The organism is Bacillus sp. 7884-1 (assembly GCF_002272245.1).
In the GTDB taxonomy this organism is placed as follows: domain Bacteria; phylum Bacillota; class Bacilli; order Bacillales; family Cytobacillaceae; genus Neobacillus.
In genome coordinates this window covers 1-45,960 of the sequence record NZ_NPDD01000212.1, presented here as the reverse complement: position 1 = coordinate 45,960, position 45,960 = coordinate 1, and the positions used below count along the sequence as shown (strand labels likewise).

At 38.4% G+C, this 45,960-nt stretch carries 34 protein-coding genes and 2 riboswitches; of the genes, 2 read left to right on the top strand and 32 right to left on the bottom strand.

Translation table 11 applies throughout. The features are described from left to right. Positions 1-137: 137 nt before the first annotated feature. The 11 genes from ptsG to CHI06_RS23245 form a co-directional block, all read right to left on the bottom strand. The gene (ptsG, locus tag CHI06_RS23290) at positions 138-2,207 is read right to left on the bottom strand and encodes a glucose-specific PTS transporter subunit IIBC (protein WP_095250951.1); all 2,070 of its coding nucleotides are present in this window, start codon (positions 2,205-2,207) and stop codon (positions 138-140) included. 184 nt (positions 2,208-2,391) lie between these two features. Next, entirely contained in the window at positions 2,392-3,234 is an 843-nt protein-coding gene (glcT, locus tag CHI06_RS23285; RefSeq protein ID WP_095250950.1) for a glucose PTS transporter transcription antiterminator GlcT, read from the bottom strand. 93 nt (positions 3,235-3,327) lie between these two features. Continuing rightward, positions 3,328-4,455, bottom strand: coding sequence for an ABC transporter permease (locus tag CHI06_RS23280; RefSeq protein ID WP_095250949.1), 1,128 nt, complete (start codon positions 4,453-4,455; stop codon positions 3,328-3,330). Continuing rightward, positions 4,448-4,747 carry an ABC transporter permease gene (locus CHI06_RS30765; protein WP_257009425.1) on the bottom strand — a complete coding sequence of 100 codons (300 nt, stop codon included), beginning with the start codon at positions 4,745-4,747 and terminating at the stop codon, positions 4,448-4,450. The genes CHI06_RS23280 and CHI06_RS30765 overlap by 8 nt, the downstream gene beginning before the upstream one ends. Beyond that, positions 4,710-5,615, bottom strand: coding sequence for an ABC transporter permease (locus tag CHI06_RS23275; RefSeq protein ID WP_257009424.1), 906 nt, complete (start codon positions 5,613-5,615; stop codon positions 4,710-4,712). The genes CHI06_RS30765 and CHI06_RS23275 overlap by 38 nt, the downstream gene beginning before the upstream one ends. Before the next feature lie 6 nt (positions 5,616-5,621). Then, entirely contained in the window at positions 5,622-6,560 is a 939-nt protein-coding gene (locus tag CHI06_RS23270) for an ABC transporter ATP-binding protein (protein ID WP_095250955.1), read from the bottom strand. A gap of 158 nt (positions 6,561-6,718) precedes the next feature. Then, the gene (locus tag CHI06_RS23265) at positions 6,719-8,047 is read right to left on the bottom strand and encodes an NCS2 family permease (RefSeq protein WP_095250948.1); all 1,329 of its coding nucleotides are present in this window, start codon (positions 8,045-8,047) and stop codon (positions 6,719-6,721) included. Between the two features lie 103 nt (positions 8,048-8,150). Then, positions 8,151-8,252: riboswitch (purine riboswitch) on the bottom strand. 106 nt (positions 8,253-8,358) lie between these two features. Continuing rightward, positions 8,359-9,897 carry a glutamine-hydrolyzing GMP synthase gene (gene guaA / locus CHI06_RS23260; RefSeq protein ID WP_179292747.1) on the bottom strand — a complete coding sequence of 513 codons (1,539 nt, stop codon included), beginning with the start codon at positions 9,895-9,897 and terminating at the stop codon, positions 8,359-8,361. 116 nt (positions 9,898-10,013) lie between these two features. Continuing rightward, positions 10,014-10,113: riboswitch (purine riboswitch) on the bottom strand. 32 nt (positions 10,114-10,145) lie between these two features. Then, positions 10,146-12,344: a transglutaminase TgpA family protein gene (locus tag CHI06_RS23255; protein ID WP_095250947.1), complete on the bottom strand. Its 2,199-nt coding sequence runs from the start codon at positions 12,342-12,344 to the stop codon at positions 10,146-10,148. After that, on the bottom strand, positions 12,341-13,558 hold the full coding sequence (locus tag CHI06_RS23250) for a DUF58 domain-containing protein (RefSeq protein ID WP_095250946.1): 1,218 nt from the start codon (positions 13,556-13,558) through the stop codon (positions 12,341-12,343). Before CHI06_RS23250 ends, CHI06_RS23255 begins: the two co-directional genes overlap by 4 nt. Before the next feature lie 2 nt (positions 13,559-13,560). Then, on the bottom strand, positions 13,561-14,502 hold the full coding sequence (locus CHI06_RS23245; RefSeq protein WP_206021834.1) for an AAA family ATPase: 942 nt from the start codon (positions 14,500-14,502) through the stop codon (positions 13,561-13,563). A 257-nt stretch (positions 14,503-14,759) separates the two neighbouring features. Between CHI06_RS23245 and CHI06_RS23240 the strand changes: the two genes are divergently transcribed. Beyond that, positions 14,760-15,857 (top strand): UDP-N-acetylmuramoyl-tripeptide--D-alanyl-D-alanine ligase, encoded by a 1,098-nt coding sequence (locus CHI06_RS23240; RefSeq protein ID WP_095250944.1) that lies wholly within the window; start codon positions 14,760-14,762, stop codon positions 15,855-15,857. Positions 15,858-15,924: 67 nt separating this feature from the next. On the opposite strand, the gene CHI06_RS23235 is transcribed toward CHI06_RS23240, so the two are convergent. The 7 genes from CHI06_RS23235 to CHI06_RS23205 all read right to left on the bottom strand — a co-directional run bounded on the left by CHI06_RS23235 (position 15,925) and on the right by CHI06_RS23205 (position 24,681). Continuing rightward, a complete protein-coding gene (locus tag CHI06_RS23235) occupies positions 15,925-16,260 on the bottom strand; it encodes a hypothetical protein (RefSeq protein WP_095250943.1) in 336 nt (111 codons plus the stop codon). 241 nt (positions 16,261-16,501) lie between these two features. Further along, positions 16,502-17,467 (bottom strand): bile acid:sodium symporter family protein, encoded by a 966-nt coding sequence (locus CHI06_RS23230; RefSeq protein ID WP_095250942.1) that lies wholly within the window; start codon positions 17,465-17,467, stop codon positions 16,502-16,504. 336 nt (positions 17,468-17,803) lie between these two features. Then, a complete protein-coding gene (locus tag CHI06_RS23225) occupies positions 17,804-18,772 on the bottom strand; it encodes a carbohydrate kinase family protein (protein WP_095250941.1) in 969 nt (322 codons plus the stop codon). A 27-nt stretch (positions 18,773-18,799) separates the two neighbouring features. Next, the gene (locus tag CHI06_RS23220; protein WP_095250940.1) at positions 18,800-20,275 is read right to left on the bottom strand and encodes a sucrose-6-phosphate hydrolase; all 1,476 of its coding nucleotides are present in this window, start codon (positions 20,273-20,275) and stop codon (positions 18,800-18,802) included. A 58-nt stretch (positions 20,276-20,333) separates the two neighbouring features. Next, entirely contained in the window at positions 20,334-21,785 is a 1,452-nt protein-coding gene (locus CHI06_RS23215) for a sucrose-specific PTS transporter subunit IIBC (protein ID WP_095250939.1), read from the bottom strand. Between the two features lie 185 nt (positions 21,786-21,970). Next, entirely contained in the window at positions 21,971-22,966 is a 996-nt protein-coding gene (locus CHI06_RS23210) for a LacI family DNA-binding transcriptional regulator (protein ID WP_095250938.1), read from the bottom strand. A gap of 284 nt (positions 22,967-23,250) precedes the next feature. After that, complete coding sequence (locus tag CHI06_RS23205; RefSeq protein WP_257009422.1) at positions 23,251-24,681, bottom strand: alkaline phosphatase PhoX; 1,431 nt, start codon at positions 24,679-24,681, stop codon at positions 23,251-23,253. Positions 24,682-24,934: 253 nt separating this feature from the next. Between CHI06_RS23205 and CHI06_RS23200 the strand changes: the two genes are divergently transcribed. Continuing rightward, positions 24,935-25,798, top strand: coding sequence for an endonuclease/exonuclease/phosphatase family protein (locus CHI06_RS23200; RefSeq protein ID WP_095250937.1), 864 nt, complete (start codon positions 24,935-24,937; stop codon positions 25,796-25,798). A 73-nt stretch (positions 25,799-25,871) separates the two neighbouring features. Here the strand turns inward: CHI06_RS23200 and CHI06_RS23195 are convergent, their stop codons facing one another. From CHI06_RS23195 to nikA, 14 genes are all read right to left on the bottom strand, one after another. Next, positions 25,872-26,807 carry a 3-hydroxyacyl-CoA dehydrogenase family protein gene (locus CHI06_RS23195; RefSeq protein WP_095250936.1) on the bottom strand — a complete coding sequence of 312 codons (936 nt, stop codon included), beginning with the start codon at positions 26,805-26,807 and terminating at the stop codon, positions 25,872-25,874. 2,042 nt (positions 26,808-28,849) lie between these two features. Continuing rightward, positions 28,850-33,013 (bottom strand): S8 family serine peptidase, encoded by a 4,164-nt coding sequence (locus tag CHI06_RS23190; protein ID WP_179292746.1) that lies wholly within the window; start codon positions 33,011-33,013, stop codon positions 28,850-28,852. 714 nt (positions 33,014-33,727) lie between these two features. Further along, positions 33,728-33,904 carry a hypothetical protein gene (locus CHI06_RS29995; RefSeq protein ID WP_179292745.1) on the bottom strand — a complete coding sequence of 59 codons (177 nt, stop codon included), beginning with the start codon at positions 33,902-33,904 and terminating at the stop codon, positions 33,728-33,730. A 474-nt stretch (positions 33,905-34,378) separates the two neighbouring features. Further along, positions 34,379-34,837 (bottom strand): OsmC family protein, encoded by a 459-nt coding sequence (locus tag CHI06_RS23185; protein ID WP_095250934.1) that lies wholly within the window; start codon positions 34,835-34,837, stop codon positions 34,379-34,381. Between the two features lie 14 nt (positions 34,838-34,851). Further along, positions 34,852-36,027, bottom strand: coding sequence for a cobalamin-independent methionine synthase II family protein (locus tag CHI06_RS23180; RefSeq protein ID WP_095250933.1), 1,176 nt, complete (start codon positions 36,025-36,027; stop codon positions 34,852-34,854). Positions 36,028-36,040: 13 nt separating this feature from the next. Further along, positions 36,041-36,754 carry a sulfurtransferase TusA family protein gene (locus CHI06_RS23175; RefSeq protein ID WP_095250932.1) on the bottom strand — a complete coding sequence of 238 codons (714 nt, stop codon included), beginning with the start codon at positions 36,752-36,754 and terminating at the stop codon, positions 36,041-36,043. Between the two features lie 40 nt (positions 36,755-36,794). Then, the gene (locus CHI06_RS23170) at positions 36,795-37,157 is read right to left on the bottom strand and encodes a DsrE family protein (protein WP_095250931.1); all 363 of its coding nucleotides are present in this window, start codon (positions 37,155-37,157) and stop codon (positions 36,795-36,797) included. 42 nt (positions 37,158-37,199) lie between these two features. Next, entirely contained in the window at positions 37,200-37,439 is a 240-nt protein-coding gene (locus CHI06_RS23165; RefSeq protein ID WP_095250930.1) for a sulfurtransferase TusA family protein, read from the bottom strand. Between the two features lie 636 nt (positions 37,440-38,075). Further along, on the bottom strand, positions 38,076-39,431 hold the full coding sequence (locus tag CHI06_RS23160) for an MATE family efflux transporter (protein WP_257009421.1): 1,356 nt from the start codon (positions 39,429-39,431) through the stop codon (positions 38,076-38,078). 370 nt (positions 39,432-39,801) lie between these two features. Further along, complete coding sequence (gene nikE, locus CHI06_RS23155; RefSeq protein WP_095250929.1) at positions 39,802-40,623, bottom strand: nickel import ATP-binding protein NikE; 822 nt, start codon at positions 40,621-40,623, stop codon at positions 39,802-39,804. A gap of 33 nt (positions 40,624-40,656) precedes the next feature. Beyond that, a complete protein-coding gene (gene nikD, locus CHI06_RS23150; protein ID WP_095250928.1) occupies positions 40,657-41,475 on the bottom strand; it encodes a nickel import ATP-binding protein NikD in 819 nt (272 codons plus the stop codon). A gap of 19 nt (positions 41,476-41,494) precedes the next feature. Next, positions 41,495-42,325, bottom strand: coding sequence for a nickel ABC transporter permease subunit NikC (gene nikC, locus CHI06_RS23145; protein ID WP_095250927.1), 831 nt, complete (start codon positions 42,323-42,325; stop codon positions 41,495-41,497). Beyond that, positions 42,322-43,266, bottom strand: a complete 945-nt coding sequence (nikB, locus tag CHI06_RS23140; RefSeq protein WP_095250926.1) for a nickel ABC transporter permease subunit NikB — start codon at positions 43,264-43,266, stop codon at positions 42,322-42,324. The genes nikC and nikB overlap by 4 nt, the downstream gene beginning before the upstream one ends. Positions 43,267-43,284: 18 nt before the next feature. After that, entirely contained in the window at positions 43,285-44,919 is a 1,635-nt protein-coding gene (gene nikA, locus CHI06_RS23135; protein WP_095250925.1) for a nickel ABC transporter substrate-binding protein, read from the bottom strand. Between the last annotated feature and the right edge of the window lie 1,041 nt (positions 44,920-45,960).

Here is a 45,960-nt window from a genome sequence, read left to right as displayed (position 1 = left end):
AGGCATCAGACAACTGCTCTAGTTTCCGCTCTTTCTCTTTTTAAAATGTTACGGGTTCTCATCACTCATCGCTCAATGGCAAAAGACACTTTCAACAATAAGAAGCCGGCTCTAAATGAGTGAGCCGGCTTCTTTGTTTATTTCGTAATTTTTATAATTCCTGTTTGTTTCAGATCAACTTGACCTGGCTTTTCAATCACTACCTTTTCACCTTCTGCTAAGTTCGTGAAGACAATCGGTGTAATGGTTGATGTAGCATGTTCTTTAATATAATCTAGATCAACTTTTAGTAATGGCTGACCTTGTTCTACAATGTCATTCTCCGCTACTAAGGTTTCAAAACCTTGACCTTTTAGGTTTACGGTATCAATTCCAACATGGATTAGAATTTCGCGTCCTGTATCAGAGAGAATTCCAATTGCGTGCTTAGTTGGGAACAGGTTAACGATTTTCCCATTTACAGGCGATACAATTGTACCCTCTACTGGGATAATCGCAAAACCATCACCCATCATTTTTCCAGCAAACACTTGGTCTGGAACTTCTGAGATTGATTTTAATTCACCTTTCAGCGGTGACATAAATCCTTCATCTTCTGTACTGCGTGCATTTTGAAGAGCTTCTGGATTAATTTCCTCGATTTGCTGTTCCACGCCTTTTTCTGGCGCTTTCACTGTTGTACGAGGTTTTTTACCATCCATAATGTCTTTCATTTGTCCTTTAATGGTTTCTGAACGCGGTCCAAAGATTGCTTGGATGTTGTTTCCTACTTCAAGCACACCCGCTGCGCCTAGCTTTTTTAGTTGGGCTTTATCAACATCTTTAATATCATTAACAGAAACACGAAGGCGGGTAATACATGCATCTAAATGAGCAATATTTCCTTTGCCGCCCATCGCATCCAAAATATTTGAAGCCAAATCACCTGATCCTGCTTTACCAGTTGGAGCTTGATTTTCTTCTTCCTCTAGTTCACGACCTGGAGTTTTTAAATTAAAGGTACGAATCGCAAAACGGAAACCAAAGTAATATACAACCGCAAATACCAGACCTACAGGAATAACAATCCAAGCATTCGTTTGTGGGTTAATTAGCCCGAATAGGATATAGTCAATTAATCCACCAGAGAAAGTCATCCCGATTTTCACGTCTAACATGTGCATAATCATAAACGAGAATCCAGCAAATATTGCATGGATACCAAATAATATTGGTGCAACGAATAAGAATGAGAATTCAATTGGTTCCGTAATACCTGTTAAGAACGACGTTAGAGCAGCTGATGCCATTAATCCTCCGACGAAAACTTTCTTTTCAGGCTTAGCTTCGTGATAAATCGCTAAAGCTGCTGCTGGAAGTCCAAACATCATGAATGGGAATTTACCTGTCATAAATGTTCCAGCTGTTAAATTTTGAACATTATCATTAATCTGAGCCATGAAAATCCGCTGGTCTCCACGAACCACTTCTCCTGCTTTGGTTGCATATTCACCAAACTCAAACCAGAAAGGAGAGTAGAAAATATGATGTAGACCAAATGGAATTAATGATCGTTCAATTACTCCGAAAATAAAAGCAGATATTGTTAAATTTGCATGTACCATGTTTTGCGAGAAAGCATTTAGACCGTTTTGGATTGGCGGCCAAATAAAAATCATCAATAACCCTAAAACGAGAGCAGACGCTGCCGTAATAATTGGCACAAAACGTTTACCTGCAAAGAATCCTAAATACGATGGTAATTCAATTTCATAAAACTTATTGTACATTGCCGCAGCTAATATTCCGACGATGATCCCACCAAATACTCCTGTTTGCAGTGTTGGAATTCCTAAAACATTTGCATAACTTAGACCATTAACATCTTCTGGTGTAATCCCAAGTACGGTTCCCATCGTTGCATTCATGATTAGGTAACCAATAATTGCTGCAAGACCAGCTGTACCTTCTCCTCCAGCTAAACCAACTGCAACCCCAACCGCAAACAAGAGCGGAAGGTTTCCAAAGATGACATCTCCTGCTTTTTGCATAACAGCAGCAATCATATCAACCGTGCTGTTATCTAGGAACGGAGCTAATTCTAATAGTGCTGGGTTTCTAAGCGCTGCTCCAATAGCAAGCAAGATACCTGCAGCAGGCAAAAGAGCGACCGGTAGCATTAACGCTTTACCGACTTTTTGCAAGACGCCGAAAGCTTTTTTAAACATAATATATACCTCCAATTTATTTATGGCTCATTAAGCGTTTTCATTTACTTCATAAAAACAAAAAAAGGCATGAGTAAAAGTTCAATTGAATAAGGCTACGGGTATAGATTACCCAAAAACCTTTGTTTCAATTAATACTTTTCACTCATGCCTGATCGAATCAGTAACACGTAAAAAATAATAACTATTTAAATTTTTTCTGTATTCTTTGCAAATGCATGGTTAAATACACCGCTTCTGCATCAAATACTTTCAATTTCAATGTTTGTTGCATCACTTTAATGAGCTTCCATGAGAGATTATAGCATACAGGATATTCTTGTTTCAATAGGGAATTTATTTTTTCTGGTTCCTCTACTTTTTCTCCTTTAATGACTCTCTCAATGGTGAATCGAAGGTGACGCACAAGCCTCATATAATCAATGCTTTCTTTATCGATATCAATTTCAAACTGCTCTTCTACCATCTTGACCAGCCTGCTGACTAACTGAGAATGTTGATTGACCTCAGAAAGGTTCTTTTTGGTCATCGCACTATGAATATGGAGGGCAATAAATCCAATTTCACCAATAGGCAGGTTAGTTCCTGTCTTTTCATTAATTAGCTGGACAACCTCTGTGGCGATTTCATATTCATGCCGATAAAGTGTTTTTGTTTCGACCAAGAATGGATTACTTATTTCCATTCCTTTTCTTGCACGAGTAATCGCGAACATTAAATGGTCTGTTAACGCTACATGAATATGCTCATCTAGAAGCGTATTGGTTCTATGTTTGATCAGACCAATAGCAGATATAATTACTTCTAGCAATTCATTCTCAATAAAAGGAAGCAATTTAATATAATTTTGCTGTTCCTTTTCATTTTTTAGCACAAATAGTTTTTCAACTGAATCCGTTTCAATAAAATCTCCATGTTTCCGATTGAAACCAATTCCTTTTCCAATTAAAACAACTTCTTGGTAGGAAGGGTGTTCAGCTATTAAAACATTGTTATTTAACACCTTATCAATCAACAGCTTTACCATAACCCTTCCCCCCCATTTCGTCACAATTATCGCTCTCTAATTCCCATGTTATAAGAGACAATTCAAGAAGTCAACGACAATATTCGACAACTATTATTTATAAGTAATACCTCTTATCGCTAATAAAAAGAAACCCGCCGTAAATGCAAGCAATGCTAGTGTATCCTTTATGAGCGTAATGGGATGAAGGCTGCCACTTATGATTTCTTTAAAACCTGACATCGCCCAGCTTTGGGGTACAGCTAAAGAAATCTTTTGCATGTATTCTGGAACAAGGTCAATAGACCAATACACACCGCCGAGCATACACGTACTCACGATTAACACTGCCCCTATTGCACCAGCTTGCTGTTTCGTTTTTACTATCCCAGCAATCATAAGACCAAAACCAACCACACATAATATGACTAAAGAAGCAAAAGGGATCATATAGGTTAAGTTCCCCCAGGTGGTGTCAAACAAAAGGTTCATGGCAACCATTAATACTGCGAACTGAATCCAGCCCATCAGAAAATATGCAATTAAATATCCTAAACTAATCTGCAGCTTACTAGCTGGGGTAACCATCAGACGGCCCCATGTACCACCTATTCTTTCATCTAGAATAGTAGATGCAGCGCCCGAAAGACCAAACATCATAAACATGATAGCAAAACCAACAAACATTAAATTTATTTCCACTGAGATGTTATCATCCCTTTGAATCGTTTGTTTTTCGATGGCAACTCCTTTACTTGTTGCGACTGCTTCCAGTAAATCCGGCAGAGCGGCAGAAACGCTTTCCTCCTCAATCTGAAGGACGCGAATAATTAAGTTTGCTGTTCCTTGCAAATGCGGCTCTAAAACAAGGTAATTTTCTGTTTTATTGCGAAGAATCACATCAAACAATGGTTGTTTTCCCATGACTTTTTGTTGGATGTTAGTTGGAATGACTATGGCAGCTACTGTATCCTGCCCTTCCACATGTTCCTTTGCTTCCTGCAATGTTGCTTTATTCCACTGGTAGTGTTCATTTTTCTTCAAAAGATTGAAGATTTCAGCGCTATGTTCTTCTTCATTCATTACAACATCTATTACTGGTTTTGTTTGTCCTGACTCTATAGCAATTCCACCAAAAATCCAGCCAAATAAGCCCGGCAAAAGAAACATCATAACCAAAGCTCCCGGTGATTTAAAAAGTTCCTTTAAATGAAGCCATGCTATTGCCCCAATCCTACGCATACTTCCCTCTCCTTTCGATTGAAAGGCGAAATAAGCCAATCGCAAAGAATAATACCCCTAAGCCAATTGCGCTCAGTACTGCAGGGATAATTTCAAAAAACGATGCCCCTGACATTAAATCTAAATAAGTTTGGAGTGCGAGACCATTCGGCAATAATTTAGAAACAGAAACAAACCAATCTGGGAATATATATAACGGCACCATACTCCCGCCTAAGGCAGCGAAAATTTGCGTTCCTAACATTCCAGCAGCATTAAAGCCTTTCTCTGTTTTGATAAAAGAGCCTGCCAATACACCCAAACCACAAGCACTTATGACAAAAGATTACAACACCGGAGATTGAGTTTCCCCAGTCAACTCCAAATATAAGCTTTGTGCCAATGATAATCACAAAAGCCTGCAATAAAGATATAGCAATTAAACCAATCATTTTTCCAGTTAAGTAGTTTATGTAGGTTAGATTTGATATCAGCAATCGTTTAAAGACCTCTTGCTCTTTTTCAAGAATCATTGCCGAAACACCTTGAACGACGGTCATTAGCAGGAACATGACACCCATGGCAGCAGCATAATACTGAAAAGAACTAACTGGATTCGTGTCTGCATCAATAGATGTTTCATTAAGGAGGTTTTGACTGGGTTCTTCTGCGGAGGTATTACCTTGAACAGGTAGTGCCATATTTGCTGACATTGCTTCGATTGGTACGGATTGACCGAATTGTTCTATTACACTTGAAACGATGGTTGCTTTAATACCAGGGTCAGGAACTGAGATTAGTTTTGCACGCGCTTGTTCTCCCGTTATCAAGGAAGCTGTAAAATCCTCATCAATAACAATTCCTACATCAAGTTTATGGTCCTTAATTTTTTTAACCATCTCTTCTTCTTGAAAATATTTAACCTTAATTTGATCAGATAGTTCCTTTTCAAAAACCTCTTCTGATAATACTCCGCCTAACTGTCCCTGATCTAAATTAACAATTCCCAATGTGAACTTTTTAATCGTAACATCTTCATCACCATCCATCATATCGCCAAATGCTGATCCTAAAATAGCAATTAACAAAAGAGGCATCGCGATTAACGTTAATAAAGCCTTCTTATCACGAATAATAATCAGTAAATCTTTCCACGCCAGCCACCAGGAAGTCATCATCATCGCACCCTAATCTCTTAAGCTTCTACCAGTTAAATGCAAAAAGACACTTTCTAGGTTGGGTTCAACAATTTCTACAGATGTAATCTTCGTCCCGTCTTTTGTCACCAGCTGGATTAATTCACTTAGAATTGCTTGCGGTTCTTTATGAAAAACGGTAAGCAAATTGTCTTTTATCAGGATATCTTTTTCCACTGCCAAACCCTCTAGTAAACCTATAATCTCTAAATGATTCGACCTTTCTTTATCCAAAGAGATGATAATTCTTGACCGTTCACCGATGGTTTCCCTCAGCTCACGAAGGGTCCCACAAGCAATTAACTCCCCGTGGTCAATAATCCCAATCCGTTCACAAAGGAATTCCACTTCTTCCATATAATGACTAGTATAGATTATAGTCATTCCATTTTGATTTAAGGATTTTGCGGTGTTGAGAATATGATTTCTTGACTGTGGATCGATTCCAACTGTGGGTTCATCCATGATTAATACGTCTGGTTTATGTAAAATGGCAGCACCTATATTTACCCGCCGCTTCATTCCGCCCGAAAAGGTATTGATTTTGTCCTTTGCTCGGTCTGTCAGCCCAATGATTTCAAGGACTTCATCAACCGATTTTTCAAGAGCATTTCCAGATAAATCATACATCCTCCCCCAAAATTTTAGATTCTCTCTTGCTGATAATGTCCCATAGAGTGCAATTTCCTGAGGTACAACCCCTATCGACTTTTGGGCTTGTTTTGGATTTTTGATAACATCAACACCCGTTATTTGAATACTTCCTGAGGTCGGAGGGTATAAACCGGTTATCATGTTGATTGTAGTGGATTTGCCCGCACCATTCGGTCCAAGTAGACTGAAGGACTCGCCTTTCTCCACCGAAAAGGACACACCTTTCACTGCTTCTAACTTCCCAAAGCTTTTTCCAAGCTCCCGAACGTTTAGTATGTTCACTTTCAAAACTCCCTTTCCATTCTCCTTCTTATACCCCTATCATAAAGCAGAAAATTGGAAAAATTTATCTATTTTTATGAAAAATAAAAATATTTTGTGAAATAGTTCACAGCACAAAAAAGAGCCTGTGATGATCACAGACTCTTTCGACACTATTGTAAGAAAATGAAGTATAGAATGAAAATGACAAAGAAGAAATACATAATCGGATGAACATCTTTCATTTTACCTTTAACAATCATCGTAATTGGGTAAAAGATAAATCCTACAGCAATACCTGTTGCAATGCTATATGTCAAAGGCATAGCAATCATAGTAAGGAAGGCTGGTACAGCAACTTCAAATTTCGTCCATTCAATTTTCCCTAACGAACCTACCATCAACGCTCCAACAATGATTAAGGCTGGTGCTGTAACTGAAGCTGTTACTACTGATAATAACGGGAAGAAGAACAGTGATAGAATAAACAATGCTGCGGTAACAAGTGAAGCAAAACCTGTTCTTGCACCAGCTGCTACACCGGCAGATGATTCAATATAAGACGTTGTTGTTGAAGTACCAAGGACTGCACCAACAGTTGTTGCTACTGAGTCAGCAATTAAAGCTCTGCCTGCACGTGGTAATTTATTGTCTTTGATCATTCCTGCTTGATTCGCCACTGCTACAAGTGTCCCTGCATTATCAAAGAAATCAACAAACAATAGCGTCAATATAATTCCAAGCATGGCCATTGAGTAAAACGAACTATCGGTAAAAGAAGAAAACGCGGCTCCAAATGTAGGTGCTATACTTGGAACGGTATCGACAATTTTATCTGGTGTGTCAATTAAGTTAAAGATCATTCCTACGATAACAGTAATAATCATTCCGAGAAATACTGCTCCATTAAACCCTCTAGTCATCAGTATAACCGTCACAATGATTCCGAAAATTGCTAGTAAAGTTGGTCCAGCTGTCAAATCACCTAATCCTACAAGGGTCGCATCATTGTTTACTACAATACCAGCACTTTGCAATCCAATAAAGGTAATATATAAACCAATTCCGGCCCCGACCGCATGCTTTAACTCAATCGGAATCGCATTAATTAATTTCTCACGTAATCCTGTAAGTGTTAATAAGAAGAAAAATACTCCGGAAATGAATACTGCACCTAGAGCGTGCTGCCATGGAATACCGCTGCCTAACACAACTGTATAAGCAAAGAAGGCATTTAGTCCCATACCTGGCGCTAAAGCAAGTGGGTACTTTCCGAGTAATCCCATAACAATGGATCCAATTGCAGCAGCCAAGGCTGTTGCTACAAATACTGCTCCATAATCCATTCGAAGTGCGTCAGGAAAATCCTTTACACTAGAAAGGGTCAACGTAAGCGGGTTAACGACTAATATATAGGCCATCGCCAAGAAGGTAGTCATGCCGCCAATAATTTCACGACGATAATTCGTCCCTAATTCTTTAAACATAAAATACTTTTGCATTCTTCTTCCCCCTAGGAATCTTTCTTTTATAAAAACAAAAAACGCTCCGATATCTACCGGAACGCTTGACTTGGGGCAAGTGTAAATAATAGAGGAATAACCTCTGTTTTTAACACTGCCTCGTAGTCAAGCCATTTACGGTGGCTCGGTAGAAACTTTTGGGCCATATTCCCAAGATTATACGAGTTAAATCGACAAATTATTTACTTCTCCTTTATCTTATCAGGGATTTCCCAACTTGTAAACACAAAAAGCGAACGTTTTTAAAATTATATTTAAAAACGTTCGCTTTTAGAACTATTCTATAAAATTTATTCCCATTCAATGGTTGCTGGTGGCTTACTCGTAATGTCATAGACCACTCGGTTAACATGCGAAACTTCATTTACAATTCGAGTTGATATAACTTCGAGCACATCCCATGGGATCCGAGCCCAATCAGAAGTCATTCCATCTATAGAAGTAACGGCACGGATACCGATTGTATAATCGTATGTTCTGGCATCGCCCATTACACCAACACTGCGAATGTCTGGCAGTACCGTAAAGTATTGCCATATTTCACGATCAAGTCCAGCCTTCTTTATTTCTTCACGTAAAATCCAGTCGGATTCACGAACAATTTCAAGTTTTTCATCAGAAATCGCTCCTAAGACACGAATTCCAAGACCTGGTCCAGGGAATGGCTGTCTCCAAACAATATCATCTGGAATTCCAAGCTCCGTACCAACGGCGCGGACCTCATCTTTAAAAAGGGTATTCAATGGTTCGATTAATTTAAATTGCATATCCTCAGGTAATCCGCCAACATTATGATGAGATTTAATCGTTTGTGCAGTTGCGGTTCCGCTTTCGATGATATCGGTATACAGCGTTCCTTGTGCTAAAAAGTCAATCCCTTTAAGCTTTGTTGCTTCGTCATCGAATACATAAATGAATTCATTGCCAATAATTTTTCGCTTTTTCTCTGGATCTGAGACCCCTTCTAGCTTAGATAAGAAACGTTCCTTTGCATCCACTTTAATGACATTCATATGGAAGCCTTCTGCAAAGGTCTTCATGACACTTTCCGCTTCATTTTTACGAAGAAGCCCATGGTCAACAAAAATACAGGTTAGTTGATCTCCGATTGCTTTATGAATGAGTACAGCAACAACAGAAGAGTCTACTCCACCGCTAAGGGCACAAAGTACTTTCTTATCTCCAACCTGCTCACGAATCTTTGCCATTTCGACTTCAATGAAGTTCCCCATAGACCAATCGCCTTTACACTCACATACATTAAAGACAAAATTCTTAAGCAGCTCATTTCCATATACGGAGTGTCGAACTTCTGGGTGGAATTGAACAGCGTATAATTTTCGGTCCTCATTACTCATCGCCGAAATCGGGCAGGACGGGTTTGTTCCGTCAACTGTAAAGCCAGCTGGTGCTTCGACAACCAAATCTCCATGACTCATCCAAACCACTTGCTCCTCAGGCATATCATGGAAAAGCTTCGTCTGATTTTGGAGATTCATGACCGCTTTCCCATACTCACGGTTCTTTGCTTTTTCAACCTTCCCATCAAAGTGAACAGTCATTAGCTGCATACCATAGCAAATTCCTAAGATAGGCAGACCCATTTCAAAAATTTCTTCATCGCAGCGGAATGAGTTTTCATCATATACACTATTCGGTCCGCCTGAAAAAATGATTCCCTTTGGATTCATTTTTCTAATTTCCTCAGCGGTAATCGTATGTGGATGAAGTTCACTATAGACACCAAACTCACGAATCCTGCGTGTGATCAACTGGTTATACTGGCTTCCAAAGTCTAAAACAACAATCAAATCTGTATTTGTCAACACGGCCACCTCTTCCAAAATTATAAGGTTAGTATTTACTTTTATCACAAAAAAAAAACTAGAATTCCCCCTCCATATAAACCAGGAAGGCAGAATTCTAGCTTTCTCACAATTGCTATGACAGAAATTTCTGCCTTCATAGTCAGGTCATTACGGTGACCCGGTAGAGACTCTCGAACCTATTTTCGAGGATATATGAAGAAAAACCGTATAAATTTACGCCTTATTGTAACAATAGGTTGTTTTATCGGTCAAGCAATTGTCTTTTTAATTAAATTTTCCCACAATTCACGTGAATCCTTCCAGCTTCCCTCAGGAAGTTTCTGGTGGTATAGATATTGCTCATATCTGTCGGTTAGCTTTGACATCTCCCTAGATGCAAAGAAGGTATCAATGTATCGTGCATAATTTCTAAGCGTTTGGCCATCATTACGTTTTAGGCCATAACGCTCCAGTTGCTCTAGAAGAATGAGGTAAGCCTTACCAATGTTTTCATCCTTTTTTCTTAATCGGAACTGAAGTAAATATAAATGCGGTATCCACTTTCCTCGGGATCGATACAGAAGGCCCGCTGCCCCAACAACTATTGCAGATACTAATAAAATCAATTTCCAGTTATTATTAAAAAATATTTTTATACTCAACCAGAAACCACTAAATGAAAAAGAATTATCCTTATCCGTCGAACTGCTGCTATCCTCCTCCGGGTTCTGCTGTGGTTTTGGTGCTGGCTGAGCAGTTGTTTCCGTAGCAGCAGGTGTTCCATCTGGATTTGTAAAACTAATCGAAACGTCATTTGTAAAACCCTTAGTTGGTTCAAAGGGTACCCAGCCTTGGTTAGGGAAATAAACTTCTACCCATGAATGTGCATTATTATTGGTAATTTCATAGATTGATTTCGAAGTATCCCCTTCACTATATTCCAGAAAATCCCCACCGGTATACCCTTTTACCCAACGAGTAGGTATTCCTAATGTTCGAAGCAGAACCGCCATCGAGGTGGAAAAATTATCACAATACCCTACTTTTGTATCAAATAAGAATTGATCGACATAATCATCATCTTCTTCAGGAACTGCCACATTTTTTTGATCATAACGGAACTCAGAGCCACTAAAATGTCGCTCGATTGCTTTTGCTTTATCAAACCAGTTTGTTTCGCCTTCGGTAATACTTTGTGCTAATTCCTTAATTCTTTCAGGAAGATTCTCCGGCAGCTGTGTATATTGGGCAAGGAATTCTGTACTTATCTGTCCTGGGTCGACAACACTAGTCTCCCTTAAATTACTTGCTTCATATTGTGGAATTTTATACTCAACTGTATAGGCATCGGGAGCAATAGGCTTAGAATCAAAACCGAAGATTGAAATCTTTTCCTTCGTTGAATCTATCTCCAAGGTATAGCTGCGTTCAAATTGCGCCCTTTGAATACCTGCAGGATAAATAAGGTGCTCATAATCCATAAATAAGAATAATCTTGCAGATGTATCCCTGGTTTCTACCGATGAAGGTATAGAGCTAATAGGTATTAACTCATCTCCTCCTATTTGAATAGAAGTTGAACTAGAAGGAATCCAGCCTTTTCCCGTATAATGATCCTTTGTTTCTACCTTCCAATAATTCTTTTGCCCTGCTTCTACCTTAAATACGGTACTGTCATCCCCTATAAAAGGACCGCCTAATTGAGTATCGTCGGTACCATAACCAACTTTAGAAACACCCTTTCCATTTGTATCTTCTCCGCCTTTATTGCCAGCAGCCTGAAGATATGGAACAGGATCTGGCCATATTGGTTCGAACTTAGGTGCAATAATCCCAACAATAACACTAAAAGCTATCATTATCACTAAAGGTCTCATCCATTTTCGAGTAATAATAGAATCTGTGCTTACCTCTTCCTTAGCCAAAATTCTGTAATAGGTTAACATCCCCATGACAGCAAATCCTACAACAACCGTTCGAACAATCGCTGTTTTCGCACTATAAAGCGTAAAAGTATCCAAAACCGTTATATAAATAAGTGTCATAAAGAAGAAAATAAAAATCCTTTGCCGATTCAAGAGCCAATAATTCACTAAGTAAACCATTAACCAAAGCAAAATAAAAAACAAAAGTGTTCGAAGTTCATTTGTTATCCCTACCCAATTAAGAGCTATGATCGTACTAAAATTAGTAGTCAAATTCCTTAAAAAGGAAAACAGCCAGCCTAATTGAAAGAATCCTGTATCATAATGAAACATATGAACAGAAAAGAGGATAAACCATATCTTTAAAATCATTTGCCAAATCCACTTTAGTCTTAAAAAGGAAACTGCAAAAGAAAGGAGAATAAAAATAACAAACATTTCAATATGGTCCGTTTGAGTTAATTGCTCCACCGGACGCAACCATTCCCATAAAAGCAAAAATCCCAATAAATATACAAGAAAAGCTTGAAAATTTCTTTTCATCGCAAATTCACCTCCGAGAAGGCTGAAGCAAATTCCCCTTCATGAACCATTAGAACCCGTACATTTCGTGCATTTGCAAGAGCGATAAGGGACCTTTCACTTTGAGTAGGAGCTTCTTTTTCTCCTTTTATCAGAAAAAGAGTAATCTTTCCTTTTCTTTGTCCCAGAAAGCCTGCCTTTTCTATTAAAGACTTTGTTAATTGGGCGGTTACTAGTAAGAAGGATACCGTTTGCTGGACAAACATTCCCTCAGTCTCTAACACCTTCTCAAACGAGGAAGAACTTTTTGCTTCTATCCTGGCAAGATGATAAAAGAGCTGATGCAGTTGATCTTCTCCTCCCCTAATGGGAAAGGATGCCCTCTCTCTGCTAATCGTTAAGAGACCCGTTTGTGCTCCCTTTTTTAGAACGGCTCGTAATAAAGAGGCGGTAAAGGAAACAACCCCCTCAAAATGCATATCAGGAGAACAGTCCATTACAACAAACACATCATGCGATTGGCGTTGTTCAAATTCCTTTGTCATGATTTCGTTCCGTTTTGCAGAGGCTTTCCAGTTAATCCATGAGAAGCGGTCCCCAGGCTGGTAATCCCTTACACCTATCGCTAGTGTGGTATCACGCTGGACCCGTTCTCTTGATGCGGTCATCCCTTGATCGAAATGTGTCTCAAATGGGCGGTAAACCAACTCCGTATAGGCTGGATAGGCGATGACTTTACTTTCTGCATAATGAGCTTTTTCTTTTTCAACTAATCCAAGAAGGTCACTTGTTCGAACGATAAAGCTGTCGAATATATGCTCCCCTCTCGGCAAATTATCAATAATATATTCATAGGTAAATTCCTTCTTAAAACCAGGTAATACTAGTGCCTTGGCTTTCTTTTTATGATGAGAATGAGTAAGTGTATCTGATAATTTATCTTCAATAAGCAAATAGAAGATAGGGAAGATAGAGTTTCTCTTCACATTTACAGTAACCTTTAAAGACTCACCCGCATTAAAGTCTGTTTTTGGTATTTCACGCGTAATTTCCAGCTCATCCAGAGAATAAAATGATAGGCCCACACAATAGAGCGCAAAAGGTAAGAAACTATAAAATAAAAACCAGCTTACAAATCCCCCCTGAAACATCGCATATGAAAAAGTAAGCACTATCAAAAATAGTAAGACCACAAACTTCCATACTTTTTTAAATGGAATCCACAATTTCTTCATGGTTACTTCACAAGCCTTTGTACAGGAACAGGTATTCTCATAATCACTCGGTTTACAATTTCTTCTGCTGTAATTCCTTCAAACTTTGCTTCTGATTTCAAAATAATTCGATGTGATAGTACAAATGGTGCTAAATACTGGATATCATCTGGAAGACAAAAGTCACGGCCATACATGAAGGCATAGGCTTGTGCCGCTTTCATCAAAGCGATTGACCCCCTTGGACTGGCACCAAGGTAGACCCCAGGAAAGCGTCTCGTCTGATTAACGATATCCACGATATAGCGCTTTATCGTTTCATCCACGTAAACCTCTTTAATTTCTTTTTGCAGTGCTATTAAACCTTCAAGGTCAATGACTGAATAAAGGTCTTCAATTGGCGGAACCTTTTGTGCCCTATTTAGAACTTCTATCTCTTCATCTACTTCAGGGTAGCCCATTTTCATCTTCAACAAAAAGCGATCGAGCTGTGCTTCTGGCAGTGGATACGTTCCTTCGTACTCTATTGGATTTTGGGTGGCCATAACAAAGAATGGTTTTTGCAGTCGATGGGTTACGCCATCAATCGTTACACTCGCCTCCTCCATCCCTTCAAGTAAAGCAGACTGGGTTTTGGGTGAGGTTCGGTTAATTTCATCTGCGAGGATAATATTCCCCATCAACGGTCCTGGTCGAAATTCGAATTCCATTTCCTTTGGATTATAAATCGAAATTCCGGTCACATCTGAGGGTAATAGGTCAGGAGTAAATTGGATCCTCCGGAAGTTAGCATTAACAGACTTCGCAAGTGCACGGACCATCATCGTCTTCCCCACACCTGGTACATCTTCTAGCAGCACATGGCCTCCTGCTAATAAGGCAATAAGGCTAAGCTCGGCTACATTTCTTTTTCCAATCATAACCTTTTCAATGTTTATAAGAATTTTCTCTATCGTTGGGTTCATTTGTTCTCGAGTCACGTAACATCCTCCTCTAGCGTCTTCTTTAAGACATTATATCTATATATTCTATTTTTTTCTGTTAAATTCCTGTAAAAAGTCACGCAATACAAAAAATTCCAATAAATAGTAGACGGTTGAGTACCGGAAATGTTTCAAAAAATGAATACTCTGCCTAGAACTTATACCCACACTGGATTATCTTACTGTGAATAAGCTATTATCGCAGACTACTAATATCAATATAGTTAGGGGTAATCGATATGTCCCTTAATAATCAGCGACCAACGATTGCGGTTACGGGCAGTGCTGGAAAAACAACAACCAAATCAATGATAGCTTCGATTTTACGACAAAGATGGATAATCTACGAATCAAGACATAGGAAAAATTCATTTAACAGTACGGAAAAGAGCGCTAAGAGGCTTAAAAATATTCATCAAGCAGTTGTGGTGGAATTTGGAATTCTTTATTCTGGAAACATTATCAAACATTGCCGCTTTATTAAACCTAATATTGGTGTGATTACAAATATCGGAACTGCTCATCTAGGAAACTTTGGCGGTGACGTTACAAAGTTAGCAGCAGCCAAATCGGAACTTATTCAACATATGGACCAATCTGGTATTTTCTTGTTTAATACAGATGATGAAAATTCTAAGCATTTGCTAATCCATTCCTTCCCAGGAACTGTAATAAAGGTTGGAATTAACAAGCAAGCAAATTATCGAGCAGTGAAAGTGGAATATACCGATGAAGGCATGAGTTTCACGGTTAGACTTAAGGGCAGGTACGTTCCCTTTTTTATTCCGATTTTTGGTGTGCACAATATCTATAACGCACTTTTTGCAATTGCCATTGGTGATCTTCTTGGCTTTTCACCAAGAGAAATTTCAAGAGGCTTGCGCCAATATAACAAACCCGTAATGCGGCTGGTTACTACTACATTAAAAAACAATATCACCCTAATAGATGATACCTTCAGTGCTAATGTAAACGCGATGAAGGCGGCAGTTGACGTCCTGACGAACGTAGGAAAAGAAGGATCAAAAATCGCTGTTCTCGGAAACATGTTAGGATTAGGAGTCATCTCTAAGGATGCACATATGGAAATAGGGAAGTATGCGGCAATGAAAGAAGTAGATGTACTTTATACCATTGGTGATGATGCCAGGATGATTTCGCAAGCAGCACTGGAACATGGGATGCCACCAGAAAATGTCATTCATTTTGAACATAAAATATACTTATCTCAGGCTCTTGAAGCTCTATCCCCAGGAACTACTATTTTGGTGAAAGGGTCCCGCAAAGCCAGGATGGAAGATGTGGTGAATTATTTAATCGCCAAATACCGAGAATAGATTGATGGAAATATTTATTATAAAACTGGCCTCCCAACAGATAAACTGATGGAAGGCCATCTTTAATTTATAACAAAATCAACCGGAGCAGATTTTTAATCACATAATAAACAATAACAGAGGCAAAGAATTGGACAACAATAGCAATCAACATAAAGAACTTTCTTTTTAAGAAAGAGTACTTTAAAAATTTCTTGTTCAGATACGGTCCTACACCAAGAAAAGTATTGGTCACAAACGTAAGCGTCCGTTGGAATACGGTTTTGGGATTTTCATAAACACCTGTTTCGAAAACATCAAGCACGATCCTGCCAAGTAAAAATACTAAGATACTGAACATTACTTGAACACTCAGATAATAGGATAAAAAGAATTCGATAAGTTCCATTGTTTCTAAAGTCATGTTTCATTCCTTATATTTCCTAAATTTTCCTATTTATTATAAAAGCTATTTTCTTATTATTCTATAAAAAAGATGAAATTGGTTATTTTGTACCGGTCATTCACCAGAATTTATTAAAAGTAACGCCTGAAAAACAAAAATCGGAAAACCTCTTATTATTAACCTTATTTCCTATAGACATGCCCCCTAAAACGGGGCTATATTACATCTTCATACCTGTTCTTTTGAGTCAACCTAACATTTAGGATACTTTTTTAGCCTGTTTCATTTCCAGTTCTTGTTTTGCTGCCCTTTTTGCCCAGTAGGTGGCAACCAATGGTCCAGAAATATTATGCCACACTGAGAAAATCGCACTCGGAACAGCTGTAAGTGGAGAGAAATGGGCAGTTGCTAGCGCTGCGGCAAGTCCTGAGTTCTGCATTCCGACCTCGATTGAGATTGCTTTTTGATCGGCATACGGGAATTTGAACCATTTTGAAATAAAGAAACCTAATACCAATCCAACAAAATTATGGAGAATAACCATACCAAGAATTGCCAATCCAGATTCCAGGATATTTGCTTTATTCGCTGCTACTACTGCTGCGATAACACCGACGATTCCAATTACAGAAACAAGTGGCAGGATTTTCGCCCCTTCTTCTGCTTTGTCCTTCAAAATCCATTTGAAGACGATACCAAGAATAATAGGAAGAAGAACGATTTGAACTGTAGAGAGAAGCATGTCCTTTCCAGATACAGGAAGCCACTGGCTCGCTAATAGGTAAATAAGCGCCGGGGTTAGGATCGGTGATACCAAAGTCGCTACCGATGAAACCGCAACTGACAAAGCGACATTTGCTCTTGCTAGGTACGACATTACATTGGATGCAGTTCCACCTGGACAGCAACCGACCAATATTACACCAACTGCCACTTCAGGAGGGAGATTCAACCCTACTGCCAGAAGATAAGCTACACCTGGCATTATGATGTATTGAGCTGCAACCCCTACGAACACGGCAAGAGGCTGTTTAAATACGGACTTGAAATCTTCTACAGATAATGTTAATCCCATCCCAAACATGATTATTCCAAGAAGGATCGAGATATAAGGGGCAATCCAGGTAAAACCGCCTGGAAACACCATGGCTAAAGCCGTGAATAGTAAAACCCAGTAGATAAAAGTGTTACCTGCTACTGTACTAATTCTTGCTAGCATATTCATTTGTTGTTCACACCTTTTTTAGAATTTTTTAATTATTTTATTATACATTATATTCAGACAATATCAATGACACTTTTCGTTATAAAATAACAAAAAACCTCATGATCCTTAAAGGTATGAGGAAATATACACAAAATTAAGAGAAGGTCATTTATCAGTTCAGTGAATGGATAAATGACCTTCTCTTTTCAAATTTTGCTAGGAATGATACCGACTAGCAAAAATCACTATTACATCAAGCCGCATTTATGAGCCTTTCCTAAACAACCGTAAGTTCCTTTGCAACAGCACGGTATGTGATTTCACCCTTCAATATGTTTAATCCAAGTATAAGTATTATGACCCTATAAGCTCATCAATTTCCCTCTTAGTCGGTAGAGCAGAGATTGCTCCTTTTCCTGTTGTAGTGAGAGCACCGCTAGCATTGGCAAAATGGAGGATAGAGGCTTGGTGGTCTCGCAGCACTTCCTCAATGTTTTCAGGATTTGCATGCAATTCTAGTAATTGATATAAAAATCCGCCAATGAACGCATCACCAGCTCCAGTTGTGTCCACCGCTTCAACAGAATATCCGCTCGATTCAAACTTTTGATCTTTTAAAATTAAATCCGCTCCGGCAGCTCCCTTTGTGTAGACAACTGCCTTCACGTTTCCAACGAATAACGATTGTATAGCCTCCGACTCATCTTGTATTCCCGTAATAAAATTAAGCTCTTCATCGGAAACCTTTACGATATCTGCAGTCGGTAAAAATTCGAGAATTGCCTTACGACAGTCCTCTGGTTCTTCCCAAAGCGGAAGCCGCACATTCGGGTCAAAGCTGACCAAGCCATCCGCAGCTGAAACAGCGGCAATCGCTTTTTTATGAGCATGTTTCATTGGGCTTTCCACCAGATCAACCGAGCAAAAATGGAGTATATCCCCCGCCTGGAACCATGTTGGCTCGATTTCCGCCTCGCATAACAACAAATCAGCAGAAGGATTACGATAAAACGAAAAATCACGTTCCCCGTTTTCTTTTAACGAGACAAAAGCTAAGGCCGTATTCGCATCACCAGTCCTGTATACTTTATCTGTCTCAACACCTGCCTCAACAAGCTTTTCGACTAAAAAATCGCCAAATGCATCGTTCCCTAATTTAGAAATCATCGCTGCATCCTGCCCATATTTGGCAACAGCCGCAGCCACATTTGCCGGTGCTCCCCCTGGAGCTCTCTCAAATGCGACAACATCCTTTAAGGCAACCCCTTTTTGAAGAGGAATAAAATCAATTAACACTTCACCAATCGAAAATAGCTTTCCCATTTTGTCACCTCTAGTACGACTAAAAAATTATTTGATATCCCATTTAACTGCCTTTACATTCGTATGCCCACCACGAGCAAACACACGTATTCCACTACTAGCTTTACCAGGAAAAATCCTTCCAGTAAATACTTCCTCTCCATCATTTACAAACACTTCAACAGAGGAAACATCAACAAAGATTTGAATTGAAATCTTTTCAGCGTCCAACGTACATTTCCGAACCGTACCAAACTCCTCAGCGAAAGATTCGCCCGACCTAGTCCGATCAAACACAACCTTTTTCGCAACACCATCATATTTAATCACGGTTTTCTCCATTTCTCCAACCCGAAGTTCCAAACCAAACTCCTCAGCCGTACTATCAGAGAATTCCGCAAGAAGCTCATACACGTCTCCCTCAAAGTTACCGAGACGAACATTCTCATTCTCAACACTTTGGCTGGTTTCCACCTTTTCTCCGCGAAGCAATTTCAGCTCAGAAACCGGCTGTTGAATCAGTTTTCCGTCTTTAATCGTTAACTCACGAGGAAGTGTTAAACAGTGTGCCCAGCCATTTTTATCAGTAGGATAGTCAATTTCCGGTAATCCCATCCACCCAACTAAAATCCGCCTCCCCCGGTGATCAACCGTTGTTTGCGGCGCGTAAAAGTCAAAACCGCGATCCAGCTCATGAAATGAACCATGCTTTAATTCGATATTTTCTAAATCTATTGGACTTCCAACTACATACCCTGATTGATAAATATTAAGATAGCTGTCACCATCTACTTTTAACCCTTGTGGGGAAAAGAGGAATACGCCTTGCCCATCCAACTCAAAGTAATCCGGACATTCCCACATATAACCGAACTCTTCACCTAACCCTGTCTTCACTTCGCCTGCTAACTGCCAATCTTTTAAATTCTTAGACTGGTATAAAACTACACTTCCAGTCTCATTTTCCCTTTGAGCACCAATCACTGCATAAAAGTGTTCCCCATTTTTCCAGACCTTTGGATCGCGAAAATGATCGGTATAACCGCGCGGAACTTCTGCAATCACCGGTGCATCCATTTTGGCAATACTACCATCCGGACGCATCACAGCCAAACATTGATAGGGTTGTCGATTCCAATTTTCATCGCGCGTATTGCCAGTGTACATGAAATATAATTTCCCATCATGCTCAATCCCGCTTCCGGAATACGCCCCATGACGATCAAACTCATTCGACGGCCCGATGCCCATTCCAACATTTTCCCAATGAACCAGGTCTTTAGACTTCGTATGATACCAATGTTTCAACCCGTGAACCGGCCCAAGCGGGAACCATTGATAGAATAAATGATATTCCCCATGAAAATAACTAAATCCATTCGGGTCGTTTAACAATCCTGTCACTGGCTGAATATGAAAAGACTGGCGCCATGGGCATTGATTCACTAGTTTTGCTAACCCTTGAATTTCCTCTTCGGACACGTCGTCCATGGTTCTGTATCGTTGCTCTTTTGTCCACTCCATGCTGATTCACTCCTAATACACTAAAGGAGAATCACGGGATTCTCCTTTTCGTTTTTTATTACGCTGCTGCTTGATCAGATGTTTGTTTAACTGCTTTTTTCTCGTCTCTTTTCGCTAAAACAATGGTAACGATAAATGCTACGGCAAATGCAATTGCCATACCGATAATATAAGAAATAATGGTATCTGGGCGAATCGAGATGATTCCTGGTATACCGGCTGCCCCTAGTGCAGTCGCTTTAACCTTGAACAACGTAACAAAGCCAGATCCAACGGCAGAGCCAATAATGGCACCGATAAATGGATAGCGTAATTTCAAATTAACCCCAAACATCGCTGGTTCAGTAATCCCTAGTAAGGCAGATATCCCAGCCGCTGAAGCAGTTCCTTTGATTTTGGCATTCTTCGTTGTTTTTAGCACAGCTAGAGTTGCTCCTCCTTGGGCAATGTTTGACATCGCAGCAATGACGAAGATAAACGATCCGCCGGTTTTCACGACATCAGCAAGCAATTGTGTTTCTACCGCAATAAAACTATGGTGCATACCTGTAATAACAATTGGTGCATACAGTAAACCGAAAATGATCCCGCCAATAACACCTGTTGTGTCATATAAAAATACAATTCCATCTGTTAATAGATTACCAGCAGAGCGAGTCAGCGGTCCTACCAAAGTAAACGTTAAAACCCCGGTAATAAAGATAGATAATAACGGTGTTAATAGATTGTCTAAAGCAGATGGAATAACCTTACGTAAGGATGTTTCGATTTTGGCTAGAATAAAAGACGCGGCAAGAACAGGTAATACCGTTCCCTGATAACCTACCTTTTCTATTTCTAGGCCAAAAAGATTCCAAACTGGGACTTCATTATTCAATAACGCCGCACCATAACCGTATCCATTTAATAGGTCTGGATGAACCATAAGCATTCCAAGAGTTGCGCCTAGGAAAGGATTCCCCCCAAATCGCTTCGTTGCTGAAAAACCAATTAAAATAGGTAAAAAGACAAAGGCCGCATTTGCAAATGTATTAATAAGTGCCGCCAAATCTGCCATTTCTGGATTGGCATCCACCAGGGATTTTCCTTCAATAAATAAATCTGGGGCTGTTAAGATATTGTTTATCCCCATTAATAAACCACCAGCCACAATCGCTGGAATAATCGGAACGAAAATGTCTGACAGCATTTTGACAAATTGCTGAATCGGATTCAGTTTCTTCGTCGCCGCATCTTTCACATCACTCGTTGACATTTCCGTTTGACCAGACAACTTCGCCAAGTGCTTATAGACCTCGTTCACTGTTCCAGATCCTAGGATAATTTGAAACTGACCTCCTGTTGAAAAGGTCCCTTTCACGACATCCATGTTGTCCAATGCTGCTTGATCTACGACCGATTCATCCTGTAAAACAAGACGTAAGCGTGTGGCGCAATGCGCTGCAGCTGATACGTTTTCCTGACCACCAATGGCATCCAAAACTTCCCGTGCAATTTTTTTATGATCCATTTTAATCCCTCTCTTTTCATTTGTTTTAGGAACCGGTTCCATTTAAGAACAAAAAAATAAGTTCTTTTCACTAGTGGAACCGGTTCCGAATTTAATTAAAAAAATAAAAGTTAAAAAGAGAAACCATATTCAATTGTTACCAAGTGAACAGGTCCTCTTAATTGGAACCGGTTTCGTTGTCTCTATTATAGGGGACATTCCAAGAGATTGTCAACGCTTTCCCGCTCAATAATTTCAAATTTAGAAAGTGTTACTTTTTCTACAGGACGTTCATTGACTAACTCTACAATATGTCTTGCAGCTTTTTCCCCCGCTTCTTTGTAAAAAAACTTCGCCGTCGTTATGCCCGGATGAATGATTCCTGTCACATCATAGCCTCCAAAACCTGTAACTGCTAAGTCCTGAGGGACCGTAATCCTCTCTGAATACGATGCCTTCAAAACCCCAAGAGCGATATTATCGGTTGCACATACAAAGATCGCAGGCTGAAATTCATGGATGATCTCCTTTGCACTCGCTTGTGCAGCTGGAATATTGAATAATGTCTCATAAAAGCGAACATCACAATCGTCGACTTCTTGTATCGCTTTTTTAAAACCCTGCTTTCGTTTCACACCTACTGAAATATCCCGTTCCGTTACGCCTAGATATGCAATTTTCCGATATCCCTTTTCAAGGACATACCGCCCCATCGCATAACCAGCATTAAAATCATCATGAATCAGACTATGAAAGTTTTCATGCTCTTGTCCAATTAACAGTACAGGAACCTTAACACTTTCAAATGCCTCGATATGCTGATCTGTGATTTCGGTAGCAAGCAAAATAATCCCCGCCATCTTTTGATTGGCGAAGCTATAGATGCTTTCAATCTCTCGGTCCAGATTTTGACTTGTATTGGAAATAAGCATCTGATAATTCATTTTCTTTAATTGTTCATCGATGCCAATTAATGTTTGTGAAGAAGCATAGGAATCAAGCCGCGGGACAATCGTGCCAATAATATTCGTTTTCTTCGCTTTTAAACTCTGCGCAAATGGATTCGGAGAATACCCGGTTTCCTTGATTGCCTGTTCAATTTTCTTCTTCGTCGCTTCCCCAACCGAGCCGCCATTTAAATACCGAGAAACCGTACTTTTCGCCACACCCGCAAGCTTAGCAATATCTAAAATTGTACTCATTGTCCACAACCTCATAACATTTCAAATTCATATATCCTTATAGTATCATAAATAACTTCATCCACAATGGAGCAATTATGCCTAGCTAACAGATATGACAAAGATCAACTGCTAACTCAAAAAACTAAGGAATTGGGTCGGTCCCCCGTTGTGATAAAGCAGTTATTCACTGAGGGACTGACCCCATTATTCATAAATGGGCAAGAACTATAAAAATCAAAAAAACAGAGACCAGGAATACTTGATCTCTGTTTTTTAGTATTTTTAAGATGTTTATTACTAAATTATGACATTAAGCCATGACGTTCAAATGCTGCTGCTTCTAGAACGGACATACCTTGCGCCTCGGCAGCCTTAGCCACTTTTTCCGAAACTTTCGGTGCAAGATTGGCAGGAGCAGCGTAGGACATTTCTCTTGCGCGCGCAGAATTTCTGCGTTGGAACGGCCCCCAAATAGCAAAGGTTTGGCCCGGGCTTTGAATATTAACAAAAAGCGTGTTTCCATCAGGCGAGAACGTTGGTCCTGCCAATTCAGACCCACTTTGACGGTTGTGGGCAAATGGATAGATTTTGCCTTCTGGGGTAATTCCCATAAGTCTATCATCACCTGAACCATCTTCTGCGTACCAAAGGTCGCCCCATGGAGTCATACAGATATTATCTGGATATTCCATTTCTCGTGCATTATTACCCTCATAGAAAAGCTCCAATGTATTAGTGTGGGGAATATAACGGTAAACGCGGCCGAGTTTTTTGTCGCCGGCAGAGGTATCATCAAACCAGAAAACACCCTCTTGGAAGAACGCCCCCTCAAGTCTTGAGAATTTAATGCAGTTTTGTGCAGCTGCTTCCTCACGGCACATATGAGAATCTACTTTCTTCCAAACAATTTTAAATGTTTGGCCTGTTTTGAAAGTGCTTGCTGCTGGATCCGTTACCGCTTCAATCGCAGCTGCATACAGCGTACCGCCTTCTTGTAACGCGCCAGGCTTTTGGCTCGTGTTATTTGGGATAAAACGGTAAAGGTAGCTTGGGCTCGCATCTTCAGTTAAGTATACATATCCTGTAGATGGGTCAATTGCACAGGCTTCGTGTGCAAAACGGCCCATGTCCTTGATTGGGGTTTTGGACATTTCGTTTTCCGGCTGCTGTGGATCTACTTCGAATACATATCCATGTGTTGCAGAACGTGTTTCTTCACAAGTTAGCCATGTACCCCACGGTGTCGCTCCACCAGCACAATTTCGAATTGTACCTGAAGAGGTTACATATTCTTTGATAACTTCTCGATTAGCTCCTACTATTAGAGCCGTTGTACCACCCTGAGCAGCTACATCAAAAGGATTGCTTCCAAATGCTGCGCCTGTCCCCAATTCATGGTTACGAACTAGAACGGTAGTATTGTTAGGTCCTTCGAAAGCTGCCATCCCATCAAAGGCGCCCGGGATTTTTGCCCCATTTGACATTAGACCGCCTTCTTTAGAGATAATTTTGTAATGAAAACCTTTTGGAAGATCGAGAATTCCATTCGGATCTGGCACCAAAGGACCGTAACCGCCAAAACCGCTGGTTGGATTGTTCGTCGAATCCGCAAATGCTTTTGAACCAAGTGCTAATACCCCTGTTGACCCAAGTGTGAGGGCAAGTGTACCCATTCCTCCCGCTTTTAAAAAGTCTCTTCTGTTCAAGCCATTTTTAGAAGTATCATTATTCACAGACTATCTCTCCTCAAATATTATTATGAATCTAGTAATAGATTAAATTGAAAGTTTTAAGGGAAAATATGATTTTTGTAAAAATTCAGTGAATTAGTGATAAGGAATTGTAAATAGGTCTTAGCTTTACGACATTAACTGAATACTTAACCTATTCTTAACACTTCTTAATATGGTGTTTACACTCAAGTAATTATTTCTTCAAATTTCTTCTGTAATATTTAATAGAATCTACTAGAGGAGGAAATGAGTAATGAAAATCACGAAACTGGTAATGAGCCTGATGATTATTGCATTTTTTATGGGTTCTCTAATGGGGACACAGTCAAAAGCAACAGCAAATGGAACGGATTTTGAACGAGGTGTATCGGTAAATGTAAAGATGATGTCATATAACATTCATCACGCTGAAGGTGTTGATCGAGTATTAGATTTGGAACGAATTGCTAAGATTATTGAGGATGAAGGGGCAGAGATTATTGGGCTGCAGGAAGTGGACAACCACTGGTCAGAACGAAGTGCTTTTGAAAACCAGGCAAAATGGCTGGCTGAGCGGCTTGGAATGTTTTATGTCTATGCTGCCAACTTGGACAGAGATCCATTAAATGAAGGGGAGCCGCGCCGTCAGTATGGAACAGCGATTTTGAGTAAGTATCCGATTTTGAACTCTGAAAACCACTCTCTTACTAGAATCGGATATACGGAACAGCGAGGTCTCCTTGAAGCTACAATTAATGTAAAAGGAAATCACCTGCATTTTTATAATACGCACTTGGCTTTAACAACGGCCGAGCGTGAAATACAAATGAAAGAAATCATTGCGATAGTAGGAGAATCCAAAGGACCAAAAGTAATTATGGGAGATTTAAACGCAGTCCCAGAAAGCATTGAAATGAAACCGATGTATGCACATTATCTTGACGTGTTTGCGGATCAGCCTGAAGCTTATACCTATTCGGCTACGAATCCTACTAAACGTATTGATTACATTTTTACCTCATCCGATATTAAAACGGTAGAAACAGATGTAATAAATACATTAGCTTCCGATCACCTCCCAATTACAGCTGAAATTGTATTGGAAAGACTGGAACCTTTTTATAATGGCGGAAAGTAAAGACCAGGACAAATACCCATTAAGCTGTAATGGCTTGATGGGTATTTTTTTGATTAAGTCACCAACGGTCTTTTTAAGTGTTCTTTATTTTAGCTAATCTAACAAAGTTTTCATCTCTTTGTTTAATTTTCTGTTGAACTTCTTCATCGTCTGCATATGTAAATAATCCACTACCTGTTTTGGTTCCTAGATTTCCACTTTGAACTTTTTCCTCAACAAATGCTGGAATCTTTACCTCTTTGGATAATTCCGGGGCAAGATTCTCCACTACACTCTTCCAAATGTCAAGTCCTCCAAAATCAGCGGTTTCTAATGGACCAATAAATGCCCATCTGAATCCGGGACCATTTGTAATGGCTAAATCAATATCTTCTGGGGAAGCAATCCCTTCATCTAGTAAGTGAAAAGCTTCACGGACTAGTGCTGCTTGCAAGCGATTGGCAATGAAACCAGGGATATCTTTTTTCAGAACTACTGGTTTTTTTCCTATACTTTTCAGTACTTCTACGGTTCTGTCAATAATTTCTTGTGCAGTATCCGGTCCCTTCACCACTTCCACTAACGGAACAATCTGTGCTGGATTAAAGAAGTGGGTGATAATTAACCGGTCTTTCTTCTGAATACCTTCCGATAATTGTCTTAGTGAAAACGTCGAAGTATTGGAAGCAATAATGGTATCGTCCTCGATCAATTCTTCCAATTGTTTGAACAAGCTAAATTTAATATCTAAATTCTCTGAAGCGGCTTCGGTAACAAAGGATGTATCCCTAACAGCCTCTTCTAAATTAGTCGTTGTAAAAATATGAGACAGTGCGCTTTCTTTATCCTTTTCACCAATAACTCCCTCATGAATTAACATATTTAAATTCGTTGAAATTCTAGTAACCGCATTGGATAAAAATTCAGCTTTAATATCATATAAAAAAACATCATATCCTGCCTGTGCATAAAGTTGAGCAATTCCATGCCCCATTGTACCTGCACCTAATACCGTAACTTTTTCACTCATCTGTACCCCACCTTTGTCAATATTTTACTAATCTATTTTTTATATTACTATGATTCTATTAATACGAGAAGCATTTGTAGTCGTAACCGTTCCATCCTTTTGGAAGGTTGGATGATACGTTTGCCAAAATACTGATTAATTTGTATTTAGTGGGGCAGGTAAATTTATTTTTTTTACTTAATATTCCGGAATTAGAACGGGCCTTAGTTAATTGCTTGAGCAACCAGTAAGTATATGACAGCCATTACTTGGAAAATAACTGCCAAAGGACCATAATATCGATTCTCTTTTCGACCATATTCTTCCTACAAAAATGAAAGAAACGCAGGTTTGACAGCATTTAAAGCATTTCTAATTAATCGTTTAGTTAAAGCCGATTCAACTAATCAAACGTTTAATTAAATAACGCCTGATCCCTTTAACAAACGAATTTTTAGCTATTTTCAAGTGAATTAATTGTCGTATAAAAATTGAAAGTATAAGGAATTATCTTCAAAACTAACAATAGAAACTTGCAAAATGCATATTCTGACAAATACAAACATCTTGTTTACTAACTAATCGTTTGATTGAAAGTACAGGAAACCCTTTAAAATAGCCTTTCCCCCGTTTTTTAGATAAATTTTTTGTCTAGGAAAACACTAGTATATCTACTAACAAAACCAAGACTACCTCCTGGTTTATAGAAAGTAGTCTTTACTTTGATTATTCTTGCTAGTAGCAAAAAGGATGCGACGCTGACCAAGGAGGTAACTTATCCAGAGGCTGGTGTAGCTCTCAAACAAATTATGGACAGACTCGGCCATTCAGATGATTAGATACCAAAAATGTCTTTCTCTACGGTACACAAAAAATAAAAAAAGAGGATTCTCAAAAGTTGGTCAACTAATGAGAAAGCCTCTTTTAATTTACATTATGTTAGCATTTTGTGAGCAATTCGCTCAAAAACCCTTATATATCAAGGGCTGGAGGACATGATTACATTATACCGCCCATTCCTGACTTATGTATAATACAATGAAATCAAAATATAAAAACTGCTTCTTATAAAGGTTTAATTAACCCATGCTAAAATAATGTCGAATGAAATAACAATTTATTGCGGACAAACATGCGGACAAACTAGATATATTCGGTGGTAGCCAACAATCTGCCACCCTACAGCAAGTTGAGTACTACTCTCATTATTTGCTTATTAAATAGCAATCATAAAAACCCTAGAAACTGCGTTATATCAACGCTTCTAGGATTTTTTGTTTTTTTCCTTGCTTTGTAGAATTTTATATTCTCACCCAAAGAAATGGAGGGGCTTTTGGGGGAAGTTTTAACAAAATTATTCAAGTGGACAACCGTATACTGCTTTGTAAAAATCCTAACTAACAATAGTCACCGCAGGAGTTTTTAGCAACGAAATGAAAAAAGAAAACGACCTGGTAATATATAGGCCTTAATATCGATGTTCAGTGAAGGGATCGAATTTTGTGACCTCAACCTTGTCAAGGTTGTATAGTGAATCAGGTTATGACAGAAATTGTTTAAAAACACCGATAAAAAAGGATTCTATTTTTCCTTTGTATGATTTATTCAAATGTAATTGGTGGCAAAATGTCTGGTTTAGCCACCATTCTGCCACCAATTCCTCAACGTTTCACCACTCATTTTCTTTCGTCGTTCGTTCTATCTACACTATTAAACCCACCAACACTCATACAACCCTAAAAAGGTTATTTTGCTGTGGCTTAAGTTTGGTTTAAAGAATTCTACTGATGTAAATAAATTAAAGTGAATTTTTAACTTTCATTATTGATAGTGACAAGGACAGGATTGGCATACAACTGCGTAACTATAAATTATTTGGCTTGGTAGTATGTAAAAATGTTTAAGAGGTGACATATTTGTACTCAAGGATCGTTCATGTGTTTTCATTAGGGGGATAATTGTAGCACCTTACCTTTTTTATGGATATAATTTATAAAAATTTCTATAAACCATAAAAAACCACCAGCAAAGCTGGTGGCCAATGATACTCTATCAAATTTTGCTTAACCTAATGGTTTAATGTAATCTTCCAATACCTTCCCTTTATATCTTGTTACCGGTTGTTTATTGACACTAGCATCAGGGTTTACCATCAGATAGTTTTTCTTTACATACTGAAGATCTTTCGTATCTACGATACCATCAAAATTGATATCTGCAGCTCGATCGTTTGTATTAAGCTTTTCAGTAATATAAACTGCATCAAGGATATCGATGACATTATCATTGTTAACGTCTCCGGCTCTCATTGTTGCGTAGTAGAAATACTTAAGTTTACCAGCGTCCATTCCATCGTATGCATCTACCATTTCATCTACCTTTACATGTCTCTCAAAGTGTCCAGGTATTTTAATAACGATTTCATAGGACTGATCTAGTAATGGAAGATTCGGTACTGAGAATCTTGCAGCACTGTTGATGGTTGCATCATAACGTTTACCATCAGTACCGCCAATGATATACACCTCTGCTCCTACCTTTGAAAAGTCCATCTTAGGGTCTAGCCAGATTGAATAACTAGGGATAAAGCCATCTGGCAGGAATCCACCTTCAAGAATGGAGTAGGTTGGAATGATATTGATTCCTTGACCAAATTTGTTGTTAATCGTCATTTGTGGTTGACCTAAAATATTTGCTTTGGCAGTTTGGATACCAAATTGTTGAATCCATTTTGTGTAAAGAGCTGGTTTATCCTTCACTTTGAAAGTGAGGGTAGCAACAGGTATATTGGCATTGATTCCAGTTGTAGGTGTAGCACCATCTAAACTTGTAGTTAGTTTAAGCCAATTGTTCGATGTATCGGTTGGTTGATCTTGCGCTGTAAGGTTAGCCGTTAGTCCCAATGACTTTGCTGCATTTACATATTCACTGTTTAATTCCACGCCTTGATATTCAAATACTTGATTAGGGTAAGTGATGGTAAATTCTCCACCTATAAGATTTTTAATATTGTGCTCACTTAAAGTCACTTTAACTGTATCACCGTATTTAGCATTATTCTTATCAGTAGTTAACTTTAAGTAAGGAAGGCCCTTTTTAACCAATGTATAAGTAAAATCAGGGTGACTTTGCATGCCGTTCGTTGCAATATCTTGGGTTTGAAGGGTCATTGTTGAAAAATTCTTCTCAGCTTGAATGGTTCTTGTGTATTCAAAATTCCCTTTACTGTCAACGACCAATGGAACGTTACCGATTGGGTTTGAAGCACCGGTAACTTTCACTTTATTGGTAGATTGGTCAACATTATCACCGTTTTTATTCAATAGATCAACGGTAGCATCATAAATATTTCCACTGATTTTTAGACCAGTATCATCCACTTCATAGACTCCACCAGGTGTATTCATTTTTAAAGTTGGAAGTGTGTTATCAATAACGATTTGTTGAGACTTTTTAAACACATTTCCCTCTTCGTTTGTTCCCACTACTTCAATCTCGTATCTTCCAGGTGACGCAAGTGATTTTGTAATATGAACTGGCTGGTCTTCATTTCCTGTAAATGGGAAGTAAAGTCCATTAAAGCCAGCTTCCAACCCAAAAGTCAAACCTTCATTAAAACCACCTGTTGAAGAGGCAATTAATCCTAATGCTTCTCCAGTATCTGCATTTTTTAAGACAATATCAAGAGTCTCCATACGACTACTTAAAGAGAATGCAATTTGAGTAGATCCGATAATTGGAAAAGGTAAATCTCTTCTTGTATTAAAGGCCTTAGTCGTTAGGATTACATCCTTTATTCCTTCTTTCATTTTATTTAATCCAAAAGGAATTTGATAAACTTCATTTCTATCTTCCTTATTCGTAAAGTAGATGTATCCTTCATATAAGCCTAACTCAGCAGTTGCTGGAACGATAAGCTTTGGCTTAATTTTAGAAGAAGAATTTGAGTTAACAGTCATTTCAGACGGCATATCCAAGGAAACACCATTCTTTTCTGCATCATTGGAATACGTTGCTATCTGATTGAATTGAACCTTAACATCAAATACTTTATCTTTATTTGAATGGTTATCAATCTCAATCGTCTTTTTATCTTGATAATTTTTATCTGTTGATATGATAGGACCAAAGCTCATATCCCCACTTTTTTCCGGAATAAAGGCCTTTTCACCATTTTCGTCTAATGTTGGTGCTTCATCCTTAACACCAATTTCGATTGAAGAATAGATAGCTTCATCCGCATCAATTCTTCCTGCTCCTTTTTCAAATACACTATAGGAACCGTCTAAGTCATCTGCTGTATTCATAAGAGCTAACTTAACTTGCTCTGGTGTATAATCAGGATGGGCTTGTAAAATCAAGGCAGCAGATCCTGCAACATGAGGTGCAGCCATTGAAGTACCATCAAATCTAGCATACGCATGTTCATAATCATCTTTATGCGCTACTCCGTTATAATACGCTGGGATTGAAGAGAATACTGCAACACCTGGCGCTGTGACTTCAGGCTTAATGTCATAATATCTTCTTGCTGGCCCTCTTGAACTAAAGTCCGCTAATTTATCCCCTGGCATCGTATAAGTGCCAAACTCATTAATCGTGAGGTTAACAGCACCGTTCTTCAACATATTGACCAGTTGAGTACCCTGCTCATTTAGAAGATTAAAGGTTGGGATGAAGTCAAAGTTGTTTCCAAAATAGTAAGGAATATATGTCTCACCTGGAATATTATTGAACATCATAACAGCCTTGGCACCATTTGCCTTTGCGTTTTTAATTTTTACATTTAAAGTTAAATCCCCACGTTCTATTAGGACAATTCTGTCCTTCACATTTTTACCAGAATAACTTGCAGGGTCTCCCTTTCCAACAAAAACGATAGGAAGATTAGATCCTTTTAGTGTATTTAAATCTGAATAATCTGTAGCCAAAATTCTCATTTCATTTAAATTAATGCTTTCATTTGCGGAATTGGCAACGCCGTTACCTGTTTCAATTGTTGTAGGAGAACTGCTTGCACCAACTGTTATGCCAAGTGCTGATGAAGCTGGGCTACCAATCGTATAGTGAGTGGATCCAGCATTACCTGCAGCTAGAATACAAACTGTTCCTGCTAAAGTTGCATTATTAACAGCAACCGACAATGGGTCAAGTGGGTTGGCGACAGGTGCTCCTAATGATAAGTTAATAACATCCATCTTATCTTCTACAGCTTTATCAATCCCTGCAAGAATGGCATTCGTTGATCCTGAACCATATGGTCCAAGAACCTTATAACCATAAAGCTCCACTTCTGGAGCAACACCCGTTATGGCGAAATTAGATTGATTTTTACCAGTACCAGCGATAATACCTGATACGTGTGTTCCATGGGCAGTGTACCATGCTGATTGCGTTGTAACATTAAATTCAGGTTGTCCAGATTTTTTCCAATCATCATATGTTGATTCCATAGGATCTGAATCGTTGTTAACTAAATCATAGCCACCTTTAAAAACATCCTTTAGGTCTGGATGAGTATAATCGATACCTGTATCAATGACACCAACCTTAATACCCTTTCCAGTGATGCCTTCTTGGCGCAATTTTTCAGCACCAATTTGTTCTATATTATTTAATTTTATGGATGAGTTGTTTGTAGGTTCACCTTCTTGTTCAACGATCGGTTCGACTGTAACTTCCTTATCTTCATAAACAGCTTTTACTGTATCTAAGGTTAAAAGTTCCTTTACCTGATTGGCTGATAGAGTCATAGCAACTCCATTAAAAGCATGTTTGTATTCTCTATTGATTGCTGCTGATGTATTTAATTTTGAATGTCCATTTACCTGTTCCTTAAATTTCTTATGAGATTCATCCACAATTTTAAGAGACTCATCGCGAGAAGCCTTAGCTCCATTCGCTTGCTTTATCTTAAAATCTATTTCAGATGGTTCTTGTTTAAACTGCACGATAATATTGATCGGATTATCTTCGTTCAAGTTAACTTCAGGTGAGATCTTAAGCCCTTCGAAGTTAGACTCTTGGATACTGTTAATTCTTTCTCTGTCCGCGTTGGAGATGTTTTTTATGTAACTGTCTATATCCTTAATGCTAGCATTCGATTCTGTAGAATTTGTCTCTGCGTAAGATTTTTGCCCTGGGATTAAACTAGTTGTAAATAGACTTGTGGTTAACACCCCTGCGGCCATTACATTCATCATTTTTTTGTTTCTACTTTTCCTCATCATACTTCTCCTTAACAAACTTAATTTAGTAGTTTTATATGTTTGCAAAAATGTTACTTTGAAGTACTGGATTACTAACCTTCACATTTAAAACCAATTAACCTTATTATTGATGGAATTTTCAGACAAAACTACTTAATCTACATTATAGTTATGTTATAAGTTGAAGTCTATTGGGGGAATAGGAAATGAAGTTTACTTGCATTTTTTTACATATACTGACAAAATTAAAAATTTTAATGTTATATTTTGTAACATTAATTAGAAAGAAAGAATAATATCAATATATTTAGTGTGTTAAAGGGAAATTTTCATCATCTAATTCGGGGGAATATTACAATTTCACTTGAAAATAGCATTTTAATTTATACCTAACTTCATTTTTTACACTTCTCTTTATCCTGAGCACACAAAAAAAGGCGAGTTTCCTCCCCTTACAAATATTTATTGGATTTAATTTACTTCAAACAGAACTAAACATACAAAAAATCCTAACACCATTTAGATATTAGGATTTTTGATTATGTTCTGAGAGGGATTCGAACCCCCGACCCCATCCCTGTCAATGGAAGTAAAGTGAATCTGATTATAACAGTTTTGTTATGGAATGCCTGATTTAATAAGTTACAGTTTCCATATAGTTTGGTTAAAGCTGATTAAATTGGTGGCAGGATGTTGGATTTTGCCACCAACGTGCCACCCGTTCACCGCAATTTAAAAGGTATTGCCGAACGTGGCTATACGTAATATCTTCAACGTTACCACTTCGTTCTCAATGCAATAATTAATAAACTTACCTAAAAGCATTTCATAATTTTTGATATTCGTTTTAGTCGTGTTCTTGAAACGTCTGTCATCCAAAAAGTCTTGATAAGCAAATTTTAACAACAAAAAAACCACTCCCTAATTATTATAGGAAGTGGTTATTGCTATCGATTGTTTACATGACTACTTCTCAAAATGGGTGAAAAATAGCCTTAACTATTTCTCATATTGAGTGCATGCAATAGGCTTAAAACCTACATCATGCCGCCAATATGGTGAGAGTGTGTAATATCTTTAACGGTGTATGCAAAAAGTGCGGTATATTAAGGTTTTGCTGAATCTGAGGTGTAACATCTTTAACAGGAATTTACCGTTTTTCACTGGAATGCGTTTGCAAAATGTTAGCAATTATTAGTTGAAATTTATTAAATCCCTTTTTATTAAATCATTTTTTATATTGATAAAATAGACTATAAGAGATTCTTATCCACTTGTACCCATTTTAATAAAATGTTTTGACACTTGCCGAAAATAACTTCCAAAAAGGGATCAGTCCCCCGTTGAATTAAAGCATAACTCACTGGGGGACTGACCCTATAATTAAATTTGAGCTGTAACTGGTGCTTTTACCCATTGGTTTTCAATTGGGATTCCTGCGTCTTTTATTGTTCTAAAGACCGGGCAACGTAAATCGACAGCTACTTGCATTTCATTGATTCTTTCTTGTGATTCCGATGTTTCAACAACCGCTTTTACAACTACCTTCTCAAAATATGGTTTTACTTCTAAATTACCCATTAAACCGCTAATATCAAGTTCACCTTCTACGTCAAATGAGATTCCTTGAAAGTCAAAGTCCATTTCCTTCGCAATGATTTGTGCCATTACGTTTTCACAACCGATAAGTGATGCTAAAAATGCTGAAAGTGGGTCAATGGCAGAATCCTTCCCGCCCATTGCAACCGGTTCATCAATGGCAATTTTATGCTTACCTGCCACTGAATCTGTTCTCATTTCACTTCCGATTCCTTCCACCCTCACCTTAATTTGTTGTCCCATACTTCTCATTCCTCCTAGGATTTAACGGTCACCATTTCTCTTAATTTTTTTGCAGCTTCAACCATAGCTTTTAATTTCTCAAAGGCAATTTCATCACTATTCATTGGACGCTGGGCAAAGGTTCCAAAACCACAATCTGGATTTAAAAAGATTTTATCATCAGGTACTATCGGTCTTATCTCTTCTACTCGTGCGACAATATCCTCAACAGATTCAATATCAACGGTTCTAGGATTAATGACGCCAAACCCTATGGTTTTTCCCTCAATACTGCGAATAGCATCAATTTCTCCCGCTCTAGGTGTCGCGTATTCAAGTGCTAATTGATCAACATTTACTTTTTCAAGATAAGGAATTAATGGAAAATAAGGGCCCTGCAGCAGGATTTCATCCTGTGTGCTCCAGTTCCCACGGCAAATATGAACGCCAATGCTTGTTCCTCTTCCAAGCATTCCATCTGTAACTTGATTGATTAAATCTAAGGCAAACACTAACTCCTCTTCAGCATCAGCTTTTGCTGTAAGTGCTCCGCACATGAATGTCCGATTAGCATTCTTTTTCGTAAACACAACTTCTGTTAGAACAGGCTCATCAAATTGAACAAATTCAACTCCAGCTGCAATCAGGTCCTCTAATTCTTCACGCAGTATACGAACAATATCTATCGACAAATCCTCTTTTGTTGGATAAGCATCGCTTGATAGACCTTCCACCCACATCGATCTTGTTAGCAAATAAGGTCCGGGTAAGGTCACTTTAACCGCTTTGTCTGTATGTTGTTTTAAAAAGAGAAAGTCATTTAATGCCAGTGGTTTTTTACGGCTGATCTTGCCGGTTGCAGCAGGATTAGACATTGAAAAAGCAGGAACATCTAATGTTCCCAGAATCTCCTCAAAACTTGATTTATCCTCTACATAATCTAGTAATTCGGAAACACTAAGCATGCGAACATTATTCAAATGTTCAGCGACAAAAGAAATATAATTATCCCGGCGCTGTTCACCATCGGAAACAATATCGATGCCTGCTTCCTCCTGCCATTTTAGGCATTGTAAAACCGCCTGATTTGCAACAACCTGGAATTCTTCCTCACTTATTCGCCCCGCCCGTTTATCACGCAAAGCTCTCTGTACTTCTTTCGAGCGCGGCCAACTACCGATGACAGTAGTTGGAAATTTCGATAATACCATGTAAACGACCTCCTCAATATACAATCATAAATTGTATATTGATATTGATTGATTGTTTAAGAGTTTGATAGATTGGAGAACGTTCAAGCGTTTTGTTCCAAAGCTTTTCTAAATCTTCATCTGATTGAGGGGACGAGACATAAAAAGTCCCTGTAACTTCCTTAACTTTTGGGCTGCCCACATCCTCCATTTCCAGATGAAATAAAACATTATCCAATCCAGCCTTTAAGGAAACTTCTAATTGGTCGATTTCTAGATTTCTTCTTGATGCAAGTGCCTTGAAACCTACCGTTAGATCTGAAGCAAGTGCCCCAAGTAAGTAATCTATTGCGCTAGGGGCAGCAACTTTAGAACTAAAATCAGCAGGTTTTCCGACAACAAAAGTATGGTTTCTGGAATGAACTTTTGCAGATAAAGTACTTTCACCTTGTACACGAACATTCCATTTATATCCTTTCGCAGCTTCTAAGTCTGCCCCTAATTCTTCTTGTCGGGCACCTTTTCTGATAAAGTATCTTGTCGTATGATCCCCGGGTTCTGAACCTAGAAACTCATGATTAACCATCCTGCACCAAGCTGGCAAATCATCAGCAACCGTCCGCTCACGACTGCGAACCTCTAGTACTTCCCCATCTAATAGGGGATCCATTGCCTTTTTTATGATTAACAATAGACCTGAACCACAATCTAAGTCTCCACCATCACAAACTGCCTTTGGACTCTCCATAAAGTCACCTTTTCCTCAGCAAATATGGTTGCTGTAATGATTAATAGGTTATAGAAGCAGCGCCTAGAGTTAAGAATTCAACCACTTTCGCGCCACCAACAATCGTAGCTCCTTCAATTAAGTCTTCTTCATTAAAATGACGTTTTTTGAAACATGGGCTGCATACCCAAACACTTCCACCGGCTTCAATAAATTGGTCCATAAGTTGTTTTAAGGGAGCAAATCCTTCTTCATGAATATCTTCAGCATAGCCTTTCGACCCAAGGTAAGCGCCTTCAACGTTTAAAAAGACAACCGTTTCTTGACCTGATGCAACAGCAGCATTTGCAACAACAAAACCTACGGTCGCTTTATCTGGATCATTTTTTGCATTTGTTAAACTAACTAAGAATTTTCCTGACATTATATTTCCTCCTAATAATTCATTGATATTTAAAAGACTAAATCAGCCTTTTTTAATAAAGTAATGACTAATTTTCCCATTATCGTCCCGCTGCAATAGATGATGTTTTTGCAATCGACACCATGCAGGTATATCTTCTCGTGCACCAAGGTCATATGAGATAACCTCAATAATTTCTCCACTATTCATCTTTTTCATTGTTAGAAACAAATTCATAATTAACTCCCCACAGCCTGTTGGACCCGCATCATATGTCAATATTGGTATATATTGCTGTCCCATCTTTTTCGTTCCCTTCCAATATAGTAATCCTATAAACTATTTGTTTTTTTAACCTTCTCAATTATTATAGGTTAGTTATTTTTTCAAAATAAACGTTTATTATCGATAAACCGAATAATATTCAATCTATTATATAGATACAAATGTTGCAAAGGCTGATACAACAGCACACAATGGACCGCTCCCTAAACATAGGGTGCAGTCCTTAATTGTGAACATTTTTTTACAATTACTGGTTCTCAAAATGATTGAACTATTTCTCGTGCATTAGGCTTCGTATTATAACCACTTTCTCTAAATCAAATGCTTATTTATATGTCACAAAAAAATGAAAAAAGAGGCTTCCCAAAAAGTTCAAAGAACTCATGGAAAACCTCTAATTCAGAGTATAAAATGGGCTAAAACCCTATTCAATATAGGGATTCAAGCGGGCAGATTACATCATGCCGCCCCTAAGGTGAGAGTGTGTAATATCTTTTACGGTGTGTGCAGAAAGTGCGGTTTATCAGGGTTTTGCCAAATTTTATCTGTAACATCTTTCACCTGATATTACCGTTTTTCACTGGATTGCGTTAGCAAAATGTTAGCATTTTATATAAGTCTTATTAATTTACTAAGGTAATTGAATTCCAGGTTTTAGTTTTTGTTAGTAAACTTTTCACGAGTTAATTTGGGAACAAATAACGATAAAAAGAAGGAACGGGATAAACTAAATAAGACAAACGCTATCCATAATCCATGATTTTGATATTGAGGTACAAACAACCAAAGCGCAATTAAAAAGACCATCAATGCTAAAGCAATGGAATCCCTGATAGATTTTGCCTCAGTAGCACCAGAAAAAATTCCTTCTAGCTGTAAACCCCAGAATCCAAAGATTGGAAACACAAGCATCCACACTAGGTAATCCTTTGACATAGCTTTTACGTCTGTAATTGTCGTGAATAAGGAGACGATATTTTCACCAAAAGTAAATATACTTAAACTCAAAAGAATTGCCGAGGCTAATCCCCACTGAGCTGAAAGAGTAAACGCACGCTTATAAAGGAACTGATTTGCTCCACCTATAGCTCTGCCAACTATGATACTAGAAGCATTCGCAAAACCACCAAATAAATAAGCGATTATATAGTGAATTTGTAGTAGGATGGCATTGGCCGCTAACGTCACTTCACCCATACTTGCACCTTTAGAAGTAAAAATCACGGTCATCGTAAGCAAACAGACAGTCCTCAGGAATAAATCCCGGTTCATTTTCATCATCTTTTTAATGGGTTTTGTTTCTATCAACATCGATAACTTTATACCGACTAGTCTCTCTTTATTCGTCAAATATAGAAGCCATGCCCCTAATACAACAGCACTAACCTCAGCTATAAGAGTAGCGTAAGCAACACCCTTAACTCCCATTCCTAATCCTAAAACAAAAACAAGGTCTAATATAATGTTTAAGACATTCATCCATATTTGAGTAGTCAAAGCTAAGCGAACCTTTCCCATCCCAATAAGCCAACCAATCATGACATAGCTTAGTAGAATAAACGGTGCTCCCCAAATTCGAATAGAAAAATAAGTGGAAGCAACGGATAATACAGCTTCACTTCCTCCAATGAATGTTAAGGCAATTGCTAGAATGGGATCTTGCAAAAGGATAAAAATTAATCCAAACAATATAGCTAATATCATTGGCCTAAGAAAATATAGTATTATTTCACTTTGATTATTTGCTCCTTGCGCCTGAGAAGTAAATCCACTTGTACTCACTCGAAGAAATCCTAGTAGCCAGTACATCGTATTAAAAATAACGGCACCAACAGCTACTCCACCAATTGAAGCCGGATTAGGAATTCTCCCAACGACTGCTGTATCAACAGCCCCTAAAATTGGTGTTGAAATGCCTGATACAATGAGTGGAATGGCCAACACTAAATACTCTCTATGGCTATAAAATGTAGTGTTATTTGAGACCATTGAATCTGTTGCCAATTTCATAAATTCCTCCTACTTTATGTGTAACTTAATCGATTGAAGCTATTTGAATTAGGGCATTCACATTGATACTACAACCTGAGCAAATTTTAATCATTTGAAACCTTAACCAAATAAGTAGTAAGAGGTTAATAACCTATTAAAGTATAATTTCTTTCATAATGTAGAAAAAGACAGGTTCCCCTGTCCTTGCGTATACATCATCCTATATTCTTACATTTTAAAAGGTCTTGGTCGCACGTATTACACCTGCTTTTTGCCCCAGGAATATAGTAACGGAATTTTTCCTTTTGAATGTTTTTGGAGCCGTCTTTAGCAACATATTTTATGTTTATTTTATCTGACTTTACGATTATTTAAATGTCCACTTTTGCTAACCCAGTTTCACCTTCGTTGCAAGTGTACGAAAACGTGGGTGTTCAGCAAGGATGGAGTCTCTTAATCGTTTAACTATAGGGTGTTTGGAGGAAAAAAATTGGTCTTTTGAATCGTAAAGCTCTATCAATTCTCCTTTTTCAAGGACACCAATTTGATCAGATATCGAAAAAGCTGCTTTAATATCATGTGTGATAAAAAGATAGGATAAACCGAAATCATCCTTTAATTCACTTAATAATTTTAAGATTAAGCTTTGTGTAACCATATCTAAACTACTTACTGATTCGTCAAGGACGATTAACTTCGGTTTAAGAGCAATTGCTCTAGCAATATTTATCCTTTGCAATTGTCCACCACTAAATTGATGAGGGTATTTTTTTAAATCCCTTTCACTTAAGCCTACTCTTTCTAATAGCTCTATAACCCTTCTTCTTTTTTCTCCTACAGATAGCCTTTCAAAGTTCTCTAATGGCTCGCTAATAATTCGTTCGGCTGTCATTCGGGGATTAACAGCGGAATATGAGTCCTGAAATACAACTTGGAGATCACGGCGTATTTTTTGTTGGGTAGCTTTATTTAAATTGTAAATGTCATGTCCTTGAAACAAAACCTGACCTTGCTGTGGGCGTTGAATCCCGAGAATTACTTTTCCTAAGGTACTTTTACCAGCTCCGCTGGTACCAATTAACCCCAAACATGTCCCTTCTTCAATAGCAAAGGAAATCTCATTAAGAATATTAGTTGTTTGATCATTCCCTTTAAAAAGCCTTTTAGAATTATAGCTAAAGTTTACTTGTTTTACCTGTAATAAGCTCAATGGCTTCACCCCTTGGGAATTTCGTTTTGCCCGTTACAACATATAGCTATAGGGTTGTTTTTGAGAATATAAGGTCGGTCTTGTCCTTAACAGCTTCTTCGTGTACTCATGTTGTGGATTATCAAATAATTCTAAAACGTTTGCTGTTTCTACTATTCTCCCATGTCGCATTACGATTACATCATCAGCCAATTCAGAAATAACCCCAAGGTCATGAGAAATGAGTAGAATAGATGTTCCATACTCAGAACGAATCTTATCTAATAGACGCAGTACTAATGATTGACTATGAAGATCAAGGGCTGTAGTGGGCTCATCTGCAATAATAACAGCTGGCTGCAGGCAGGCAGCTATGGCAATCATCACCCGTTGCAGCATACCACCACTTAATTGGAAAGGATAGTTTTTCAGCAATTTAGCCGGATCCGGCAGGTTAACACTTTCCATCACACCAATCGCAAGCTCCTTTGCTTGCTTTTTGTTTAGTCCTGTATGAGATTGAATGGTTTCAATAAATTGATGACCAATCGTAAACACGGGAGTAAAAGCATTCATCGGATTCTGCATGATAAAAGCAATATCCTTACCGCGAATTTTCCGCATTTCTTTATTTGATAGACCATTCAATTCCCTGCCTTGCAGTGTAATACTTCCTCTAATATCCACATTTTTCTTATCATGGAGCTGGAGGATCGACATACTTGTAACCGTTTTTCCACAGCCGCTTTCCCCGACAAGACCTAAGATCTTGCCCTTTTTTATTTCAAATGAAATAGCCTGAACGAGTGTGGCAGAGCCGTCATTGGTTCTAACTTGCACATGTAAATCTTTTACCTTTAAAATGTCTTCCATTTTCAACAGTCCTTTTTCATTAGCGGCGTTTAACCCCAAAACGTTCTGATAGTGATTCACCTAATAAATTAAAGGTAACAACAACTAGCATAATCATGAAACCCGGATAGATCATTAAGGCTGGATGTGTTCGGATATAGGACTTTCCCTCATGAATCATCGCCCCCCACTCTGGTGTAGGAGGCTGCACACCCAAGCCTAAAAAGGACATGGAGGATAAGTTCATAATCGCCCAACCCATTTCTAATGTTCCCATTACAGCGAGTGATGGAAGAACGTTAGGAATAATATGTTTTTTCATGATGGTCCATGTAGACGAACCACTGATTTTAGCAGCCGTAATATAGTTCTGTTCTTTCAAGCTTAGAACCATCCCTCGAATGACCCTGGCGTAATAAACCCATTGTACGAGAATTAATCCTAAAATCACCTGCTTCAGACCGGCTCCCCAAATGCCCACAAAACCAAGAACAAACAAAAGGCTTGGGATTGCCATTAGTCCATCACCCAGTCTCATTAACAATTGATCAACCCAGCCGCCCTTATACCCAGCAACGATCCCGATAATCAAACCAATACTTAGTGCCGAAACAAAGATGAGCATAGCAAACCCTAGCGAAATTCGTGCCCCATAAAGGATACGCGAAAACGTACAGCGACCTAGATGATCTGTTCCTAACGGATAGTCCCATGAAGGCTGCTGTAGCTTATGCGCTAAATTGACAGCAATCGGATCATTCGGTGCAATCCACGGGGCAAAAAGGGTAATTAAGAATAAAACCCCCAATATGCTTGAACAAATGACAATCACTTTTTGACTTTTTAATCGATCACGAAGCTTTGCTTTCATCGGTATTGCCTTCCTCTTCTAGAAATACGTGGGTCAATATACATTTGGATCAGGTCGACTAGTAAGTTGCTAATAAGGAATATTCCTGCTGCCAATAGCACGTAGCCTTGAATAACAGGAACATCACGGTTAAAAACAGCCTCAATAAAAAAACGCCCAAACCCTGGCCATGAAAAGACTGCCTCTACAATGATCGCTCCTGTCATTAAGTTCCCAAGATTCATTCCAAGCCCGGTAATCATCGGGGAAATGGCAATTCTTAATACATGCTTCCCCATGATGATTTTTTCATGAACCCCTCTCGTCCGCGCAAAAAGTACATAAGACTCTTGTAAATTCTCAAGAACACTTGCCCGTAATAGTCGGGTATAGAGTGCGATTAACGGGAAAGCCAGTGTAACGGAAGGTAAAACCAAATGCTTCCACGTTCCAATCCCTTCTACTGGGAGAAGGTCTAGTTTTACAGAAAAGAAAAATATCAATAAGTACCCAAGCCAAAAGGATGGGATGGATGCCCCTATAAAAGAGAGGAATCGACTTAAATGGTCCATTCCACTGTTCTTCTTTATACCTGCTAAAAAACCAATCGGAACACTTACTAGGATAGCAATCAAGAGACTGCCGATCGTCAACTGAATAGTAGCTGGTAAACGAGCGGAAATCTCCTGCCATACGGGTTTATTGGTAACATATGATATGCCAAAATCAAATTGCCCTACTTTTATTAGGGAATTTACATATTGAATAAAGAGAGGCTGATCTAAGCCAAACTCATGTCTTTTTTGTTCCAACATTTCATCTGTCGCTTGGATATGTGCAGCAGCAAAATATGCCTCAGCTGGGTCCACTGGCGATAGGTTGATCATGCCAAATGTTAGTAAAGTGGCCAAAAGAAAGATTGGAACAATGGTGATGATTCGTTTCAAGACATAAGTACCCATGTAAAACTCCCCTGTCGCTTACTTCTTCTTACTTATTCCTGTAAATGGATGTTCATCCCGGTTAGCAGGGAATGTAAAATTAGAAACATCCTTTTGATAGATAGCTATTTTCTTAATATACGAAATTGGTACAATTGCACCTTGTTCTTGTAGTGAACCTAAAATCTCCGTGTAAAGTTGTTGACGCTCGTTTTCATCCGTTGTTTTTTGAACCTCAGCTATTTGGTTCAGTACCTCTTCTTTGTTAGGATAAGATGAAATTGCTTCTCTAAATCCAAATCCTTCTGTGACCATCATGTTTACGAAAGTATGCGGATCATACGGAGCACCAAAGTTACTATAGAAATTCATATCGAACTCATTTGCTTTGAATCTTTCGACTTGAGTGGTAAGCTCAACTCCGGCAATATTTAATTTTACACCTAAGCCCGCCCATTCAGACTGTAATGTTTCAGCCATTGTTTTTTGGATTACTTCAGCAGAGTTATACATTAACTCAATTTCTAGTGGTTTTCCATCTTTTTCACGAATATCTTTCCCTTTTGGCAGCTTCCAGCCAGCTTCGTCCAATAATTGTTTCGCTTTTTCAACATTATACTCGATTGTATCTGCTTTCACATTAGAAGTATAAGGGAAGTTGGTTGGTAAGATATAGTCAGCCTTCTCCTCTAAACCAGATGTCACACCCTCAACCATCGCTGATTTATTAAAGCCGTAATGTAGGGCTTGACGAACACGTACATCTGAAAGCTGTTCTTTGTTCGTATTCATTACCAGTTGTCTAGTAGCGACTGGTTCAGAAATGCTAGTTCCATATGAACTTGTTGATTCTAGTTGTTTAAAAGAATCGATACTAATTACACCCTCACCATAAATAAGGTCTAATTCCCCCTTTTCGAAAGCAAGGATGCGAGTTTCAGCATCAGGAATGATTTTCACTTTAATTTTCTTTATATTTGGGACTTCTCCCCAATAATGATCGTTTCTTTTAAAAACCGCATATTCATCTACTTTATATTCATCTAATACCCATGGACCTGTCCCAACTGGCTTTACTACACCTTTCGAGGTGTCACCATCTTCAGGGAAACCTGCCTCCCCAAGGAATCGGACTGGACGTACGACCGCTAATTCCTGAATAGTAGGGTAATAAGGTTCTTTTAAGGTTAATTTAAAGGTATACTCATCGACAGCCTCAGTTTGGTCGATCTTCGAAATAAATCCTAACCAACTGTGTGTTGCTGCATTTTTTAAAATCGCATCAAAGTTCTTTTTCACAATCTCTGCATTAAAAACTGTACCATCTGTAAATTTCACACCTTGACGTATGTTGAACAAATATTCCTTCCCATCTTCGGAAATCTTCCATGACTCTGCCAAATGTGGTTTTAACTCTCCACCCTCTTGGTAGCTGACTAAAGGTTCATACACCATAGATTGGGCAAATAATTGAGACGGGTTATAGATATGAGGATTCATTTCACCTATATCTCTTGGCCAAGCAAAGGTAACCATACTTTCCGTTTCTTTATTGCTAGATTTAGAGTTTTCTCTTTCTACTGAACCGCCTGAACAGCCAAGTAAAGCCATCGATACTATCAGAACCCATACAGCCATAAGCAAAAGTCGTTTCTTGTTTTTAGGGTTAAACATCGTAAGTTGATCCTCCTAAGTGATAATGATAACTATTATCAATAGTAGAATCCCAAACGCTAATTGTCAATAAAGATTCAGATATTTCACAAAGTATTCAAGTTATTAATGGTATTATAAGATGTGATATAAGCTCTACTAATCCAAAGTTATACACCTTAAGAAAGACTTCTATTTTGCAATAATTGCATTAACTACTGTGAATAATTAAAGGACCACACATATTAGACATATCTAAAATGTATGGTCCTATATATTCCAAAAATTATTTACTTGAATTTATTTTTCACGCCTCAAGAAAGAAGTATATTAAAGCGTTGTAAGGAGTACCCTCTAGAGAAACAATACTTAAAGACTGACTCGACCATTCAGATGAATAGATAACCAAAAATGTCTATCTGGGCACGTAACGTAAGAAATGAAAAAAGAAGCCTCTCAAAAATTCGCTGAACTCATGAGAAGCCTCTTTTATTTTTCAATGTGTTAGCATTTTGTTATCAAATCACTCAAAACCCTCTATATATCAAAGGCTGAAAGGCTTGATTACATCATGCCGCCCATTCATGACTATATATAATAGAAGGAAATCAAAAGTAAAAAATGGCTACTAAATCAAGGTTTTAGTAAACCTGTGTTAAATAATGTTCTATGAAATAAAAATTCACTGCGGACAAACATGCGGACATTCTCGGTTGTAATGGTGGCAGTCTTATTGGTTCTACCAATAAGCATTTGATAATTATATTAATATTACCTTTTATTTTTTCTTCACTGGATAAAAGTGAGGCTTATTTAATAAAAGGCAATACAATCATTGAGTTCTACTCACGTTAATTGATTTGCTTATTAAACAGCAATTATAAAAACCCTAGAAGCGTTGATATAACGGAATTTCTAGGATTTTTTATTTTTTCTCTGCTTTGTGAATTTTATATTCTCCCCCAAAGATTGGGGGGCTTTTGGGGGAAGTATTAACAAAATTATTCAAGTGGACAGATGTATACTGCTTTGTAAAAATCCTACTAACAATAGTTACCGCTC

Excerpts from the sequence above, each read along its gene's own strand:
- CHI06_RS23210 (WP_095250938.1), bottom strand. The coding sequence starts at position 22,966 with ATGAGTACAATTTTAGATATTGCTAAGCTTGCGGGTGTGGCGAAAAGT.
- nikA (WP_095250925.1), bottom strand. The coding sequence starts at position 44,919 with ATGTTTAACCCTAAAAACAAGAAACGACTTTTGCTTATGGCTGTATGG.
- CHI06_RS23240 (WP_095250944.1), top strand. The coding sequence starts at position 14,760 with ATGTCCCTTAATAATCAGCGACCAACGATTGCGGTTACGGGCAGTGCT.
- nikB (WP_095250926.1), bottom strand. The coding sequence starts at position 43,266 with ATGGGTACTTATGTCTTGAAACGAATCATCACCATTGTTCCAATCTTT.
- CHI06_RS23160 (WP_257009421.1), bottom strand. The coding sequence starts at position 39,431 with ATGAAATTGGCAACAGATTCAATGGTCTCAAATAACACTACATTTTAT.
- CHI06_RS23195 (WP_095250936.1), bottom strand. The coding sequence starts at position 26,807 with ATGAGTGAAAAAGTTACGGTATTAGGTGCAGGTACAATGGGGCATGGA.
- CHI06_RS23225 (WP_095250941.1), bottom strand. The coding sequence starts at position 18,772 with ATGGGAAAGCTATTTTCGATTGGTGAAGTGTTAATTGATTTTATTCCT.
- CHI06_RS23215 (WP_095250939.1), bottom strand. The coding sequence starts at position 21,785 with ATGGATCATAAAAAAATTGCACGGGAAGTTTTGGATGCCATTGGTGGT.
- CHI06_RS23235 (WP_095250943.1), bottom strand. The coding sequence starts at position 16,260 with ATGACTTTAGAAACAATGGAACTTATCGAATTCTTTTTATCCTATTAT.
- nikD (WP_095250928.1), bottom strand. The coding sequence starts at position 41,475 with ATGGAAGACATTTTAAAGGTAAAAGATTTACATGTGCAAGTTAGAACC.
- CHI06_RS23265 (WP_095250948.1), bottom strand. The coding sequence starts at position 8,047 with ATGCAAAAGTATTTTATGTTTAAAGAATTAGGGACGAATTATCGTCGT.
- nikC (WP_095250927.1), bottom strand. The coding sequence starts at position 42,325 with ATGAAAGCAAAGCTTCGTGATCGATTAAAAAGTCAAAAAGTGATTGTC.
- CHI06_RS23250 (WP_095250946.1), bottom strand. The coding sequence starts at position 13,558 with ATGAAGAAATTGTGGATTCCATTTAAAAAAGTATGGAAGTTTGTGGTC.
- CHI06_RS23180 (WP_095250933.1), bottom strand. The coding sequence starts at position 36,027 with ATGGTATTATCGAAATTTCCAACTACTGTCATCGGTAGTTGGCCGCGC.
- CHI06_RS23165 (WP_095250930.1), bottom strand. The coding sequence starts at position 37,439 with ATGGGACAGCAATATATACCAATATTGACATATGATGCGGGTCCAACA.
- CHI06_RS23170 (WP_095250931.1), bottom strand. The coding sequence starts at position 37,157 with ATGTCAGGAAAATTCTTAGTTAGTTTAACAAATGCAAAAAATGATCCA.
- CHI06_RS23200 (WP_095250937.1), top strand. The coding sequence starts at position 24,935 with ATGAAAATCACGAAACTGGTAATGAGCCTGATGATTATTGCATTTTTT.
- CHI06_RS23190 (WP_179292746.1), bottom strand. The coding sequence starts at position 33,013 with ATGAGGAAAAGTAGAAACAAAAAAATGATGAATGTAATGGCCGCAGGG.
- CHI06_RS23220 (WP_095250940.1), bottom strand. The coding sequence starts at position 20,275 with ATGGAGTGGACAAAAGAGCAACGATACAGAACCATGGACGACGTGTCC.
- CHI06_RS23245 (WP_206021834.1), bottom strand. The coding sequence starts at position 14,502 with ATGAACCCAACGATAGAGAAAATTCTTATAAACATTGAAAAGGTTATG.
- CHI06_RS23280 (WP_095250949.1), bottom strand. The coding sequence starts at position 4,455 with ATGCGTAGGATTGGGGCAATAGCATGGCTTCATTTAAAGGAACTTTTT.
- CHI06_RS23255 (WP_095250947.1), bottom strand. The coding sequence starts at position 12,344 with ATGAAAAGAAATTTTCAAGCTTTTCTTGTATATTTATTGGGATTTTTG.
- CHI06_RS23175 (WP_095250932.1), bottom strand. The coding sequence starts at position 36,754 with ATGGAGAGTCCAAAGGCAGTTTGTGATGGTGGAGACTTAGATTGTGGT.
- ptsG (WP_095250951.1), bottom strand. The coding sequence starts at position 2,207 with ATGTTTAAAAAAGCTTTCGGCGTCTTGCAAAAAGTCGGTAAAGCGTTA.
- CHI06_RS23185 (WP_095250934.1), bottom strand. The coding sequence starts at position 34,837 with ATGGGACAACAAATTAAGGTGAGGGTGGAAGGAATCGGAAGTGAAATG.
- CHI06_RS23275 (WP_257009424.1), bottom strand. The coding sequence starts at position 5,615 with ATGATGATGACTTCCTGGTGGCTGGCGTGGAAAGATTTACTGATTATT.
- glcT (WP_095250950.1), bottom strand. The coding sequence starts at position 3,234 with ATGGTAAAGCTGTTGATTGATAAGGTGTTAAATAACAATGTTTTAATA.
- CHI06_RS23230 (WP_095250942.1), bottom strand. The coding sequence starts at position 17,467 with ATGAATATGCTAGCAAGAATTAGTACAGTAGCAGGTAACACTTTTATC.